Source organism: Stenotrophomonas sp. GD03930 (assembly GCF_029839665.1).
GTDB lineage: Bacteria > Pseudomonadota > Gammaproteobacteria > Xanthomonadales > Xanthomonadaceae > Stenotrophomonas > Stenotrophomonas forensis.
In genome coordinates, this window is the sequence record NZ_JAOCAV010000001.1 from 1 (window position 1) to 52,928 (window position 52,928).

Below are 52,928 nucleotides of genomic sequence, written 5' to 3' on the forward strand. Positions count from 1 at the left end.
CGGCTGGGCCGGTCTGGGGGTTTACGGCGTGTCCTGCCAGCCCACACCGCCCCGCCATCCCACGGAATGTCGCTGTCGCTGTTGCTGTTGCTGTTGCTGTTGCTGTTGCTGTTGCCGCTGAGGTTGCCGGCCAGCGGCCGGCACTACCACGGGTGCAGGGCGCAGCCCTGCCGATACCCCTCAACGGCGGCGGCGCTTGCGGTCCACGTACAGGGTCTTGGCGATGCTCAACACGATGCCGACCGCGATACCCACCACGCAGCCCAGCAGCAGGTTGTCGGCACCCAGGCCTACCCCTACGCCCACCACGGTGGCGATGACCATCTCAACGGTGTGGGAAATCGGTTCGGGCTTCGGGGGGGACATGCGGGCTCCAGCGTCAGTTCGGTGCTTCGGAAGGGGCCGACGGCCCGGAAACGACGAAGCCGGGTTGCCCCGGCCTCGTCTGGTGTCACGTGCAGCGGGCCGTCAGTGCGATTCGGCCGGGCCTGCGATCGGCGGCAGCGGACGGGCGTCGCCGCCCTTGTCGTTGCCACCATCCTTGTTCGACTTGTTCCAGCCGGCCGGCGGCGGCGGATCGCGGCCTTCCATGATGGCGTCGATCTGCGGCGCGTCGATGGTCTCGTACTGCAGCAGCAGCTGCGACATCGCGTGCAGCTTGTCGAGGTTGGCGGTCATCAGCTCGGTGGTGCGTGCGTAGGCCTCATCAAGGATGTTGCGCACTTCCTCGTCGATGCGGCGCGCGGTGTCGTTGGACACGCTCTTGTGCTGGGTGACCGAGCGGCCCAGGAACACCTCGTCGTCCTCTTCGCCATAGGCGATCGGACCGAGCTGGTCGGACAGGCCCCACTTGGTGACCATGTTGCGGGCCATCTTGGTGGCGCGCTCGATATCGTTGGAGGCGCCCGTGGTGACCTTGTCGGCACCGAAGATCAGTTCCTCGGCGACGCGGCCACCGTACAGCGAGCACAGCTGCGACTTGATCGCCACGCGGTTCATCGAGTACTTGTCGCCCTCCGGCAGGTACATGGTCACGCCCAGCGCACGACCGCGCGGAATGATGGTGACCTTGTAGACCGGGTCATGCTCGGGCACCAGGCGGCCGACGATGGCGTGACCGGCTTCGTGGTAGGCGGTGAGGGTCTTCTCCTCCTCGCTCATGGCCATCGAGCGGCGCTCGGCACCCATCAGGATCTTGTCGCGGGCACGGTCGAAGTGGTCCATGCGGACTTCCTTCTCGTTGCCACGTGCGGCGAACAGCGCCGCCTCGTTGCAGAGGTTGGCCAGATCGGCACCGGAGAAGCCCGGGGTACCGCGCGCGATCACCATCGGCTCGACGTCGTCGGCCAGCGGCAGCTTGCGCATGTGCACCTTCAGGATGTGCTCGCGGCCCTTCACGTCCGGCAGGCCCACCACGACCTGGCGGTCGAAACGGCCCGGACGCAGCAACGCCGGGTCCAGCACGTCCGGACGGTTGGTCGCGGCGATCACGATCACGCCCTCGCCACCCTCGAAGCCGTCCATTTCGACCAGCAGCTGGTTCAGGGTCTGCTCGCGCTCGTCATGACCGCCGCCCAGGCCGGCACCACGGTGGCGACCGACGGCGTCGATTTCGTCGATGAAGATGATGCACGGGGCGTGCTTCTTGGCCTGCTCGAACATGTCGCGCACGCGGCTGGCGCCGACGCCGACGAACATTTCCACAAAGTCCGAACCGGAGATCGAGAAGAACGGCACCTTGGCTTCGCCGGCGATGGCCTTGGCCAGCAGCGTCTTGCCGGTACCGGGCGGGCCCACCATCAGCACGCCGCGCGGAATCTTGCCGCCCAGCTTGGTGAACTTGGACGGGTCGCGCAGGAAGTCGACCAGCTCGCCCACTTCCTCCTTGGCCTCGTCGCAGCCGGCGACGTCGGCGAAGGTGACCTTGATCTGGTCTTCGCCCTGCAGCTTGGCGCGCGACTTGCCGAAGGACATCGCGCCCTTGGCACCGCCGCCACCGCCCTGCATCTGGCGCATGATGAACAACCAGAAGCCGATGATCAGGATGACCGGCAGGAAATTCATCAGGATCGCGCCCAGGGAGATGCCGCTGGACGGCTCTTCCTGCACGATCTCCACGTTCTTGGTGCGCAGCACGTTGATCAGGTCACGATCGAACGGCGCGGTGATGGTGGACGATTGCCCACCGCGGGTGGTGTAGGTCAGCTGGCTGGTGCCGCCGCGCATGTCGCCGCCGAAGGCGACCTTCTGCACGTTGCCGCTGTCCACCTGGTCCAGGAACTGCGAGTACGACGCACCCTGCGCCCCGGCCCCGGAGGTCTTGGGCGAGAAGCTCTGGAAGACCACCATCAGCACGACGGCGACGACCACCCATAGCAGGAGGTTCTTGGTCAAGTCGTTCATCCTCATTGGCTCCGGTGTTCCTCTTAGTGCTGGCGTTGCGTTGGGGTCGAACTTGCGTACGTTGCGAGCTTACTTCATGTGGGCGCGTTTTCCCTGACCCAAGGCATACACCTCGGGAGAGCGCTTGCGCGAGGCTTCCGGCTTGCGGATGGAGACCTTGTCGTACCTGCGGCGCATTTCGCGCACATAGTCGTCAAAGCCTTCGCCCTGGAACAGCTTGATCAGGAATGCCCCACCGGTCTTCAGGTGGTTGTCGGCAAAATCCAGGGCCAGCTCCGCCAGGTGCATCATCCGCGGCTGGTCGACCGCGCCCACACCACTCTTATTGGGGGCCATGTCCGACAGCACAAGGTCTACCGGCTGATCCCCGAGCATGGCTTCAAACTGAGATAGGACGGCTTCTTCCCTGAAGTCACCATGAAGGAACTCCACGCCAGCCAGCGGCGGCATGTCCAGGATGTCCAGCGCCAGCACGCGGCCGGTGTCGCCGATCTGTCTCCTGACCTGCTGAGACCAGCCTCCCGGGGCCGCTCCCAGGTCGACCACGACCATGTGCGGCTTCAGCAACCGGTCACGTTCGAGCAGTTCTTCGAGCTTGTAGGCAGCGCGCGAGCGCATGCCTTCGGCCTGCGCCTTCTTCACGAAGGGGTCGGAGAAGTGTTCCTTGAGCCAGCGCTGGCTGCTTTTGCTGCGGGTTGCCATTGAAAATAGGGGCTGATGGGGTGCTCATGATACCCTGATCGCCCCATTCAACCGTCTTTTCCTGCATGTCCATCGCCCTGACCGCCTCCCAGACCCGTTTCCTGCGCGGCCAAGCCCACGACCTGAAGGCCCTGCTGCAGACCGGCGGCAAGGGCGTGACCCCGGCCTTCATCGCTGAGCTGAACGAAGTGCTGGAGCGCCATGAGCTGGTCAAGGTGAAGGTCGCTGCCGAGGACCGCGACGCCCGTGACATGATGATCGGCGAGATCGTCGCAGCCACCGAAAGCGCGCTGGTGCAGCGCATCGGCCACGTTGCCGTGCTGTACCGCCCGAGCAGGGAACAGCGCCAGATCGTGCTGCCGCGCGGCTGATCGCCCACTGCCATGCAGCTGAACCACGAACCGCCTGATTACGCCTACAGCCTGCGCGCCGCCGACGGCCGCTCGGCGCGGGTCAACGACCAGGCGCTGGGCAGCAGCTTCTTCCTGACCCCGGACCAGCTGGTCGAGCACTGGCCGGTGAAGCAGGCCGCCGAGCTGCAGCTGGCCGACCTGGAGCCGATCCTGGCACTGAACCCGGCGCTGATCGTGCTTGGCACCGGCGACCGCCAGGTGTTCCCGCCGGCCGTGGTGATGGCCGCCTGCCTGTCGCGCGGCATCGGCCTGGAAGTGATGAACAATCCGGCCGCCGCACGCACCTTCAACATCCTGGCCGCCGAAGGCCGCAAGGTCGCCGCCGCCTTCATCCTGGAAGGCTGAGTTCGAGTCGCCGGGTGCGCCCCGGCGCTAGCTGCCCGAAGCTGTGCAGCGGAAGGCCGAGAACGCCTTGAGCCGGCCAATCAGGTTGCCACCCTGCCCCCAGCGGATATCCATGACCTTCCAGTCGCGGTCCTGCCGCTGCAGCAGGACCCGGTCGGTCCAGCGATAGTCGCCTACGGCCATGTCAACGCGGATCCAGGTGGCGTCACCGCTCGATGCGGGCATTCCTACGGATATCGTTTCCGGCCGATCCGGTGCCAGCAGATACGGGCTCTGGTCGAGCATGTGCGGCTTTTCGTCGCGCGCGGCCAGCGCGCTGCAGGCCCGCTCGTAAGCGCGCTGAGCATCAATCGCTGAACGCAGGGCATCGCCCAGCAGCGGCGGAATGGCCGTTTCGTTCGACTCCGGTGCCTGGATGGCGTCGTAGAGACGGGTAACCACGTCACGCGGATCGCTGGCGGCGGTCGCCAATGGCGCGACGATGAGCAGCACGAGAGCGGAAGCAAAGCGGAACATGGGGCACCGGGGCGAATGGGACCACTCAAGAATGCCGGGTATTCCATCCGTCGTGAAGGCGAGCCTGCAACACACAAGATCGCAAGTGACCGCATCTCTACGCTACCCGAGTCGAGCATGGCTCGACGCTACAGGTCAGGAAGGCCGGGCATTGCCCGGCGCTACCCGATCCAACGGCGATCAGCGCGCCGGCAGGTACTGCTGCGGGTCGACCGGCTTGCCGTTGTAGCGAATCTCGAAGTGGACCATGTCGCGGTTCGCGCCGGTGCGGCCCATCTCGGCGATCTGTTCACCCGCCTTCACGCTCTGGCCTTCATTCACCAGGCGCTTGCGGTTGTGGCCATAGGCCGACAGCCATTGGTCGCTGTGCTTGATGATGATCAGCTCGCCGTAGCCGACCAGGCCGGCGCCGGAATACACCACCACGCCATTGGCCGTGGCCTTCACCGGTTGGCCGCTGGTGCCGGCGATGTCGACGCCCTGCTTGGTCGCGTCGCCGGCCACGTAACGGCCAACGATCGCGCCATCGGCCGGCCAGCGCCAGGCGATGTTGCTCTTCACCGGACCCGCCGGTGCGGTGGTCGGCGCGGTGCTGCCGGCACTGCTGCCACCGGAACGCGGGGCGGTGACCACCGTGGTCGGCGCGCGGCCGCCACTGACACCAGCCGGATACAGCCGGATCACCTGGCCCGGATGGATCGTCGAGGGGTTGTCCAGGCTGTTCCAGGCGATCAGGTCGGCCGGAGTGATGTCGTGGATGCGGGCCAGCGCATAGATGGTGTCACCCTTTCGCACGACCACGGTCTGCCCCGGCTTGGGCACCGAGGTCTTTGGCGTGGTCACGCCCCCGCTGCTGCCGCCGCCACCGGGGCGGACCACAGTCGCGGTGCCACAGGCGGCCAGGGTGGAAACCAGCAACGCCAGCGCGCCTATGCGCACTCCCTTGCTCAGACGATCAGGACTCATGCGAACTTCGACCTCCATACAAGCCAAGCGATCAGCACCACCACCAACGCGGTGGCGATCCAGCCCAGCGGTTCAATCCAGCGGCGCAGCGCCGCTTCGGCACGCGCGCCACCGATCCGGATGACCGCGGCCAGCACGTACACGCGCTTGCCACGACCGATCAGCATGCTCAGCAGGTACTGCGGCATCGGTACGCCGACGATACCCGATGCCCACGTGAAGACCTTCATCGGGATCGGCATGAAGCCGCCCAGCACCAGGAAGGTGAACACCGCCCACGGCGATTCGGCCATCTTTGCCTGCACGGTGGTGATGCCCTGCTCGATCGCTGGCAGCATGCCCATCGCCTCGAACAGCGGCTTGATCGCCTCGAAGGCGAAATGGCCCAATGCATAGCCGATCAGTGCGCCGACCATCGAGCCGGCCAGGCTGAGGGTGGCAAACCACCAGCCGCGTTTGGGCTGGGCCACGCACATCGGCGCCAGCATCACCTCCGGCATCACCGGGAAGATGATCGCCTCGAAGAAACTCAACACCGTCAGGTAGGTCGGCGCGCGTTCGTGCGCCGCCCACTTCATCGCCCGCTCGTACAGCGGCCCGAAAATCTTCATGCAACCCTGCTCCGTGGATTAGTCGAGCATGCCAGACAGCAGCGGCACGAAGGTGACCGGCGCCAGCACGCGTTGTTCGATGCTGCCGTCAGCCTTGCGGTCCAGCTGTACCAGCGACTGCGCTCCGGGGCCGCCGACCGGTGCCACCAACCGGCCGCCCTCGGCCAGCTGTTCGACCAGTGCGTCAACCAGTGCCGGCGCCGCAGCAGTGACCACGATGGCATCGAACGGGCCGTGCTCGGCCCAGCCGACGCGGCCGTCGTCATGCTTGGTGCGGATGTTCATGCCCAGCGCCCGGAAGCGCTTGCGCGCCTGCCGCAGCAGGTCTCCGATGCGCTCCACGGTGTAGACCTCCAGGCCCAGCGCGCCGAGGATGGCCGCCTGGTAGCCGGAACCCGTACCGACCTCCAGCACCCGCTTCGGCGCACCCTGCAGCACCGCCTCGGTCATCCGCGCCACGACCCACGGCTGCGAAATGGTCTGCCCGTGGCCGATCGGCAGCGCGGTGTCTTCGTAGGCGCGCGAGGCCAGCGCCTCGTCGATGAACAGATGGCGCGGCACCACCCGGATCGCATTCAAGGTGGGCTCGTCGACGATGCCGGCCTCGCGCAGGCGATCGACCAGGCGATCACGCACGCGCTGCGAGGTCATGCCGATGCCGACAGCTTCCGGCTGCAATCGCAGGCGTGGACTCATGCCGGCCGGTCCAGCGCGGCACTGAGGCCGCCGACCCAGCTGGCCACCTTCTCCAGCGCCTGGTAGCGGGTCAGGTCGACCTGGATCGGGGTGATCGAGATATGCCCGGTGCGCACCGCATGGAAGTCGGTGCCAGGGCCGGAGTCCTGCTCGCGACCAGCCGGGCCGATCCAGTACACCTCGTTGCCGCGCGGGTCCTTCTGCGCGATGCAGCCTTCGGCGCGATGGCGGTTGCCGAGCCGGGTGACTTCAAAGCCCTTGACCTCGTTCCACGGCAGGTCAGGCACATTGACGTTGAGGATGGTGTCGGCCGGCAGCGGATCGGCCTTGAGCCGGGCGACGATTTCCACCGCGGCACGCGCGGCGGTCTCGAAGTGCTTCGGATCGTGGTTGCGGCTGACCAGCGAGACCGCCACTGCCGGCAGGCCGAGGAAGCGACCTTCCATTGCCGCCGAGACGGTGCCGGAATAGATCACGTCATCGCCCAGGTTGGCGGCGTTGTTGATGCCGGACACGACAATGTCGGGCTCGAACTCCAGCAGGCCGGTCAGCGCCAGGTGCACGCAGTCGGTCGGCGTACCGGCCACCGAAACGGTGTAATGGTCGATGCGCTTGAGGCGGATCGGCAGGTCCAGGGTGAGCGAGTTGCTGGCGCCGGAGCGATCGCGGTCGGGTGCGACCACCGTGACTTCGTGGCCTGCCTCGCGCAGCACCGAGGCCAGCATCCGGATGCCTGCGGCGTCGACGCCGTCGTCGTTACTGACCAGGATTCGCATCTTCGATTTAACCGCTTGATTTTCCAAGAATTCGATTCCGTCACCGTGCAGTGTGGGCGGGACCGCCGTACTCCCCTGCGGAAGCCGTCGACCCTGCAAGGGCATCGTCTATTGTGCCGCATGCGAGCCGCGGGTCCTACCCTGCCGGCAGTCAGGGCCGACATCGAACCGTCATAGGCAGACCTGCGCCGGCGGTTTACCCTGTGCGCATGTCGCACCCTGAAGACGAAGATCCGGCCGCCCTGTTCCGTGCGGCCATCGGCGAAGTGACGCCGCTGCGCAAGGATGCCGAACCGGCCCCGGCCGCGCCGCGGCCCAAGCCGCGCGCGCGCATGGCCGAACGTGACGAGGCCGAAGCGGCTGGCGAATTCGCCCGGCTGCTGCGCGACAGCTCGCCACTGGAAGCCGGCGATGTGGCCAGCTATCGGCGCGACAACCTGCCGCCGCGCCTGTTCCAGCGGCTGAAGCGTGGCCAGTATTCGGTGCAGGACGAACTGGACCTGCATGGCGCCACCGCCGCGCAGGCAGAGTCGCTGCTGCGCCAGTTCCTGCTGGAGGCGCATGCTCACGAATATGGTTGCGTACGCATCATCCACGGCAAGGGCCTGCAGTCCGATGGCGGCGCGCCGGTGCTGAAGAATCTGGTCGATCGCCATCTGCGCCTGCGCAACGATGTGCTGGCGTTCCATTCGGCACCGACCGGGCAAGGCGGTACCGGCGCGGTGCTGGTGCTGCTGGCGCGCAGATGAAAAATGGGACGGAGGGGATTAAGTCGTTTGAGGCACAAACGACTTAATTCCCTCCGTCCCCTTTTTTCGGTCAGGCCTGCGAGGCGTCTTCGACCGGGCCGAGTTCGTGCAGCACTGCGGTGGCGTAGCAGCCTGGCGGCAGTGCGAACGACAGTTCCAGCACGTCATCGGCCAGCCACACGTGCTGCAGCAACGCCGGACGCAGGCGCAGCGCGCGGCGCTCCTGTTTCAGGCGTGCGTCTTCCAGGCCGGCCCGCAGCGCTTTCGATTCCTCGTCGTCCAGCGCTGCCAATTCGAGCTCACGTGCAGCGTCGGTGCTGCGCAGCTCGCCCTCGCCCCACAGCGGTGCGCTGGGATGGATGTCGAAGCGCGCCAGGCGTTCGGCCAGTACATCGGTATAGGGCTCGGGGCCGAACACGCTGCGGCTGCCGTCCAGCATCCACACTTCGCCGTCCAGCGGCTGGTCCCAGCTGCCCTGCTCCACGCGCGCGGCCAGCACGCGGTTGAACAGTGCGGAACGGGCAGCCGACAGCAGCAGCGAACGCTGGTCCTTGCGCATGCGACGGCCACCGAACATCGCCAGGGCCGCAGGCACGTTGCCGCCGTCGCGGCCGAAGCGCTGCTCACCGAACCAGTTCGGCAGGCCGCGCTCGGCAATCTGCTGCAGGCGTTCGCTGATCGCTGCACGATCCCCCTTCACGTCGCGCAGCACCAGCTTGAAGCGGTTGCCGGCCAGTGCGCCGCGCTGCAGCTTGCGGTTGTGCCAGGTGGCGTCGAGCACTTCAATCTCATCACTGGCCAGCGCGGCGAGATCCGGCGCGATGCGTTTGGGCAGGTGCACGCTGAAGCGCTGGGTGGTGACGGCGTGGCGATCCTTCATGCCGGCATAGCTGACCGCCATTTCCGGCAGGCCAGCCCACGCCGCCAGCAGCTTGGCCACGTGCACGGTATTGGCACCGCGCTTGCGGATGTGCAGCAGCAGGTGCTCGCCTTCACCCGTGGCCTCGAAGGCCGGCAGTTCGTCGACCTGGAAATCGTCCGGCGTGGTGCGGATGCGTGCGGTGAGCAGCGGCGCACCGAACGCCAGCGGTACCGGAATCATGCCGCCACCAGCAGCACCACCGCCTGAGCAGCGATGCCCTCACCGCGGCCGGTGAAGCCGAGCTTTTCCGAGGTGGTGGCCTTGACGCTGACCGCGTCCAGCGGCAGCTGCAGCAGCCCGCCGATGCGCTCGCGCATCGCCAGCGCATGCGGTCCAACCTTGGGTCGCTCGCAGATCACGGTGATGTCGGTGTTGCCGACGCGCCAGCCGCGCTCGCGCAGCAGGCCGTCGCAGTGGCGCACGAACTCACTGCTGTCGGCGCCCTTCCAGCGATCATCACTCGGGGGGAAGTGCTGGCCGATGTCACCCAGCGCCAGCGCGCCGAGCATGGCATCGCACAGGGCATGCAGGATCACGTCGCCGTCGCTGTGCGCGAGCACGCCACAGCTGTGCGGTACGTTCACGCCGCCAAGCATGATGTGATCGCCTTCACCGAAGGCATGGACGTCGTAGCCCTGGCCGATGCGGACGGGCGGGAACGGTGCGGTGCTCATGGATACAACCCTTGCTGCAGGGCCGCGAGGGCAATCAGCCGGCGCGGCGGGAAAGTACGAATTCGAACCGGTCCAGATCGGCCGGGGTGGTGACCTTGAAGTTGTCCTCGCTGCCTTCCACCAGCAGCGGGCGCTGGCCCTGGCGCTCCATGGCCATGGCCTCGTCGGTGACCTCGACACCGGCGGCCGCAGCCTCGGACAGCGCACGGCTGAGCTGGTGGCGACGGAACAGCTGCGGGGTCAACGCACGCCACAGCCGTTCGCGCGGCTCGGTGCCATCGATGCCACCATCGTCGCCCGCACGCTTCAGCGTGTCGCGCACCGGCGCGGCCAGGATCGCGCCGACCGGATCGGCACGGCCCACCTCAAGCAGGCGACCGAGATCGGCCAGCGACAGGTTCGGCCGCGCGGCGTCGTGGACCAGCACGAACTCATCGGCGCGCACCGACTCCGGCAGCGCCTGCAACCCGGCCAGCACCGAAGCGGCGCGGGTCGCGCCACCGATGCAGGTCAGCACCGGCTTGCCCGCCCACTCGTTCCAGCCCGGCCAGTCGGCGTCGTCCTGCCCGACCACCACCATTGCCCCGGCCACGGCCGGATGCGCCAGCAGCGCGTCCAGGGTGTGGGCGAGCAGGATCTGCCCGCCCGCCTGCAGGTACTGCTTGGGTAGTGGCGCGCCAAAGCGGGTGCCTCGGCCGGCGGCCGGAACCACCACCCAGATCGCCGCGCTCACGGCACGTCCGCCGGATGTTCGGCGGCCTGGGCATTGGCACCTGCCGCAGACTGCGCCGGTGCAACCGGCGCATCTTCGACCACGCGGTAGAACTTCTCGCCGGGCTTGATCATGCCCAGTTCGCTACGCGCGCGTTCCTCGATGGCGGACTGGCCTTCCTTGAGGTCCTTCACTTCGGCAGCAAGCGCATCGTTGCGCTGCTGCAGGCCCTCATTGTCCCGCTCCTGGTTGGCGACCTGCGCTTCGAGCATCATCACTTCACCCGAATTGCCCGGACCGAACCAGAAGCGGTACTGCAGCCAGCCCAGCAGCAGGGCCAGCACCAGCAGCATCCAGCGCCAGTCGCGCATCGGCTCAGCGCTTCAGCGAAACGAACGCGTCACGACCGGCGTAACGCGCGCCGGCACCAAGGGCTTCCTCGATGCGCAGCAGCTGGTTGTACTTGGCCACGCGATCGCTGCGGCACAGCGAGCCGGTCTTGATCTGGGTGGCGGTGGTGGCCACCGAGATGTCGGCGATGGTGGTGTCTTCGGTTTCGCCCGAACGGTGCGAGACCACGGCGGCATAGCCGGCACGGTCGGCCATGGCGATCGCTTCCAGGGTTTCGCTGAGGGTGCCGATCTGGTTGACCTTGATCAGGATCGCGTTGGCGGTGCCTGAGTCGATGCCTTCCTGGAAAATCTTCGGGTTGGTCACGAACAGGTCGTCACCGACCAGCTGCACCTTCTTGCCGATGCGATCGGTCAGCAGCTTCCAGCCGGCCCAGTCGTTCTCGGCCAGGCCATCTTCGATGGTGATGATCGGGTACTGCGCGGCCCAGTCGGCGAGGAAGTCGACGAACTGCTCGGAGGTCAGTCGCTTGTTCTCGCCAACCAGGTTGTACTTGCCGTTCTCGAAGAATTCGCTGGAGGCCACGTCCAGGCCCAGCAGCACGTCTTCACCGGCGGTATAGCCGGCCTTGCCGATCGCTTCGAGGATGGTGTCGAGCGCTTCGACGTTGCTGCGGAAGTCCGGTGCGAAGCCGCCTTCATCGCCGACCGCCGTGCTCAGGCCGTGGCCCTTCAGCACCGACTTCAGCGAATGGAAGATCTCGGTGCCGGCACGCAGCGCTTCGGAGAACGAGGTGAAGCCCACCGGCAGCACCATGAATTCCTGGAAGTCGACGTTGTTGTCGGCATGCGCGCCGCCGTTGATGATGTTCATCATCGGCACCGGCAGCGACGGGGTCACGCCGGTCTTGGCGGCGAGGTACTGCCACAGCGCCTGCTTGTTCGAAGCGGCGGCAGCGTGCGCGGCAGCCATCGAAACACCCAGCAGCGCGTTCGCACCCAGGCGACCCTTGTTCTCGGTGCCGTCGAGGTCGATCAGGCGACGGTCGAGGCCGGCCTGGTCGGTGGCTTCAAAACCCTTCAGCGCGTTGGCAATGGCGCCGTTGACGTTGTCGACGGCCTTGCGCACGCCCTTGCCCAGGTAACGGGTCTTGTCGCCGTCACGCAGCTCGACCGCTTCCTTGGTGCCGGTCGAGGCGCCGGAGGGAACCGCGGCACGACCGAACGAACCGTCCTCCAGGATGACTTCGGCTTCCAGCGTGGGATTGCCACGGCTGTCGAGGATTTCACGGGCGTGGATGCTGCGGATCGTACTCATGGTCGGGCCGGTTACCTGTATGGAGAGGGGGCGACAAAACGAATGCCGCGTGATTATCCCCGGCTGCCCGCCACTTGCCAAATGGCCTGATCGGCATCAGCCCCAGCTGGACCCGATCACGATCAGGACCAGCGACAGCAGCATCACCAGCAGCGCACCGGCAATGGCTGCCCAGATGGGTCCACGCTGCCGTCGCCAGGCCAGCACCATCGCCACCAGACTGCCGACGAACGACAGGCCGAGCATGACCAGAGCGGCCAGAATCCAGTACTGCATGGCCCGCATGCCGTGGTTGCCGTCACCCGGCGAACCGAAGCTGGCCGCAAAGGCCAGCACGCCCAACAGGAGGGACGCCCACGCAAGCACCGACAGCCCCAGCGCGATCAGGCCCCAGGGCCAACCGCGCGCCGACGCACTCGTATTCATCAAAGAAGACCGTAGAACAGGGCGCCCAGCCACAGCGACAGCAGGATGACCGCCAGGCCCGCCGCTACCTTGCCGCGATTCAGCCGCCAGGCCAGTACGGCGGACACGGCGCCGCCCACGGCAGCCAGCAGCTCTGCCACCATCAATGCCATGAAATATGCGCGCAGATTGATGGCGCTGCCGCCATCACCGGGCGGTCGTACCGACGCGGCGCCGATCAGCACCAGGCCGAACATGCCCACCGTGAACAGCACCGCCAGGCCGAGTGCGATCAAGCCCCACGGCCATTGCTTCCAGTGCCGACGGTGACGCTGGGCCTCCAGCGCCACCCACGGGTCGCGACTCACGCGAAGCGCGAGAAGCCGTGCTTCTTGGTCACCGCATCGAGCTCCATCAGGGTCTCGAGCAGGGCTTCCATCTGATCCAGCGGCCACGCATTGGGGCCATCGGACAGAGCCTTGGACGGATCCGGATGGGTTTCGGCGAACAGGCCGGAGATACCCACCGCCACCGCCGCACGGGCCAGCACCGGCACGTGCTCGCGCTGGCCGCCCGAACTGGTGCCCTGGCCGCCTGGCAGCTGCACCGAATGGGTGGCATCGAACACCACCGGGCAACCGGTGTCGCGCATCACCGCCAGCGAACGCATGTCGCTGACCAGGTTGTTGTAGCCGAAGCTGGCGCCGCGCTCGCAGACCATGATCTGCTCGTTGCCGGTGGCTTTGGCCTTTTCCACGACCGGCTTCATGTCCCACGGCGCCAGGAACTGGCCCTTCTTGATGTTGACCGGCTTGCCGGCCGAGCACACCTTGCGGATGAAGTCGGTCTGGCGGACCAGGAACGCCGGGGTCTGCAGCACATCCACCACCGAGGCCACTTCGTCCATCGGGGTGTATTCGTGGACGTCGGTCAGCACCGGCACGCCGATCTGCTTCTTCACCTCGGCCAGCACCTTCAGGCCCTCTTCCATGCCCGGGCCGCGGAAGGCGGTGCCCGAAGTGCGGTTGGCCTTGTCGAAGCTGGACTTGAAGATGAAGTTGACGCCGAGACGGTCGGTGATCTCCTTCAGCTTGCCGGCGGTATCGAGCTGCAGCTGCATCGACTCGATCACGCAGGGGCCCGCGATCAGGAACAGGGGCTGGTCCAGCCCGACCTCGAATCCACACAGTTTCATGGCGTTTCCTTGTTGTCCGCAGCACCGGCCATGCCGGTGCGCTGGGGGTTGAAGCATGCAGGATGGGGGCCGAAGCCCCCATTCACAAGTCAGGCGCGCACTTCGGAAAGCAGCTTGCCGCCCGCCTTGCGTTCGCGCGCGGCACGGATGAAACCGATGAACAGCGGGTGGCCGTCACGCGGCGTGGACAGGAACTCCGGGTGCGCCTGGCACGCCAGGAACCACGGGTGCGCATCGCGCGCCAGCTCGACCACTTCCACCAGGGTGTCGTCCATCGACTTGCCGGCGATCACCAGGCCCGCGTCTTCCAGCTGGGTGCGGTACCGGTTGTTGAACTCGTAACGGTGGCGATGGCGCTCGGCGACCACATCCTTGCCGTACAGCTCACGGGCCAGCGTGCCCGGCTTCAGGCGCTGTTCCTGCAGGCCCAGGCGCATGGTGCCGCCCAGGTCGCTCTTGTCGTCACGCTTCTCGACATCGCCGGTAGCGGTGCGCCATTCGGTGATTTGGCCGATCACCGGGTTCGGCGACTGGCGATCGTTCTCGGTGCTGTTGGCGCCTTCCAGGCCGACCACGTTGCGGGCGTAATCAACAACCGCCGCCTGCATGCCATAGCAGATGCCGAAGTACGGTACCTGCTGCTCGCGGGCAAACTTCGAAGTCAGCACCTTGCCTTCGAAACCACGGTCGCCGAAGCCACCCGGCACCAGGATGCCGTCTACGTCTGCCAGCGCGGCCATGTCGGTGCCTTCCAGGTCCTGGGCTTCCAGCCACTTCAGGTTGACCTTGGTGCGCTGGCGCAGGCCACCGTGCTTGAGCGCCTCGCCCACCGACTTGTAGGCATCCTGGTGGTCGACGTACTTGCCGACCACGGCGATGGTCACTTCGTCCAGCGGGTGCAGGGTCGCGTCGACCGCGTCCTCCCACATCGACAGGTCGACCGGACCGGCCTTGTCGGCCAGCTTCAGCTGGTTGACGACGATCTCGTCCAGGCCCTGCGCGTGCAGGCCGGACGGAATGCGATACAGCACGTCCACGTCCGGCACGCTGATCACGGCGCGTTCGGAGACGTTGGTGAACTGCGCGATCTTGCGGCGCTCCGAATCCGGCACAGCCTGTTCGGAACGGCACAGCAGCACGTCCGGCTGGATGCCGATCGAGCGCAGTTCCTTCACCGAGTGCTGGGTCGGCTTGGTCTTCAGCTCGCCGGCGGCGCCGATGTACGGCACCAGGGTGAGGTGCATGAACAGCGCCTTCTCCGGGCCGCGCTCGGTGCGCACCTGGCGGATCGCCTCCAGGAACGGCAGCGATTCGATGTCGCCCACGGTGCCGCCGATCTCGACCAGCGCCACGTCATAGCCTTCGGTGGCTTCGTCGATGCAGCGGCGGATCTCGTCGGTGATGTGCGGAATGACCTGCACGGTGGCGCCCAGGTAGTCGCCGCGGCGCTCCTTGCGGATCACGTTCTCGTAGATGCGGCCGGTGGTGACCGAGTTCTTGCGGCTCAGGCGGGTGCGTACGAAGCGCTCGTAGTGGCCCAGGTCGAGGTCGGTCTCGGCGCCGTCATCGGTGACGTACACCTCACCGTGCTGGAACGGGCTCATGGTGCCCGGGTCGACGTTGATGTACGGGTCGAGCTTCATCATCGTGACCTTCAGGCCACGGGCTTCGAGAATGGCGGCCAGTGACGCCGCGGCAATGCCTTTGCCGAGCGAGGACACCACGCCGCCGGTTACGAAAATCAAGGGAGTCATGGCTGCAAGCATCCTGTCTGGAAATGGAAAACGGCAGCACCACGCGCGCCCGGAGGGCGGGCATGGAGCCTGAAGGGGGTTTTCCGGTTCGCTGGGGCAGCGAGGGAGGTGCGGAACCGTGCGGCGGCAGGCGCCGGACGGGGACCACCGTGCGAGGTCGGGGCGGCCGTGCCGGCCCTATCGACCGTCACCTGCGACCCGCATTGCTGGCGACCACGCATGGTCGCGCCAGCCCATTCGCAAAGGGTGGACACGCACTTACTCCCGGAAAGCCGTAGTTTACAGATTGATGGCCGCCAACCCAAGAGGCAGTTGCGGCCATCACCCAAAAGAAACGCCCCGCAGAGCGGGGCGTCGGGGGGCGAATCCCTTGCGGCAAGGGCTTCGGAGGGTGGAAGGATTACTTCTTCTTCCTCGCCTCTTCTTCCTCTTCCTTCTGCGGGGCCGGCTGGCCCTGCGCCTTCATTTCGGCAGTGGCCTGCGCGCGACGCTTGGCCTTGGCATCTGCCTCAGCCTGCGCCTTGTCGGGCTGGTCACCCTGCTGCGGCGCCGGCTGGCCGGCGTTCTGCGCCACCACCAGCGGCACTGCAACGGCGGCAGCGGCCAGGATCGCAATGGTCAGCAACTTCTTCATGAGGTCCTCCTCGCGGTATGGCTTGGACGTTTCGACCCAACCGGGGTCGCCGGCGTTCAGATTCCAGCGGCTGCCATTTTACCCCCTCCCCGGCGCCGAGGCTGAACCGCAGGCGTGCAAAATCGCCGTCCAGACCGCACACTTGCGCGTCGCTCCGCGCTTTGAAGATAGATGAACGCCCGCTATAACGCCGCCGATATTGAAGTCCTGTCCGGCCTTGACCCGGTCAAGCGCCGTCCCGGCATGTATACCGACACCGCGCGCCCGAACCACCTGGCGCAGGAAGTGATCGACAACTCGGTGGACGAGGCCCTGGCCGGCCACGCCCGCTCGATCGAGATCACCCTGTACAAGGACGGCAGCGTGGAGGTCAGCGATGACGGCCGCGGCATGCCGGTGGACATCCACCCGGAAGAGAAGATTCCGGGCGTCGAACTGATCCTTACCCGCCTGCATGCGGGCGGCAAGTTCAGCAACAACAACTACACCTTCTCCGGCGGCCTGCACGGCGTCGGCGTCAGCGTGGTCAACGCGCTGTCGACCCTGGTGGAAGTGCACATCAAGCGCGAAGGCGCCGAACACCGCATCACCTTCCGCAACGGCGACCGCGCCACCCCGCTGGAAGTGGTCGGCAGCGTCGGCAAGAAGAACACCGGTACCCGCGTGCGCTTCTGGCCGGACCCGAAGTACTTCGATACGCCCAAGTTCGCCGTGCGTGCACTGAAGCACCTGCTGCGCGCCAAGGCGGTGCTGTGCCCGGGCCTGACCGTCAAGCTGACCGACGAGGCCACCGGTGAAGTCGATACCTGGTACTACGAGGACGGCCTGCGCGATTACCTGAAGCTGGAACTGGGCGAGCGCGAATCACTGCCGGCCGACCTGTTCGTCGGCAACCTGAAGAAGGACACCGAGGTGGTGGACTGGGCCGTGGCCTGGCTGCCTGAAGGTGAACTGGTACAGGAAAGCTACGTCAACCTGATTCCCACCGCGCAGCACGGCACCCACGTCAACGGCCTGCGTACCGGCCTGACCGAGGCGCTGCGCGAGTTCTGCGACTTCCGCAACCTGCTGCCGCGCGGCGTCAAGCTGGCCCCGGAAGACGTGTGGGACCGCGTGTCGTTCGTGCTGTCGCTGAAGATGACCGACCCGCAGTTCAGCGGACAGACCAAGGAACGCCTGTCTTCGCGCCAGGCCGCCGGCTTCGTCGAGGGCGCGGCCCACGATGCCTTCAGCCTGCTGCTGAACCAGAACGTGGAGCTGGGCGAGAAGATCGCGCAGATCGCCATCGAACGCGCCAGCGCGCGCCTCAAGACCGAGAAGCTGGTCGTCCGCAAGAAGGTCACCCAGGGCCCGGCGCTGCCCGGCAAGCTGGCCGACTGCATCAGCCAGGACCTGTCGCGCACCGAGCTGTTCCTGGTGGAAGGTGACTCGGCAGGCGGTAGCGCGAAGCAGGCCCGCGACAAGGACTTCCAGGCGATCATGCCGTTGCGCGGCAAGATCCTGAATACCTGGGAAGTTTCCTCCAACAGCGTGCTGGCCTCGGAAGAAGTGCACAACCTGGCCATCGCCATCGGTTGCGACCCGGGCAAGGATGACATCAGCGGGCTGCGCTACGGCAAGGTCATCATCCTGGCCGACGCGGACTCCGACGGCCTGCATATCGCCACCCTGCTCACCGCGCTGTTCCTGAAGCACTTCCCGGCGCTGGTCGATGCCGGCCACGTGTTCGTGGCGATGCCGCCGCTGTTCCGCATCGACGTGGGCAAGCAGGTGTTCTACGCCCTGGACGAGGAAGAAAAGCGCTCGATGCTGGACAAGATCGAACGCGAGAAGATCAAGGGCGCCATCAACGTGACCCGCTTCAAGGGCCTGGGCGAGATGAACCCGCCGCAGCTGCGTGAATCCACCATCCACCCGGATACGCGCCGCCTGGTGCAGCTGACCGTGGACGATGGCGAGCAGACCCGCTCGTTGATGGACATGCTGCTGGCCAAGAAGCGCGCGTCTGACCGCAAGGGCTGGCTGGAGACCAAGGGCGACCTGGCTTCGCTGGAAGTCTGACGCCATCCTCTGGTAGTGCCGGCCGCTGGCCGGCAGTCGAGGTTGCCGGCCAGCGGCCGGCACTACCGGTCCCTCCGCTCCGGTGCCATCCGCCCCCATCGGCAAACCCGGCGGCGCCATAATGCGCGTCCATCCGCGTGGACCACCGTATTGGCCAGCCACTCGCAGCTGTTCCCCGGCCTGCCGCTGCACAGCGCGCGGCTGGTGCTGAGCCCGATCCGCCGCGACGACGCTGCCGCGTTGTTCGTACTGCAGTCGGACCCGGACGTGATGCGCTGGTGGAACCACCCGGCCTGGACACGACCGGCCGAGGCGCGCGAACAGATCGATGACGATCTTGCCGCCCATGCCATCGGCACCCAGCTGAAACTGGCCGTGCGCGAATCCATGGACGGCCCGCTGCTCGGCATCTGCGTGGTGTTCGCCGTGGACCGTGACGCCGCGCGCGCCGAGATCGGCTACCTGCTGGCGCCCGACCAGCAGGGCCAGGGCTACATGCACGAGGCGCTGCAGCAGGTGCTGGCCTATCTGTTCCGCACGCTGCGCCTGCATCGGGTCGAAGCCGAGATAGACCCGCGCAATGCGCCCTCGGCACACGTGCTGGAACGGCTGGGCTTCCACCGCGAGGGCGTGCTGCGGCAGCGCTGGCGCATCCAGGGCAAACTGGCCGACTCGGCCGTCTATGGCCTGCTGGCCGACGACGACGCGGCTGCCGCCCTGCCCGCTTGACCCAATCTGGCTGCTGGAGGCTGCAGCCTGCGGCCATGCCTTTGGACACATACGGCGCGGCCCTCCCGCGGCCTAGCATCGGAACCCCCTTCCGCTGCCGATACGGTGCCATGAAGTCCCTGCTGCACATCGCCGCGCTCTGCGTCGGCCTGCTCATTGCCCCTGCCAGCGCGCTGGCCGCGCCCGACGCCGAGGCCAAGCCCGATCCGAAAGACGACAAGACCGAAGCGCCCGCGCTGCCGGCCGATGCGTCGGCGCGCCAGAGCATGCGCCTGGCCGGCCGCACCCTGGACTACACCGCCACCGTCGGCACCCTGCCGGTGCGCGACGCCAAGGGCAAGGTGATCGCCGACGTGGTGTTCACCGCCTACACGATGCCGGGCAAGGACCGGCCGGTGACCTTCGCGCTCAATGGCGGGCCCGGCGCGTCGTCGGTCTACCTCAACATGGGCGCGATCGGACCCAAGGTGGTGACCTTCGGTTCGGAAGGCGACAGCGCCTCGGCGCCGGCCACCCTTCATGACAACCCGGGTACCTGGCTGGACTTCACCGACCTGGTGTTCATCGATCCGGTCGGCACCGGCTTCAGCCGCGCACGCATCGGCGATGACGAAGCCAAGAAAGCGCTGTACAACCCCAGCGCCGACATCGAGTACCTGTCGCGCTCGATCTACGACTGGCTGCTGCGCAACCAGCGCATGGCCTCACGCAAGTACCTGACCGGCGAGAGCTATGGCGGTTATCGCGGTCCGCGCATCACCCACTTCCTGCAGACCCGGCTGGGCGTGGCGATGAACGGCCTGGTGCTGGTCTCGCCCTATCTGAGCCCGACCCTGGAAGACAACGCCGATGTCTCGCCGATGGCCTGGATGCAGACGCTGCCGTCAATTGCCGCCGCGCACCTGGAGCGCCAGGGCAGGCTGACCGATGCAGCGATGCGCGAGGTGGTCGAATACACCCGCGGCGACTACGCGACGGCGCTGATGAAGGGCCGCAGCGATCCGCAGGCGACCGAAGCGATGCTGCGCCGGGTGACCGAGCTGACCGGGCTCGACCCACAGTTCGTGCGTCGCGCCGGCGGCCGCCTGGAGACCCAGGCCTACCTGCGCGAAGTGTTCCGCGACAAGGGCACGCTCGGCAGTCGCTACGATTCCAACGTGACCGCATTCGATCCGTTCCCGAACGATCCGGAGCAGCGCGCCAATGATCCGCTGCTGGACAGCATCATCGCGCCAACCACCACGGCGATGGTCGACTTCGTGACCCGCGTGGTCGGCTGGAAGGTGGATGCGCGCTACCAGGCACTGAACTACGACGTGAACCGGCTGTGGGACCGCAATGGCGAGCTGCGCCAGGGTGCGGTGACCCAGCTGCGGCAGGCGGTGGCGATCGATCCGCACCTGCAGGTGCTGATCGTGCATGGCTGGAACGACCTGTCGTGCCCGTTCATGGGATCGATCCTGACCGTGGACCAGATGCCGGCGATGGGCAGCAACCCGGATCGCGTGCAGGTGCGCAGCTATCCGGGCGGGCACATGTTCTACAGCCGGGTGGACAGCCAGGCGGCGTTCCGCAGGGATGTGCAGGCGCTGTTCCAGCGTAACTGAGGGAGTTCCCGGCCGGGCCTGCGGCCCGGCACCCGCTGACGGCAACGGCAACGTCAAAAGCCGGGTTCCAGTGGGTTGGCGGGATGGGTCCGGTTGCGGGGGACGCCGTGAACCCGTCCCTGGGGGCTTGGCCGCGGCATCCATGCCGCGGACACCCCGCAACCGGACCCACCCCGCCTTCGACAGTTTCCGGGCGCTGCTGGTGGGTGCCGACCGTTGGTCGGCACGGAATCTGACCCTGATTCTGCTCTGGTAGGTGTCGACCTTGGTCGACACGCTGGGTGCAGAAGAATTGCTTCTCCCATGAAAAAAGCCCGCCGGAATCCGGCGGGCTTTTTCGTTTATCGGGCCGCTGGCATCAGGTCCAGCCGAACAGCTCGAACAGCTTCAGGATGAGGTACGCACAGCCACCGGCTGCCGGGATGGTCAGGATCCAGGCCCAGACGATGCGCTCGATCACGCCGAACTTCAGCGAACGCGGGTTCTTGGCGAAGCCGACGCCCATGATCGCGGTGGAGATGCTGTGGGTGGTCGAGACCGGCATGCCGAAGTGGGCGGCCAGGGTCAGGATGGTGGCCGAGCTGGTTTCCGCGGCGAAGCCGTGGATCGGATGCAGCTTGACCATCTTGTGGCCCAGGGTCTTGATGATCTTCCAGCCGCCCGAAGCGGTACCGGCGGCCATCACCACGGCGCAGGTCAGCACGATCCACATCGCGATGCCGTCACCGGCATGGGCGTCCGGGTGCATGAAGGCCAGCCACGACGGCAGGTCGTTCAGTGCGCCGGTCGCTTCGGCACCGATCAGGGTCATCGCGATGATGCCCATGGTCTTCTGCGCGTCGTTGTGGCCGTGGGCAAAGCCCATGTAGGCCGCCGAGGCAATCTGTGCCTTGCCGAAGAACGCGTTGACGATGCGTGGACGGGCCAGGCGGCCGATGGCACCACCGATCTTGGCCAGGCCGGCGATCAGCCCCCACAGCAGCACCATCACCACGATGCCGAGCAGGAAGCCGGCAATCGGCGAGGTGATCATCGGCACGAACACCTTCCACAGCAGGCCCTTGTTCTGCGCCCAGCTGCCAAGGCGCTCGGACCAGATCAGTGCGTCCCAGTTGTTGTGCGCAGCGGCCAGGCCGGCGCCGCAGAGGCCGCCGATCAGCGCGTGCGAGGACGAGGACGGCAGCCCCTTCCACCAGGTGATCAGGTTCCAGATGATGCCGCCCAGCAGGGCGCACAGGATCACCTGCGGAGTGACGTCGACCACGTTGGTGTTGAGCAGGCCCGAGGCAATGGTCAGCGCCACCGCAGTACCGGTCAGTGCACCGATGAGGTTCATGAAGGCGGCCAGCATCACCGCCCAGCCGGGCGAGAGCACCTTGGTCGCCACCACGGTGGCAATGGAGTTGGCGGTGTCGTGGAAGCCGTTGATGAACTCGAAAACGAGCGCGGCCAGGATCACCACCAGGACAAGGGTCAACATGCGGCGGCGTCCGTCAGCTGTTCTTCAACACGATCTGGTATGCCACCACACCCGCCTCGCGGCAGCGGTCGATGGCCTTTTCCAGGATCTCGAAGAATTCCTTCAGCAGGAACATCTGCAGGTTGTCCAGGCGGCCGGAATAGATGTCGCGGTACAGCTCGAGCATCAGCCGGTCGGCCTCGTTCTCCAGCGAGCGCAGCTTCTCGTTGAGCGCGGTCATCCGGTCCAGGTTCATGTGGCGCAGGTCCGCCACCATCTCCACCACCACACTGGCAGCCTGCTCCAGCATCGCCGCGCGCGGCGCGAAGTCGATGTGCTCCAGGTGGGTCGTGGCCAGCGAATAGCGATCGGCGAACTTCTCGATCTGCTTGGGAATCTTGTACAGCGCCGAACCCAGCGCTTCGATGTCTTCGCGCTCGATCGGGGTCATGAAGCTGTCCACCAGCGCCTGGCTGATCTTGTCCGAGGCCGCGCGTTCGCGCAGGCGGGCCAGCTTGAAAGCGTCCAGCGCCGGCTGGCGGTCGGCCTCGCGCAGCATGGAATGCAGCGCCTTGGCGGCGTCGGAAGCCGCGACGGCAGCCTCATCGAGCAGGGTGTAGAACTGTTTGCCGGAACCGAAAATGGTCTGCAGAGAGAACATTGAGAAACCTGTCAGCCGTCGCGGGAAGGACGGCACCAGATGGAATTATGACGGCTAGATGACCATCTCGGGTATCCCTGCCCCCTTTCCGGGCCTTGGCCCGCCCAACCTGAACAGGCAGTTGCCACCCTGCCACGCCCCTTTGCTAAGATGCCAGCGCGCCTTCGGGCGCACCTTATGGACGACGACCCTTATCCCCCAGCGCCGCGCCGGACCCCGCTCCTGAGCGCCAGCCGCCATCGCAAGCACCCGCCCTCCCTGCCACCAACCGGGGACGACGCCCGTGTTTGAAATGATCCTGATTGTCTTCGCGCTTGTTCTGCTGAACGGCTTCTTCGCCATGTCCGAGATGTCGGTCATGACCTCGCGCAAGAGCCGCCTGAAGCAGATGGCCGCCACCTCCAAGCGGGCCGCCAAGGCACTGGAGCTGTCGGAAAAGCCGGAGAGCTTCCTGTCCACCGTGCAGATCGGCATCACCGTGATCGGCGTGCTGACCGGCTACCTCGGCGGTGAAGCGCTGGGCGAGGCCTTCGCCGGCTGGATCCAGGGCCTGATGCCGGGCTTTGCCTACGCTGGCAACGTCGGCACTGCGCTGGCGGTCAGCCTGATCACCTTCATCACCCTGATCTTCGGCGAACTGGTTCCCAAGCGCCTGGCGCTGACCCGTTCGGAGGCCATTGCCGGCCTGGTGGCGATGCCGATGAGCTGGCTGGCCAAACTGGCCCTTCCCTTCGTGTGGCTGCTGTCCAGGACCACCCAGCTGGTGCTGCGGCTGTTCGGCCTGGGCAAGGATGAAGTCGCCTCGGTGACCGAAGAAGAGATCCGCATGCTGGTGGCCGAAAGCCATGAGGCCGGCGTGATCGATGCCCACGAGCGCGACATGATGAACCGTGTCATGCGCCTGGGCGACCGCACCGCCGACAGCCTGATGACCCCGCGCAACCGCATTGCCTGGCTCGACACCCAGGCCGGGCTGGAGCGCAACCTGGAAATCATGGCCGAGCATGAGTTCTCGCGGTACCCGGTGTACCGCGACAACGACATGGACGTGGTCGGCGTGCTTGAGCTGAAGTCGCTGGCCACGCGCATGGCGCGCGGCGACACCGCGCTGTTCCAGACCCTGCGCGAGCCGCTGTACGTTTCCGAATCGACCCATGCGATGAAGCTGCTGGAGATCTTCCGCGAGGAACAGCAGTCGATGGCGCTGGTGGTGGACGAGTACGGCGAGATCCAGGGCCTGGTGACCATCAGCGACCTGATGGGGGCCGTGGTCGGCCGCCTGCAGGCGGTGGAGAACGCCGACGAGGATGCGCTGGTGGTGACCCGCGAGGATGGCTCGCTGCTGGTGGATGGCTCGCTGCCGATCGAGGACCTGCGCGAGCTGATCGGCAGCAACGACCTGCCCGATGCCGAGGACGGCGACTACTACACGCTGGCCGGCATGTGCATCCACTACTTCGGCCGCATCCCGCATGCCGGCGAATACTTCGACTGGGCCGGCTGGCGATTCGAAGTCGTCGACCTGGACGGTGCGCGGGTGGACAAGCTGCTGCTGCGCACGTTGTCCGACGAGCAGGCCGATGAGCTTACCGCCTGAGGCCGGCCAGGGTCCGGGCGCCGAGCGCCCGGCCTACCGCAACGAGGGCATCCGCACCCTGCTGGAAATGTTCGCCTCCGGCGACCCGGCCGAGCACATGCCGCTCGGCCAGATCCTGTGCAACCTGCAACAGAGCGCGTTCGGCGTATTCCTGTTCGTGGCGATCCTGCCGTCGTTCATCCCGATCCCGGGCATGGGCGGCGCGGTCAGCGGCCCGCTGGTGATCCTGATCGGCCTGCAGATGCTGTGCTGCCTGCGCCGCCCCTGGCTGCCCGGCTTCATCGCCCGCCGCGGGCCGAAGCGCGGCACCATGCACCGCTTCCTCGACCGCATCGACCGCCCGCTGCGGCGCCTGGACAAGATGCTGAAACCGCGCTTGCCGCAGCTGCTGACCCCGCTGCCGGCGCACGCGTTCACCGGCCTGCTGCTGGTGCTGCTGGGCGTTCTGCTTTCGCTGCCGATCCCGTTCACCAACTTCCTGTTCGGCTTCCAGCTGCTGCTGTTCGCGCTGGCATTGCTGGAACGCGATGGCGCGCTGATGCTGTTCAACTGGATTGCCGCGCTGGCGGCCATCGCGTTCTTTGGTTTCAGTTCCGGGCAACTGGTGGGCTACACGGTGGAGCTGTTCCAGCGCTGGTTCTGAACCGGAACCCGGTAGAGCCGGCCGCTGGCCGGCTGCCACGTTTGCTGGATTGCCGGCCAACGGCCGGCACTACCGGTACCGGGCATCGGTCATCAGCGCAGGTCGATGAATCCGTTGTCGGCCAACTGTCCCGGTTCGTCCTGCACCGCCGACAACACGAACGTCAGCGCCTTGCCCAGCAGCGTACCCGGGCCATCCCAGTACTCGGCCGAATCGGCCCGCACATGGATCAGGCGCAGGTTGGGATCCTCCTTGCCGCCAGGGAAGAACAGCTTCATTGCAGGCGACCACAGTTCCTCGATCTTCGCGCGATCATCCACCACGCGAGCGCGGCCGGACACCGACACATATGTGTTTTTGGAAGGCGAGGCATAGGCCACGTTCACCCGCGGATCGAGCGCGATCTCGGCCACCTTCGGGCTGTCGGCGGTGATGACGAACCACAGGGCACCCTCGAAGGCGACCTGCTGGGTGGCCAGCGGCCGGCTGTAGAGGCGGCCATCGACCCCGGTGGTGGTGAACATCGCCACCTCCACGTCCTTGATCAGTTCGGCCAGCTGGGCGATGTGTTCGGCGCGGGAATCGGCCATGGGGGAGCTCCATTGGGATGAGCCCCCATCAGACGCGGTGTGGCTGCAACAGCCCGTGACGCAAGTGTTCAGCCCGCGTGGCGGGCATGCCAGGCGTGCATCGCCAGTTCGAATGAACGCAGGCGTGCGCGGTGGTCATACAGGTTGGCGGTGAGCATCAGTTCGTCGGGCCTGTGGCGCTCGACAAACGCTGCGATGCCCTCGGCCACCTGCTGCGGATCACCCAGCACGGTGCAGGCCAGCGCGCGCTCAACGCCGAGCTTTTCGTGCGGCTCCCAGAAGGATTCGATGTCATCGATCGGTGCCGGGATCTTGCCGGGGCGACCACGCCGCAGGTTGACGAAACTCTGCTGCTGGCTGGTGAACAGGCGGCGCGACTCGGCTTCGCTGTCGCTGGCAACGACGTTCAGCGCCAGCATCGCGTGCGGCTGCTTCAGCGTGGCCGAGGGGCGGAACTCGCGGCGATAGACCGCCAGCGCTTCGTCCATCACGTCAGGGGCGAAATGCGAGGCGAACGCGTACGGCAGGCCCATCGAGGCGGCCATGCGCGCACCGAACAGGCTCGAACCCAGTATCCAGGTCGGTACGCGCAGGCCGCCGCCGGGAACCGCCTGCACGGCCTGGCCGGGTTGCACCGGCTCGAAGTAGTGCAGCAGCTCGCGCACGTCCTGCGGGAACTGGTCGGCACTGTCGAAGTAGCGGCGCAGGGCGCGTGCGGTGGGCTGGTCGGTGCCGGGCGCCCGACCCAGGCCGAGGTCGATGCGGTCGGGATACAGCGAGGCCAGCGTGCCGAACTGTTCGGCCACCTGCAGCGGCGCGTGATTGGGCAGCATGATGCCGCCGGCACCGACGCGGATGCGCTTGGTGCCACCGGCGACGTGGCCGATCAGCACGGCCGTGGCCGCGCTGGCGATGCCGGGCATGTTGTGGTGTTCGGCCAGCCAGTAGCGGCGGTAGCCCAGCGCATCGGCGTGCTGGGCCAGTTCCAGCATGTTGGCGAAGGCGGCGGTGGTGTCACTGCCCTCGCAGACCGGGGCCAGGTCGAGAATCGACAACGGGATCATCAGCGGTTTTCCGTCACAGGATTTCCCATGCATGGGGTCGGCCAGGCGCGGCGGCCAGTGACGGTGGCGGGATGCTGATTCCTGCGGAATGGGTTCAGAGCCCGCCGGACATGGCCCGGGGCGCCACGCGTGTCGGGTAGTGCCGGCCGCTGGCCGGCAGACAGACAGCCCTTGCAGCCGGCCAGCGGCCGGCTCTACCAATGTGTAGTCAGAACGCGCTGGGGCGCGGCTCGGGCAGTGGCTGGTCGACCATCGGCTTCAGCTCGGCATCCAGCGCCACGCGCTCGTCGAACACGAAACAGCGGCCTTCGTAGCCCTCGCCACCGACGTCCTCGAAATAGCCGAGGATGCCGCCGTCGAGCTGCAGCACGTTGTCCATGCCGTCGTTGACCATCCACAGTGCGGCCTTCTCGCAGCGGATACCGCCGGTGCAGAAGCTGACCACGGTGCTGCCCTTCAACGCCTCGCGGTGCGGCGCCAGCGCCTCGGGCAGGTCGGTGAACTTGTGGATGGGCAGCACCAGCGCATCCTTGAAGGTGCCGTACTCCACTTCCTGCAGGTTGCGGGTGTCGAGCATCACCACCGGCTTGCCGACGTCATCGTGGCCCTGCCGCAGCCAGCGCTGCACCGTGGCCGGATCGACCGCCGGAGCGCGCGGGTACTCCAGCGGCTGGCCGTCATCGCGGCGGAAGCTGATGATCTCGTCCTTCACCTTGGCCTTCAGCCGCGCAAATGGCTGGTGCTCGCTGAGGCTGGTCTTGACCCGCATATCGGCAAAACGCGCATCGGCGTGCAGCGCCGCATAGAAGCCCTCGACCGACTTCGGCGCACCGGCCAGGAACAGGTTCAGCCCCTCGCCCGCCACCAGGATCGTGCCCCGCAGCCCAGCCGCCTCGGCCCGCGCCAGCAGCTGGTCGCACAGGACCTGGGGAGCGTCGATGACGGCGAAATGGTAGGCGGCGGTATTGGCGATCATCCCGCCATTTTAGCGCCAGACCATCCCAGGAGCAGACTTGCCCGTTCATCCACGCACCGCGTGGATCTACAAAGCTCATGAACCTGTCAGGGGCGGGGCGGTGTGGGCAGGCGGGGGCGCAGAGCGCCATGGATGGCGCTCTACGAGGCACGCAGGAGCAGTTTTTGCCGTCCCCCGCCTGCCCACACCGCCGCACCATCCCACGGAATCCAGCTTTTGCTTTTGCTGTTGCCGGCCAGCGGCCGGCACTACCGGATACCGGGCACCGGGTGCCGGGTGCAACCCGGCCGGAAGCCCCCTTTACCCCCGCAACAGCATGAACGGCAGCAGCACCAGCGCCGCCGCGCCCGCCATCCCCAGCAGCACCAGCACCACGAACACCGGGCGCCGCCGCAACAGGCTGCCGAAGGTCTCCGCCGTGCCATCACGCAGCGCCTGCTCGCGTTCTGCACGCACGCGCTCGCCGCGCGCGGCCTGGTACTCGGCCATCAGCGCCTTCGCACGCGGATGATCGGCATCCTCGCGCAGCCACAGGCCGCCGTTGGAGATGCCCCAGGGGCTGGGTTCGGTGCGATACCACGCGATGCCATGCTGATCCAGCAGGGTGCAGACATCGGCATATTCGTCGTCGCCGACGTTGCGCAGATTGAGCAGGAATTTTGCCATGCCCCCATGATACCCGGCACCGATGCGCTACCCTTGCCGCCCTCGCCCTGCGCCCTTCCGGAGACGCCCGATGCGCCGCCTGCTGCTTCCCCTGCTGCTGTCCCTCGCCGCCGCTGGCTGCTCGACCGGGCCCTCCGGCCCGCCGCCGGGTGGCACCCTGACCACCTTCGAGCGCATCGACAGCGTGCCCGGCACCGGTGCCGAGGCTGTCGCCGGCAGCAAGGTCACCGTGCACTACACCGGCTGGATCTACGACAACCGCACCGAGACCAAGCACGGCAAGACTTTCGACAGCTCGGTCAGCCGTGGCGAACCGTTCACCTTCGCACTCGGCGCCGGCCAGGTCATCCGTGGCTGGGATGAAGGCGTGGCCGGCATGAAGGTCGGCGGCAAGCGCACGTTGATGATCCCGCCGGACTACGGCTATGGCGACCGCCGGGTCGGTCCGATTCCGGCCGGCTCGTCGCTGGTGTTCGACGTCGAGCTGCTCGATGTCAAACCGTAATGCCGCAGCGCAGTGTCGGGTCGCCGTGATCGGCGGTGGCCCGGCCGGCCTGTTCGCCGCCGAGCGCCTGCGTGCGGCCGGGCTGGACGTCGACCTGTACGAGGCCAAGGGTTCGCCCGGCCGCAAGTTCCTGATTGCCGGCAAGGGCGGGCTCAACCTCACCCATTCCGATCCGCGGCCGCTGTTCGACAGCCGTTACCGCGAGCAGGCGGCTGCCGTCGGCCAGTGGCTGGACGGCTTCGACGCGCAGGCGCTGCGTGACTGGGCCGCCAGTTTCGGTGTGGAGACCTACGTGGGCAGCTCCGGCCGCGTGTTCCCGGTCGACCGCAAGGCCGCGCCACTGCTGCGCGGCTGGGTGCGCCGGCTGAAGGAACAAGGCGTACGCCTGCATGCCAACCATCGCTGGATCGGCTGGAACGACGACGGCGCGCTGCGCTTCGCCACCGAAGCAGGCGAGATCGATGTCCACGCCGATGCCACCGTACTGGCGATGGGCGGCGGCAGCTGGCCGCAGCTGGGCAGCGATGGCGCCTGGGTCGCGCCTCTGCAGGCGCGTGGCGTAGACATTGCGCCTCTGCAGTCGGCCAATTGCGGTTTCGACGTGGACTGGACCCCGTTCTTCGCCCAGCGCAATGCCGGCGCACCGTTGAAGCCGGTGGTCGCGCACTGGATCGACCTGGCCGGACAGCCGCAGTCGCTGCAGGGCGAATGCGTGGCCAGCGAGTACGGTATCGAAGGCAGCCTGATCTACGCGCTGGCGGCTGACCTGCGCGAGACCATCAACCGCGATGGCCACGCCATGCTCTGGCTGGACCTTGCGCCGGGCCGCGACGAGGCACGGCTGCTGGCCGACCTGTCTCGCCCGCGCAAGGGCCGCAGCTTCGGCGAGCACCTGCGCCGGCAGGCCGGCCTGGATGCGGTGAAGGCGGCGCTGGTGTTCGAGATCCTCGGCAAGGAGGCCGGCAACGATCTGCCTGCCGTGGCCTCCACGCTCAAGCGCCTGCCGCTGCGCCTGCTGCGGCCACGACCGATGGCCGAAGTGATCAGCACGGCCGGCGGCGTACGCCTGGATGCACTGGATGATGGCCTGATGCTGCGGGCCTTGCCTGGCGCGTTCTGTGCCGGCGAGATGCTCGATTGGGAGGCCCCGACCGGCGGCTATCTTCTTACTGCCTGTTACGCCAGCGGCCTGCGTGCGGCGGAAGGTGTGATCGGATGGTTGGCCGGGCGGTGACGCCCGAACTGTAGAGCCGAGCCATGCTCGACTGCATTTGATTCAGGCGATAAAGCAGTCGAGCATGGCTCGACTCTGCAATTGCCGGGCGCTCACCATGGCCGGCGCATGCTCACCGAGGCCAGCGCCACGCCGCTGGGATGCGGGTAGGCTTCCTCGCGCACGGTAATGAAGCCCTGCCGTTGATAGAACGGCACGGCATTGAGCGAGGCCGACAGCACCACGTCACGCTCACGGTCGGCCATCGCCAGCAGGCGCTGCATCAGGGCCTGGCCGATTCCCTTGCCGCCCCGGTCCGGATCAACGAACAACGCATCGACTTCATTGGCATCGGTATCGAACACGCCGAAGCCGAGCAGCGCGCCCTGCGCATCTTCGGCCACCACGCAACCGCCCTGCCCCAGCAGCCGCGCGTACTGCGACGGCGGTGGCGAGGCCGACCAGGGCGCGATCACCTCCGGCGGGTAATGGCTGCTGCAGGTCTCGCGCACGCACCGCGTGCGCAGCGCCCACAGCGTGGCTACATCATCGGCCGTGCCTGTTCTGAACTGCATGACATCTCCTCGTAGAGTCGAGCTTGCTCGACTGCGGTTCCATCCGACATCGGGATCTCTCACCAAAGTGCAGTCGAGCACGGCTCGACTCTACAACGGCAGCTACCGCGACTTGCTGGCGCGCAGTGCCTGGATCTTCGGCGGCGGCTGGAACGAGTCGCTGCGCGCATCGGCCCAGAACGCATGGAACACCGCGTGGTCGGGCACCTTGTGCAGCAGCTCGCCCGGTTCCAGGTAGCGGTACAAGGAGGCCAGCGAACGGATCTCGACCGGCGAAACGCGACGCAGGATGTGCTCAGGCCCCAGTTCGGCCGGATCGTTCAGGCCGGCCGCGCACAGCAGTTCCTTCAAGGCATGCAGTGTGTGCTCATGGTAGCTGTGCACGCGCGTGGCCTTGTCTGGTGCGTCCAGATGCTTCCAGCGCGCCGGGTTCTGGGTGGCAATACCGGTGGGGCACTTGTCGGTGTGGCAGCTCAACGACTGGATGCAACCCAGCGCGAACATGAAGCCACGCCCGGCATTGCACCAGTCGGCGCCCAGTGCGATGGTGCGCGCGATGTCGAATGCACTGGTGATCTTGCCGGCCGCGCCGATGCGGATGCGCTCACGCAGATCCAGGCCAACCAGCGTGTTGTGCACCAGCAGCAGCGCTTCGTGCATCGGCACGCCGACGTGGTCGACGAACTCGGCCGGCGCCGCACCGGTGCCGCCCTCGGCACCGTCGACCACGATGAAGTCGGGAAGCAGACCGGTTTCCTGCATCGCCTTGGCGATACCGAACCATTCCCAGGGGTGGCCGATGGCCAGCTTGAAACCCACCGGTTTGCCACCGGACAACTCGCGCAGCCGCGCGACGAACTGCAGCAGCTCGACAGGCGTCGAGAACGCCGAGTGACGCGAAGGCGACACGCAGTCCACGCCCATCGGCACGCCACGGGTCACCGAGATCTCGGCGGTCACCTTCGGTGCCGGCAGCACGCCACCGTGGCCCGGCTTGGCACCCTGCGACAGCTTGATCTCGATCATCTTGACCTGATCGTGGGTGGCATTGGCGACGAAGCGCTCTTCGCTGAAGGCGCCCTTCTCATCACGGCAACCGAAATAGCCGGAGCCGATTTCCCAGACCAGATCGCCGCCCATCTCGCGGTGGTAGGGCGAGATCGAGCCTTCGCCGGTGTCGTGGTAGAAGCCACCGCGGCGCGCGCCTTCGTTCAACGCACGGATCGCATTGGCCGACAGCGAGCCGAAGCTCATCGCCGAAATGTTGAACACGCTGGCCGAATAGGGCTTGGCGCAGTTGGCGCCGATCAGCACGCGGAAATCATGCTTGGCAATGGACGTGGGCGCCAGCGAATGGTTGATCCACTCGTAGTCCACCGCATAGGTGCTGCGCAGGGTACCGAACGGCACCGTGTCCATCTCGTTCTTGGCGCGCTGGTAGATCAATGCACGCTGCTGCCGCGAGAACGGCACGTCTTCCAGGTCGCTCTGCACGAAGTACTGGCGGATCTCCGGGCCGATCGATTCCAGGCCGTAGCGGAAATGCGCCATCACCGGATAGTTGCGGCGCAGCGTGCTGCGCTTCTGCAGCAGATCCCAGGTCCCCAGCGCCACCATCGGGGCGGTCAGGCCGACGCCCCAGTACCAGGCCGGCCAGATCGTGGCCAGCCACAGGCATATCGGGAACATCAGGATGGCGAGCAGGTAGACAATATACCGGTGCATGGCTTTCCTCGGTTGCAACTGCCCCCGAGTCTACCGCGCCGCCCGTCTGCCGGGTTTACAGGCGATCATCAACCACGTTGCGCGGCCAGGCCGATTTCACGTCGTAGACAAGCCCCCCCGGTGCCAACAGGCCCCGGATCTGGTCTACGTCCATCGCCTTGAAACGGGCATGGGCCACCGCCAGCACCACCGCGTCATAGCTTCCCGCCAGCGGTTCGGCCAGCCAGTGCACACCCTCATCGGCCAGCACCGCTGGGCCGACCCACGGATCACTGACTTCAACCCTCGCACCGGCATCACGCAGGCGCTGCGCAAGCTCCAGCGCGCGGCTGTTGCGCAGGTCAGGGCAATCCTCCTTGAAGGTCACGCCCAGTACCAGGATCCGCGCCTGTGCAGGCGCACGACCACGCTCGGCCAGCATCGCCAGCACCCGCGCCGCCACGTGCTCGCCGACACGGTTGTTGACCTGCCGCGCGGTGTGGATCAGGTCCGGGTGGTAACCCACGCTCTCGGATTTGTGCAGCAGGTAATACGGGTCCACGCCGATGCAATGGCCACCCACCAGCCCCGGCCGGAACGGCAGGAAGTTCCACTTGCTGCCCGCCGCATCGAGCACGTCCTGGGTATCGATGCCGAGCCGATCAAAGATCAGCGCGAGTTCGTTGACCAGTGCGATGTTGACGTCGCGCTGGATGTTCTCGACCACCTTGGCCGCTTCGGCCACGCGCATCGACGGTGCCGGAAACGTACCGGCCGCGATGATGCGCCGGTACAGGCCATCGATCACCGCAGCGGCTTCTGGCGTTGAACCGGAGGTGATCTTGCGGATGTCGGGCAGGCGCCGCTGCCGATCGCCCGGGCTGACCCGTTCCGGGCTGTAGCCACAGTAGAAATCCTGGTTGAAGCGCAGGGCCGAGCCCTGCTCCAGCAGCGGCACGCAGACTTCCTCTGTGGTGCCCGGATACACCGTGGATTCGTAGATCACCAGATCGCCCTCGCGCAGATGACTGGCGATCAGGCGGGTGGCCGAACGCAGCGGCTCCAGATCAGGCTGCTCGTAGGCATCGATCGGGGTCGGCACCGTAACGATGTAGACATTGCAGGCATCAAGCAGGGCCGGATCGCTGCCAAACTGCAGCTGCTGTGCGCTGGCCAGTTCTTCAGCCTCCACTTCCAGCGTGTGGTCCTGGCCGCTGCGCAGCTCGGCCAGACGGCCGGCATCGATATCGAAACCGAGCGTCGGCCAATGCCTGCCGAAGGCCACCGCCAGCGGCAGGCCAACGTACCCAAGGCCGATCACCGCGAAACGTGGCGCCACGGCTGCTGCAACCGGCACACTCATCGGCGCACTCCCTGCAGGGGATGCAACCGCGCACGCGCTGCCATGGCTTCGGCCCACACACTCATTCGCTGTACCACTCCGGGAAACCCACACCAGAAAGGCTACAGCCTAAGGCCCCGGCGCGTCGCCGCCAAGGCGCGCTCAGGAACCCAGCGCGACCGCCGCCGGCTCGAGCTCGCCGTCTGCGCCGGTCCAGGCCTGCAGCAGGCGTTCGAAGCCGCCGCTGCCAAGCAGGAAGCCCGGCCATGCCGCCTCGACAATCTGTGTCAGCAGGTCCGCCTCGATCCTGCGGGTACCCATCGACCATCGCGGGAACGCCCGCTGCAGCACCGGCGCGCGGCACAACATCTTCACCTGTCCATGGCTGCGCGCATTGACGATGCGCTGGAACACCGAATCGATGCCATCTTCGGGCCCCTCCAGATACTGCAGGAAACGCATGCCATCGAACATCAGGACACCGGTGACACCTGCTACGCGATTGAATGCCGTGGCATCGGCCAACAGGCGATCAAGATCGGTTGTCTGCAGATCGGCACGGGCCTCACTGGCATAGGCAATCGCGTGTAGCGACATCAGGTGGCTCCCCCCCTGGGAACGATGGCCGGAACTATGACATGAATAGGAACGACAGTTAAGCACGCCGCCCCGCCTGCGCGATCGGGCCGCAGCCCTGCGGGTGGGCTACAATCGGCGCCGCGCTGCAGGCCCGGATGGCGAAACTGGTAGACGCATCGGACTTAAAATCCGCCGGGGGCAACCCCATGCCGGTTCGATTCCGGCTCCGGGCACCAACATCGCAGCGCAGGATGGCGTGCGCCCTTCGGGGCACTGCACAAGGAACCCGCACATGAAGCTGTCTACCCTGATGCTTGCCCTGCTCTGCACCGCCAGTCTTCCAGCGTTGGCTCAGTCGCACTCCGATACCCGTCGCAATCGCGATGGCAGCATGGACATCCGCCACAGCGATGGTTCGTCCACCCGCATCACACGTGATCTGTCCAAACGCGTGATCGCCGAGCACAGCAACGGCAGCCGCTCGGTCACCACGACCGATCTCAGCGGACGCAAGCGCACCACCTACAGCGACGGCAGCTACTCCGACACCACCACCGATCTGAGCGGCAGGATCATCACCCAGTACAGCAACGGTGCCCGCTCGACCAGCACACGCGACCTGAGCGGCAGGTGGCGCACCGAGTACAGCGATGGTTCGTACTCGACCAGCGTGCAGGACCTGAGCGGCAACTGGCGTACCACCGCCAGCGGCGGCATGGCGGCCAGGCATCCGGAGCGCGGCTTCGGCAAGAAGCGCTGAGCGTTCAGATCGCACGCGAGTAGCGCGGCTGCTCATGCGCCGCGCGCAGGTACGGATCGAAGCACATCGCCAGCAGCCGCAGCAGCGGCCGTCCCGGCTCGCTGGCACGCACCACGCCCTCGCGGTATTCCGCCAGGCCGTCCTCCTGCAGCCGCTGCACCGACCGCAGGTCTTCGGCGAAGTACCGCTCGAAATCCACGCCGTGGCGCTGGCCCAGCACAGCGCCATCCACCTGGCCCTGGCACATCAGCTGCTGGATCAGTTCCGCGCGCAGCTGGTCGTCGGCGCTCAATGCCACGCCGCGCCAGACCGGCAGCTGGCCCTGGTCCACGGCGTCCTCCCACGAGGGCAGGTCGCGCGGATTCTGGCTGTAGGTGGCACCAATGTGGCTGATCGCACTCACGCCCAGGCCGAGCAGATCGGTATCGGCGTGGGTGGTGTACCCCATGAAATTTCGATGCAGCTGGCCGGCGCGCTGCGCGCGTGACAGATCCTCTTCCGGCAACGCGAAGTGATCCATGCCGATGTACTGGTAGCCGGCGGCGGAGAGCTTCTCCACTGCAAGGCCCAGCAGCGCCAGCTTGTCCTCCGGCGACGGCAAGCGGCGTTCGTCGATCTGCTTCTGTGCGCGGAACAGGTGCGGCAGGTGTGCGTAGCCATACACCGCCAGGCGATCCGGGCGCAGCGCCAGCACCCGCTCAAGGGTACGGCCGAACCCCTCCAGGCTCTGCCCGGGAAGGCCATAGATCAGGTCGACGTTGACCGAGCGCATGCCACTGTCGCGGCAGGCCTGCAGGATATCCAGCGTCTGCTGCACGCCCTGTATGCGGTTGATCGACTCCTGTACGTGCGGATCAAAGTCCTGCACACCCAGGCTGGCGCGGTTGAAACCCAGCCGCGCCAGCATGGCGACGTCGTGGGAATCGATGAAGCGCGGGTCCAGTTCGATCGAGAAATCACGCTGTGGCGAATCGCTGAAATCGAAGCGGCGGCGCAGGCCTTCCACCAGGGTGGTCATCGCCTCGGCATCGAGGAAGTTCGGCGTGCCCCCGCCCAGGTGCAGCTGGATGACCTCGCGGCCATCCTCGAACTGCGGCGCCAGCAGGTCGGCCTCGGCCAGCACGCGCGAGACGTAGCTGTGGCCACGGCCGCGATCGCGGGTGATCACCCGGTTGCAGCCGCAGTAGAAGCACGGGCTGGAGCAGAACGGCACGTGCACATACAGCGACAGCGCGCGGGCCAGCTGGTTGCTGTCGGCGATCGCCTGACGCAGTGCCGGCGCGTCGAAGCCGTCGTGGAAATGCGGCGCGGTCGGGTACGAGGTGTAGCGCGGCCCGGGCCGATCGTGGCGGCGCAACAGGTCGGGGTCGAAGGTCCAGGCCAGGCCGCCGGCAGCGGGAGAGAACGTGTCCATGGCGCCAGCATCGCGCCGGGCGGCCGTGACCGCCTTGACCCAGATCAATCCTTGGCGGGGATGCCCAGCACCGGCAGGCCGACCTGCGGCCAACGCAGCATCTGGTAGCGCTTCCAGAAGGTGTCACCGATGCGTGCGGCCACGTCGTTGGCCAGCGCCTGCATCGGCGGGTTGTTGCATTCCGCGGTGGTGATGCGGAACAGCACCAGCCAGCGGTCGAACAGGTCCTTGTCCAGCTCGATGGCCATGTGCTTGGACATCGGCGAGCCCTTGAAGCGGCGGGTAGCGCGCAGCATCGCCGACCAGAAGTCGACCAGCTGCGCCAAGTGCTCCGGCCAGTCGTGGACATGCGCTTCGAACACCGGCCCCAACCGCTCTTCTTCGCGCACGCGCGCGTAGAAGTCGTGGACCAGGCGGGTCACGTCCTGCTCGGTACACAACTCGGGCGAGGCAACGGGGAGGACAGGCGGAGGCGTAGCGTTCATCGGGTACCCAAAGCGTGCCGGCAGTGTGCCGCAGCCGGCCGGCACCGCCGTTGATCCAGATCAATGTCGGCGCAGTTCGCTGCCCCTAGGCTGGCACGCTTGCAGGAAGCATGCCCTGCGGATGCTGCGCCGGACCAGGCGGAGTATACGCGCCGCCCACTTATCGATCCGGGACAGCATGAACAGACCCTCCCTCAGCCGCCGCCAGCAGCTGATCCAGCATTGGGGCGCCATCCTCTGGCCCAGCTTCATCGCCGCTGGCGTGGCCAGCATGGTGTTCTTCGCGTTCGTCGATCCGTTGCGCCTGCAGGCCATCAGCTTCCCGGGAACCACCATCAGCCGCGAGCTGGGCTATACCGCAGGCTTTTTCATGTTCTGGACGGTGACGGCGCTGTCCAGCGCGGTTACCTGGTACCTGCAACGGCCGATGCCGAGCGACGACGACGACGAGCTGCCACTGGGATGAGTACGCCCTGCTCCACGACGCCGCGCCCACGGCACTGGCGCGGCATCCTAAGCGCAGGCCTGCTTGCACTGTTCTATGCGCTGCCCTGGTTGCGCTGGGGCGGTCATCAGGCCGTGCTGCTGGACATCAGTGCCCGGCGCTTCGACCTGTTCGGCTGGACGCTGTGGCCGGGTGATGTGGGAGTGCTGATCGGCCTGTTGGCAGTGCTGGCGGTGAGCCTTGCACTGCTCACTCATCTGGCCGGACGCATCTGGTGCGGCCATGCCTGCCCCCAGACGCTGTGGAGAGGTGCCTTCGACTGGATCGGCCACACCGTGTCCCGGGCACTGCCGCCGGCACTGGCGCGGCCGGCCACGCAGCTTGCATGGGGCCTGCTGTCGCTGTGGACCGGAATCACCTTTGTCGGCCTGTTCAGCCCGATCGCCGGGCTGGTGGCTGCCGCGCCGCACGCCGCCTGGAGTGGCTGGGAAACGTTCTGGGTACTGTTCTACGCCGCTGCCACCTGGGGCAATGCCGGTTTCCTGCGCGAGCAGGTCTGCCGTTCGCTGTGCCCGTTCGCACGCCTGCAGCCACTGCTGACCGATCCGCATACACCGCGTGTCCTGTATGACGCGCGCCGCGGCGAGCCGCGCGGACCGCGCCCATCCGGCCTGGGCGGCGTGCTCGGTCGCGGCCGTGGCCTGCTCGACCCGACCACCGCGCAGGACTATGTGTTCCGCGCGGCGCATCCGCTGCTGGCAGGACCGATGCCAACCTTCAGCGCAGACCGCCTGGGGGACTGCACCGACTGCGCCGCGTGTGTCAGCGCCTGCCCGATGCAGCTGGACATCCGCCAGGGGCCGCAGGCCGATTGCCTGGCCTGCGGCGCCTGCCTGAAAGCCTGCGCACAGCACCAGCACCGGGCCGGTTTCGGCCGGGGGCTGCTGCGCTACTGCAGTCCGCAGGTCATGACCGGCCAGCCGCGGCGCTGGTGGCGACCGCGAACCCTGGCCCTGCTGTCTCTGCTGCTGGCGCTGCTTGCCTGCGGCGGCTGGCGCCTGCTCTGAATCAGCGCGGCCCGTCGGCGTGCGGCGGGACCAGCTGTGCACGGCGGACAATGCCCAGCTGCTCGATGATCAGCGCCATTTCGTTGGTGACTTCGGTGCGTTCGGTCCCCTGCGGGACCAGACGATCCAGCACCTGCTGGTAGGTATCCCAGAACGCCGGACCGCATCCGTGTTTGTGATAGCTGGCTTCCAGTTCGCGGCGTACCCGTTCAGCCAAGCCATGCATGCCGTATTCCATACGACCTCCGTTGGACTTGTTCTGCATTGTTGACGGTCTACCGACTCACTTGCGTGCTACTGAAAGACTCCCGGGCTTCACGTCCGGTTGATGCCAATTAGTCATAGATTTCACGACAGGTCAATTACATGCACCGACTTTCGTGATCGAAATTATTAATCGTTCACAAAACTACATACGCTGTCCCGGTGGCGCCGGATGGGTTGAACCCGACGTGCCCTCCGGCCGACAGACGCCGAACTTCTATTGATGACACTGATTGAGTTCTTTCGACCCATTGAATTTGCCCATTTTGCTAAGTCTACTTAGCAAATGGCGCTTAGCGTGCTAGATGCGACAAAAGACGGCGCAGATCAGATGGATTCGCTGCCTGGCGCGTCGGTTGCAGGGAACAGATGCGGGTAGCGCTGACGCAGGATGTACTGCCGCAGGGCAGGAATCGGAAGGTCCTTAGGCCATTGCGACACTGCGGATCGGCTTATGCCAAAGAAGCGGGCCAGTTCGGCATCGGTCCTCAGTCCCAGCCGGGTACGCACCTGCCGTTTGTTCCAGAATTCGGTCACGGTCGGTTCTTCTGTTAACCAGACTTATTCTTGCGGCAAGGATTCTTGGCATTCCACGCGTTAAGCTGGCTTGCATAGATGAATACTCTCGGCCAACGACTCGCCGCCGCCATGAAGAAAGCCGGGCACCCTCGCCCGGCCGATCTGGCCCGCGCCGCCAAATCCACAACGGCAACCATCAGCAACTGGCTCAATGACCATGTGAGCGCCTCCCATGTGAAGGCCGCACAGCTGTTCCGCATCGCCGATGCGGCCAAGCTGGACGCGCGCGAACTGCTGTACGGGGTGACCGGGCGCGGCGTAGGCGAACCCGGCAATGCCTACATCCCCAGCCAGGCCCATCTGGATGTCTGGCAGGACGCCTACGAGCTGGTCAGCCACCTGGTGGCCGAGAACGGGCTGGAGATCGACCACCGCCGCCATGCCGCGCTGGACCTGCTCGCGTTCGAGCTGCTGATGGATGGCTTCAGCCGCAGCAAGGTCGCCCGCGTACTGACGACCTCGATGACGTAAACGCACTGCCGCTGGTAGCATGGCCCGCGATGGGGATGGAGCTCCCCCGATAACCGCCTGCAAGGGCTGATGGCTCCTGCCAAGACGAACCCGGTGTTCGTCGACGGCAGGCCGTGCCTGCCCTCGGCGTTCGCCATCGGACCTGCGAACCCGTACTCGAGGCACACGATGCAAGCATTGAACAATTATTTCCTGGTCTTCATCGGAGGCGGCCTGGGTGCCTGCCTGCGCCACGCCTGCAACCTGATCGGCGCCCGCGTGGCCGTCGGCAGTCCCTGGCCCTGGTCGACCTTCCTGATCAACATCAGCGGCGCGCTGCTGATGGGCGTGGTGGTCGAGGCCTTCGCCCTGCGCAATGGCGCCTCGCCGCAGCTGCGGCTGCTGCTGGCCACCGGCATTCTCGGCGGCTACACCACGTTCTCGACCTATGCGCTGGAGATCGGCCTGCTGCTGCAGCGCGGCCAGCATGGGCTGGCAGCATTGTATGCCGGGGGTTCGGTGGCACTGGGCCTGGCCGGCCTGTTCGGCGGCATGAAGCTGGCCCGGCTGGTGCTGGGCTGACGATCAGGCCGCGCTGGCGCGCGCCTGCACACGCCATTCCCGTGGCGACTGCCCGGTGTGTGCCTTGAACGCGCGCGACAGGGCCGCCTCGCTGCCATAACCGACGTCATCGGCAATCCGCTTCAAGGGACGGCCCTGGCGCAGTGCCTGCTGGGCCAACCCCACCCGCCAGCCCTGCAGGTAGTGCCCCGGCGTAGTACCCATCGCCTCACGGAAACTGGCCGCGAATACGCTGCGCGACATGCCCGCCACATCGGCCAGGTCTTCCAGCGTCCACGCCTGTGCCGGCGCTGCGTGCATCGCCACCAGCGCCAACCGCAGACGTGGGTGGCCTAGCCCGGCGAACAGGCCACCGCGCATCTCGCCACCTTCCATCAGCTGGCGCAGTACCTGGATCATCACCACCTCGAACAGGCGGTTAACCATTGCCGCCCGCCCGCAGCGCTGCTCGAAGGCCTCTTCGAACAGCAGCTCCAGCGCGGCATGGCCGCCGTACAGGTCGGCCAGCGGCAGGCAGATGAAATCGGGCAGCGCAGCGCTGATTGGATTGAGCCGGCCGCCTTCGAAATGCAGGTTGGCGCAGGCCATGTCGGCGCCAAGCTGCGGGTCGGTAATGAACCGGTGGGGCATCGGCCGGGGGTACAGCAACAGGCTGGGAGCCTCGACCTGCACCGTCTGCTGGCCATGGCTGACCTGCAGCGGTCCCCGCCGCACCAGGTGCAGCTGGCCGGCCTCATCCTCGCCTTCCAGGGTATTGATGCCGCACAACGCGCCGGCATGGAACACCGAGGCGGTGACCGCGAAGCGTTCGAGCAGGATGGCGAGACGATCAACCATGACGGGACTCCAGATCAAGCGGCACTGCTTCAATACGACGGATCGTATCGGATTCACCACGTCATTGGGCGAACCGGCCGGCGGCCCTACCTGGAAGTGCCGCGAAGGCTGCATGGCCGTGACGACCGCGCGACCGACCGGCACTTCCCTGCGGCAATGCAGCGCGCGCAACACTCCCGGGGCATCTATGCTCGGCGCCATTCCCGGATGGAACGACCATGATGCGTTGCTTGCTTCGTTGCGCCATCGCTCTCGGCCTGCTGCTGCCGTCGACATCGTTGCTGGCCGCGCCAGCCACTGCACCACGCGCGCTCAGTGGCGAACTGCAGGGAGCGCCGTGGCGCCTGGACGTGCCGGCCAGCTGGAATGGCGACCTGGTGATGCTGGCGCATGGCTATGAGCCGGTGGGCGTGCCGCGCACCACACCGATGACCGCCAACGACAGCACCGCAACACTGCTGGCCGCCGGTTACGCCGTCGCGCAGAGCGCGTATTCCAGCCAAGGCTGGGCCGTGGCCGATGCGATCACCGACATGGAGCGCCTGCGCCAGCACGCGCTGGACGAACTCAAGCGCGTGCGCCACACCTGGCTGCTCGGGTTCTCGATGGGCGGCGCGGTGGCCATCGCCAGCCTCGAGCGATATCCGCAGCACTACGCCGGGGGCGCCTCGCTGTGCGGCGCCAACCTCAGTGGCGAGCAGATCGCCGCCGACCTGCTGACCACACTGGTCGCGTTCGATTACTTCTTCCCCGAAGCGGAAGGCCTGCCAGCTGCTGGGCTGGCCTCGGCGGAAGCGGCCGCGCTGCCACAGGCAGCCCTGTATCAAGGCATTGCCAGCGCGCTGCAGCGGGAACCGGAACATGCCGCCGTGCTGGCCAGGCAGTTGCAGGTCTCTACGGATGCGCTGGCCGGTACGATCAGCCTGCACGCACTGGTCCTGCACGAACTGGCCACGCGCAGTGGCGGCATGCCGGTGGGCAACACGGGGATGGTCTACCGTGGCTTCGGTGACGATACGGCGTTCAATGCCGGTGTGCAGCGTGTCGACGCCGTGCCTGCCGCGCAGGCCGATGTGCGCACGACGCTGGCACTGAGCGGCGCCTTGAAGCGCCCGCTGGTGATCCAGTTCAACCACAACGATCCCACCATCGTGCCGCGCATGCAGGCGGTGTATCCGCAGCTGGCCGAGCGCGCCGGCGCACGGCCCTTGCCGCAGGTGCTGCCTGCGGCGGGCGAAGGGCATTGCGGCTTCTCTGAAGCCGACGTGGTCGAAGCGTTGAAGGCTGCACAGCGGTGAAAACAACGCGTGTCGCGGAACGTCAAGACCGCGCTGGAAAGACTGCTCCTGCGGGAGCCGGCTCCGCCCGGTGCGGTGCCGAACGCTTACGATGCAGAGACCGGTGGAGTTCCTGCCGCCGCCCTTCCCTGCTGAAGCAACGCACCCGATGGCCTTCTTCAAACGACTGAGCGAAACCCGCTACCTGCCGACCGAACATACCGGCGGCGCCTGGAACATCCGCGAGCAGCACATCGCGCCGGCGATCGGCCTGCTCGCCCACCACCTGGAGCGTGATGCCGCGGCGCGGGGCCATGGCTTCCTGATCGCGCGCCTGTCCTACGACATCCTCGGCACCATTCCGATCGAAGCGATGGAGGCCGACGTACAGGTGCTGCGAAGCGGCCGCACCATCGAACTGGTCGAGGCCACGCTGCGGCATGACGATCGCCCGGCTCTGCGCGCGCGCGCCTGGTTGATGCGCCCGAATGACACCGAGGCCATCGCCGGCACGCCGATTCCAGGCATAACTCCACCGGAGTCGATGCCGGCATGGGACCCGGGCACGGTCTGGCCCGGTGGCTTCATCCAGAGCATCGAGATCCGTCGCCACGATCAGGGGCCCGGCCGCGCAACCTACTGGGCGCGCGCAACGCAGCCGCTGCTGGATAGCGAGACGGTCAGCCCATTGGCCCGCGCCGCGACGCTGTTCGACCTGTCCAACGGCATGGCGGTACGTGCCGATCCGAAGGAGGTGGCCTTCCCGAACCTGGATCTCACCGCTCACCTGTTCGGCGTGCCCGAAGGCGAGTGGCTGGGCTTCGACACGTCGGTGTCGTTCGGCCGCCAGGGCATCGGCCTGACCAGCACCGTGCTGCATGATGCACGCGGCCCGATCGGAACACTCGGCCAGGCGCTGACGGTGCGCCCGTAAATGCAATGGGCGGCGTCAGCCGCCCAGCGTACCCATGGTGAAGGTGTAACCCGAACTCATCAGGAACTCGCGCATGCGCATTTCCGCGCGGCGCGGCGAGGCCAGATTGGCCGGTGCGTACAGCGCGTAGACCACGCCCGCACCTTCGATGGCCTCGCGACGCACCCCGCAGTGCCGGGTCTCCGAAGCGATCACCCACCCATCCTTCAACCGGTCGGGCCCGATCGACTGGCCGTTCATCAGCCGGAACGTCAGCCAGCGTACTTCCGCAGCGGATTTGCTCATCGCCGGCATTCCGGCGGCGTATTGCGGTCCATCATGTCCTTGCTCGCCATTGCAGCTCCCTAAGACTTGGAACCTGACCATAGCGCCTCCCCATGTCGCGGTCGGATGAGACTGGCTGGTACAGCTCAGGTTGCCAGGCCGAACCGCTTCCACAGCGCCTCGCGCCCCGTCGGTGTCAGCCGAAGTTCGCGCCGACCTTCAACGCGCCGCAGCCAGTCATTCTTCACGAAGCTGTCCAGCATCGCCTCACCGACCAGCCCGGCCAGATGCGGGCGCCGCTCCGTGCAGTCCAGGCAGCCCCGGCAATAGCGTGCGGGCTTGCCGGTCGCGGGGCGCTGCAACACCTCGGCCAGCGGCTGGCCGAGTTGCGCCAGGAATACGGCGCCCTCTGCACTCACCCCCCAATGGTCCTCGAACGCAAGCAGGTGCCCGGCCTGCAGCAGGCATTCGGTAATGGCCACGGCATGTACACCGGCCAGGTGCCGGTAGCACGAGCGTGCCTTGCGCAACGCCGGCATGCTGCGCGACGCAGCAGCGGTGCAGGATGGCGTGCGGTCGGCAACCCGCAGGATACCTTCCAGCATGTCCGCGACCTCGGTGGACGCCAGCCGATGGTAGCGATGGCGGCCCTGCGGGATGGCGACCAGCAGATCGCCTTCGATCAGGCGACGCAGATGCGTGCTCGCCGTCTGCGGCGTCACCCCGGCCACACGTGCCAGTTCCATCGCGGTGTAGGCGCGGCCATCCATCAGCTGCAGCAGCATCGCGGCGCGTGCCTGGTCACCGACCAGGGCGCCGACACTGACAAGGGAACCGGGGGTGTGGACCATGCCGGCATTGTGGCATGCAAGGCCCGGCCGACAGTTCGATGCAGGCCGAAGCATCATCCGCCTTCCCCGGCGCACAGTGGCCGTCCCGTTTCACGCGAGAACTGCTGTGACCCGCCCTTCGATCCGACGCCGACGCATCACACCTTCGGTCCTGTACCCGGGAACGCCAGTCGTGTTGATGACCACGCTCAATCCCGATGGCAGCAGCAACATCAGCCCGCTCTCTTCGTTCTGGGCGCTGGGCAACCGGGTGGTGCTGGGCCTGGGAACGCAGGGCCAGGGCTATCGCAACCTTCAGCTGCGCAACGAGTGCGTGTTGAACTTCCCGTGCCACACCCAGGCTGCGCAGGTGGAAGCCATCGCACGCGCGACCGGGCGCGACCCGGTGCCCGATGCCAAGCAGGCGATGGGCTATGTGCATATCCGCGACAAATTCGCGCTGGGCGGATTCAGCGCCGTGCCGTCCGCTCAGGTGGCACCTGCGACCATTGCCGAATGCCCGCTGCAGGTGGAAGTCACGATGATGGCAATGCAGCCCCCAAGCGATGACGATGGGCAGGGCTTCGTGATTGCCGAGGGGCGGATCCGCTGCGTGCATGCCCATGAGGACATCACCCAGGCCGGCACGCAGCATATTGACGTGGCACGCTGGAAACCGCTGATCTATCTGTTCCGCCACTACCTGGGCGTCGGCGAACCCGTCGCGCGCAACTTCCGGGCGCAGACGCCGGAGCGGGCTCCGGCGTAGCGGGCGGATCAGCGCGTGGTCGCGGGCGTGTTGCTGAACGTGTCGCGCACCGAGCGCTCCCGTTCGCGGCGGGTCGCAGCGCACTGCTCGCGTGCGTTCGACATCTGGGTGTCCGCGGCAACCCGCTCCGCACTCATCGACTGCTGCAGGCTGGCGATCTGTGCACGAATGCCTGAATCCTGGGTGGCACCAGCGAGGTTGGTGCCGGCCGTAGCCAGTTGCCGGTTCAGTTCAGCGATCTGGCGGCCCACCTGTTGGCTGCGTGACTCCAACGGGCCGTAGATGCGGGAGCGCTCGCCCTGCACGCAGTTGCGCTCGGCGATACCGGCGTCCGCCAGCGCGGTGTTCTGGTACACGGCGGCGCGGTTCGACGCCTCCCCCGCAGATTCGGTCGAGGGACGGGTGGACCGCAGCTTCATCGGCTCAGCACCGGCCGCGCACGGATTCTGGCTGTACACCGTTTCCCCGGATGCGCCCTTGCATTTGTAGACCTGGGCCGACGCCAGCGGCGCGCTACCCGCCATCAGGGCTACCGCAAGCAGAATTCCCTTCATCCCTCACCTCTCCCTGGTTCGCAATGGATCACCAACGCACGATACGGCGGATCGGGGATGCCTGCACGTGCCGCCGGGCTGTCCTGGCATTTCGCAGGCCCCCTCGGCCGTCAGGCCAGTGCAATCCAGTACGACACCATGTCCACGTAGCGGCCATCGCGCTTCACCGCGCGCGGCTCGGTGCCGGATTCGATGAATCCCAGCGACGCGTACAGTCCGCGCGCGGCAGCGTTGTCTGCCAGCACCGTGAGGGTGAGCGACTCGATGTCCTCCGCGCGTGCGGCGGCAAATGCCCCAAGGAACAGCTGCCGGGCGATTCCGTGCCCACGATGCCCTGCGCTCACGTGGACGCTGTGAATTTCCGCCGTGTGCCGCCGTGACAAACGTACGGGCCGCACATAGCGCAGGAAGCCAACCAGCTGTGCCTGGTCAAAGGCGCCGAAGTAACGGGTATGGGCGTCATCGAGTTGAGTCCGCATCACCTGTGCGGTCTCACCGCTGGCCTCGGCCAGCGTGGAAAGGAACGCAGCGGGTGATTCACGCAGCACCTGCAGGCGGGCCGCCCACAGCGTGTCCGCGTCGTCGTGTTGCAGTGGCCGGATCAACATCCCAGGTTCCTGCAGGCGTTCATGCGCAGTGGTCAGCCTAGCAGTCCAGTCCCAGCGACGTACGTGAAGTTTGGCAGGGCCACGCCGCAGGTGCGCTACGCAGAAATAAAAAAGCCCTGACCGGAGTCAGGGCTTTTCAATTGGAGGCCTCAAGCGGAATCGAACCGCTGTAAACGGATTTGCAATCCGGTGCATAGCCACTCTGCCATGAGGCCAACGTACTGCGCGCCAGGAACGAAGCCCCTGACAAGACAAAACCCCAAGATGGGGCCTGTCGGAACATGGAGCGGGAAACGAGACTCGAACTCGCGACCTCAACCTTGGCAAGGTTGCGCTCTACCAACTGAGCTATTCCCGCGTAAGCCGACATGGTACCGGAAATCCGGGACACACACCAGCGATTTCACCTTTCTGACTGCGCGCAAAGCCTTGTGGCCCAACGTGCCCCGCCTTGCCGTGGCGGGAGAAAAACAAGGCCCCTACCGGGGCCCTGTAGAATCTGGAGCGGGAAACGAGACTCGAACTCGCGACCTCAACCTTGGCAAGGTTGCGCTCTACCAACTGAGCTATTCCCGCAGATTCTTCGACCTGCGTCGAAGGAGCGCTATTGTGTCCAAATTCCTTCACGTCGTCAACAGTCTTCACACGATGCGGTCACGGGCGTCCGCGCTGGGGTACGCTGCCCCGCCCAGTTGCTTTCGGCCATGTTCCTTCGCGGCAAGCCCCTGTTGATCGCCCTGCTGCTGCACCTGCTGGTGGCGCTGCTGTACTGGGTGCTGATTCCGCTGGGGATGAACACCTATCGCGACCATTTCGGATTCACCTCCCATCGCGACATCGGCCTGGGCATCGCCCAGTTCCACCTGTTCTGGATGTTCCTTGCCGCCCAGCCATTGATCGCAGCCCTGCGGCCACTGTTCGCGAAGCTGCTGGTACTGGCGATCCCGCTGGCGTTCGCGACCTGGACGCTGATGCACAACCACCCGCTGCGCCTGCTGTACTTCACCGTCGGCCCCGGCCTGCTGGCACTGGCCGCCATCGCGGTAAGCCTGCGCTGTTCGCCTGTCGGAACCTCACGCCCCATCACGGACATCGCCGATGCCTAGACGCTACGTCCGCCTGTTCTGGCTGCTGGTCTCGCTCACCTGGCTGGCGCTGATCGCCGCGCTGGTCAATGCCGGCTTCACCCCGGACTACTGGCTGCTGCATCACCTCGAAGGCATCGAGCCGCGCTACCCCACCAGCAGCGTCATCGTGTTCGCGCTGCTGGGAACGGTGGAGCTGGTGGTGACCGCACTCATCGTGCGGCCCTGGAAACTGAAGCGGCTGTGGCTGCGCCTGCTGATCGCCTTCGCCCTGCTGCTGGCGTGGTCGGTGCCGTGGATGTTGTCGGCGATGCACCAGCCGCCCGTGCACGGCATGCATCTGCTGTGGTTGCTGCTGCTGGACGTGGGGCTGCTGCTGGCACTGTGCGGGGTGTCGCTGGTCAGCGTCCTCGGACGCCTTTCCACCAGGAAGAAGGCCCGGATTGCGGTTCCGTAAGGCAATGGCTTCGAGTGCTTTGACGTTTCATCTTTCGGACCTTTTGCATGGATAGCGGCAGTCCAATCCAGGAAGGTTGAAGATCCTCCAGCAATGACCGCCTGAATCGTGCCCTTGCCCCTCGTATTCCGCGCCTTCCCAGCCTTCTGGATGTTCGCGTTCCTCATCTGGCTGCTGCTGGTTTCCGCACTCATCCATGCCGGCTTCCAGCCGGATCATTGGCAGCAGCCTGACACCGTGTACGGGGTGGTGCCGTATCCCACAGGATCCGTCATTTCCTTCGCATTGATCATCCTGGCTGAGATCGTTGCAATGGGCCTGATCGTGCAGCCATGGAGGTTCGGACGCCTGTGGCTGCGAATGCAGCTTGGCATCTTTCCATGGCTGGCCTGGACGGCCTACTGGGGCGCGATCTCCATGCATCAATCACCCGTACGCGGCGTACATCTGCTCTGGTTGATTGCCGCCAGCGCCATCCTACTGCTTGCGCTGTTCGTGATCGTGCCGGCCTCGCTGTGGCCGCGCCTACGCCGCTGGCTCGGGAGCTGAGGCCGACGCCTACTTCCGGAACTCCACCCGCACATGCTGGCCGAAGCGCGCCTTGGCCGCGCCGTCGAACTCCAACACGCACTCCACCACCTTGGCCACGCCGCGCCCGGCGTCTTCGGGAAGGCGCGCCTGCGCGAACACCGGGCTGATCCGCACCACGCGTGCGGACGGCAGCGTACTCGTGTTCTCGGCACCATCACTGTCCGGCACCACGGTGGCCTTCATGCCCACCTGCACGGCATCGGCATAGGCGGCGCTCAGCTCTGCACGCACCTGCAGCGGGCGCGCCGGCAGCAGCGAGATCGCTGGCTTGCCCGCCTGCACGAAGGCGCCGAGGCCCGGCACCTGGCCGACCACGGTGCCGGCTTCGGGCGCGCTCAACGACATCTGCTGCAGTTTCAGTCTGGCGTGTTCCAGCTTGTGCTGGGCCATGTCGACCTGCGCGCCGGCCACGTCGACGTCGGCACGCACGCCGGCCAGCTGCTGCCTGGCCGCGTCGGCCTGCTGATTGGACGACACGCCTTCGCTGGCGCCGGTAGACAGGCGGGCAGCATTGCGCTCCAGTTCGCGCAGCTGCGCCTGGCTGCCCTTCAGCCGGTCATTGGCCAGCGCGAGATCGGCGGTGGCCATCGCCACCTCCTGCTGCAGCAGCGCACCGTCCAGCGACAGCAGCAACTGCCCCTTCTTCACCGTGGCGCCCTCCTTCACCGGCGCGGCGGTGATCGATCCATCCACCGGCGGCGCCAATGCGATCAGCCCGCCCTCGACATCGATGATGCCGCGCGCCACCGCGACCTTGCCGGCGGTGGCAGTGCTTGCTTTACCTGCAGGTGCCTGGGCGGGCGCGTCTTTGGAACAGGCGCCAAGCAGCAATGCCGCGGACAGGGCCAGGCTGAGGGGGAGCAGGTGCGACGTCTTGGTCATGGGGCGGACTCTACAGTTTCGTTCTGGCGGCGGTCATCACGGACCATGCCGTCTTCCATGGCGATCACCCGATCGGCATGCCGGATCAGGCGCGGATCGTGGCTCACGCACAGCACGGTGGCGCCATGCGCACGTGCGTAGCGATGCAGAATGTCGATCACGCGCTGGCCGTTCTCGGCGTCCAGCGCGCTGGTGGGTTCATCGGCGAAGATCAGCGTCGGTGATTTGGCGAAGGCGCGGGCGACGGCCACGCGCTGCTTCTCGCCGCCGGACAACTGCGCCGGGCGCATATGGCTGCGATGGATCAAGCCGACTTCTTCCAGCGCCCTGCGCGCCAGCGGCTCGCTTTCGCGATTGCTCATGCCACGGTAGCCCAGCGGCAGCTGCACCTGCTCAAGCGCGGTCAGCGCCGGGAACAGGTTGAAGCCCTGGAACACAAAGCCGACATGGTGCAGGCGGAAACGCTCGACCTCGCTGCGGGTCATGTGACCCACATCCTGGCCCAGCGCATGCACGCGGCCACCATCGGGTGAAGACAGGCCGGACAGCAGCGACAACAGCGTGCTCTTGCCGCAGCCGGACGGGCCCGACACCAGGGTCAGCTCGCCGGGGTAGATGTCCAGCGACAGGCCGCGCAGCACCGGTACCTGCACATCGCCGGACATGAAGCCCTTTTCCAGTGCGTCGGCCTGCAGGGTCGGGGCGACGGCGGGTGTGGAAGTCATCGGCCGGTCCTCAACGCAGCAGCAACGATGGATCGGAGCGGACCACGCTGCGGACCGCCATGATGCTGGACAGCATGGCCATCACCGCAACCAGCGCCACGCAGCCGATGATGACCATCGGCGTCAGCTGCACCGGCACGCGCTGGGTCTGCGCGATCAACAGCACGACGGTGCTGAACGCCGCCGCCAGCAACATGCCGACCCCACCGATCAGCAGCGCCTGCTCGAACACGACCCGCGCCAGCGCGTAGCGGCCGGCTCCAAGCGCATTGAGCGTGGCGTATTCGCGCACCGAGCCGGCCACCACCGAAGCAAACGACTGGTTGGTGATCACCGCGCCGACGAAGCAGACGATGACCGCCATGAACAACACCGCGATGCCGGCGCCGGTATCGAACAGCCAGTACTGCTGCGAGCGGCTGGCAAACTCGGGCGCCGTCCAGAACTCGACCGGCGTGGCCTGGCCCATCGACGCGGCCAGACGATCGCGCACGCGGTCGGCCAGCTCCGGCGAACGCAGGCCCGCCACGAAATAGGTACTGCCTTCATGCGGGTCGGTACCGGCAATGGCACGCGCGGTATCCAGCGACGCCAGCACGTTGACGCCGCCAAGGCCGCGCAGCCCCGGCTGTGCGGCAACCACGCGCACCGCCTTGCCGTTGATCCAGGCACGGTTGTCCTGCAGGTCCACGCCCAGCGTATCCAGATCGGCACTGTCGACGATCACCGCGCCCGGCTCGCGCAGCTGCGCGCGCAGGTCGGCCGGCAGGATGCGCGCGAACATCATCGCGTCATCCTGGGTGGAGATACCGGACAGGTAGACCGACACGTTACCGGTACCCTGCGCGCTGGAGCGCCATTCGCCATCGACCCATTCGTAGGGTTCGACGCGGGTGACATCCGGGTCCATGCGCAGGTGGCTTTCCACGTCCGCGCTGATTGCATGGCCGTAGTTGACGCTCTGGGTGCCGGGGAAACCGGCCCAGATGTCGGCCGAGGATGCCTTCACATAGATCGCGGCGGTACCGAAGATGCCCAGCACCAGCGCCGCCTGCACGATCAGCAGCACGCCGGCGAAGCACATCGCCAGCACCACCGGCAGGAACCGGCGCCACTCATAGGCCAGGGTTTTCCGCGCCAGCGCGATCATTGCGGTTCGCCCTCGCCCTCGACGGGCAGCGGCGCGCCGCCAAGTGCGCGATACAGGGAGGCGAATGCCAGCACGCGCGCGCCCTGTGCACCGATCAGATCGGCCTGCGAAGACAACGCAGCGCGCTGGGTGTCGAGGCCATCGAATTCGCTGGACAGGCCCAACTGCACCTGCCGCGCCTGGCGCTTGACCTGCTGGCCGGCGGCATCATTGGCCGCACGCAGCGACTGGATGCTGCTGTCCTGGCGTGCCAGGCTGCCCAGTGCGCCCTCCACTTCGCTCACCCCTTCCAGCACCGCCTTGCGGTAGCCGAGCAGCGCGGCATCCAGCTGTTTCTCATCGGCATGGAACCGCGCGCGGCGCTGGCCCCAATCCCACAGCGGAATATCGATGTACGGGCCGATGGAGGGACTGGAATCGGAATTGGAGCGGGCGTTCTGGGTGAGGTTGTAGGCGTACAGGATCGAACCGCCGAGGCTGACCCGCGGATACATCGCGGCACGCGCGGAACCCTTGCTTGCCGCAGCCTGCATCACTTCCGATTCGGCCAGCAGGATCTGCGGACGGTGACGCAGCAGGTCGGCCGGCACCTGCTGCAGCGAGAATGCGCCCAGCTTCGGCGGCGTGCGATACGCACGCCAGGCCGGGTCCGGGCCATCGCGGCCCAGCAGCAGGGCCAATGCACGGGCGGCATTGTCCGCATTCTCGCTGGCCTGCGCCGTGGCCGCGCGGGTGGCTGCCTGGCGAGCCCGCAGCCGATCAAGTTCGCCTGGCTCATCCAGGCGCAGGCGCTGGCGAACCAGCGCCAACTGCTCGCCGCGATCATCCACCGCCTGCTGCCGGGCCAGCAGGTCCTGCTGGGCCTGCGCCACGGTCAGATCCAGGTAGCTGCGCACCACGTCGGCGATCACCGCAACCTGCGCAGCACTGCGCAGCGCCTCGGCATTGCCTGCCGAAGCCTGCGCGCTCAACTGCGCACTCTCGGCGGCACCGAACAGGCCCAGGTCCCAGATCGCTTCAATGCCCGCATGGAAGTAGGTATCGACGGCGGCGGCGTCCTGCACCTGCTTGGCGCTGGCCGAGATCTCCGGCAGGAAGCGCGAGTCCGACGTGCCGGCGACGATCCGCACCGCCTGCAGGCGCAGCGTGGCCTGCTGCAGGTCGAGGTTGCCGGCAATGGCCTGGTTCACCAGGCCATCCAGCGCCGGGTCGGCCAGCACCTTCCACCATTGCCTGGCGTCCACCGCCACGCCCTGCCCCTGTGGCAGCTGGGCCCAGGCGCTGGGCGTGCGGTCGGGCAGGTCCGGCACCGGCACCGACATGCAACCCGCCAGGGCCAGGCTGGCCAGCAGTGCGCCGGGGCGCAGCACCGCCTGCAGGGAAGATCCGCGCCCGGTCCTGGGCACTGCCACTGGAGTGATACGCCTGACCACCAGCCCGCCAACGTGTAGAAGGAGCATGAAGGCTACCGTGCGATTGTGGAGCGAACATGGAGAATTGGTCCGAAAAACGTCACAGCACGCGTGCGGTTCAGGCAACGCTGATGCTGGCCTTTCGCCAGCCTTTCAGCACGCGCGACGCGCAGAACGCTGGTGCAGATTCCAAGCCATTGAACCCTGCTGCCACCCACCCCCGAGCCTTGCACCCGCGATCGTCCCCACGACCGCATGCCCCGCCATTCCGATTGCGACACTGATGTCGGGATCATCCCGCAGGCGCACTGATACCACGCCCTCCATGAAGATGCCGTGGCGCGGCTGTGGCGACTGCAGCTGCCAGCATCGCGACAAACGAAAAAACGCCCCCT

The 52,928-nt window shown here is 66.7% G+C and carries 62 protein-coding genes, 4 tRNA genes and 1 riboswitch; of the genes, 22 read left to right on the top strand and 44 right to left on the bottom strand.

What is annotated here, in order from left to right:
- Window positions 1-180: 180 nt before the first annotated feature.
- The 3 genes from N5C18_RS00005 to rlmE form a co-directional block, all read right to left on the bottom strand.
- Window positions 181-366 carry a hypothetical protein gene (locus N5C18_RS00005; protein ID WP_279943514.1) on the bottom strand — a complete coding sequence of 62 codons (186 nt, stop codon included), beginning with the start codon at window positions 364-366 and terminating at the stop codon, window positions 181-183.
- A 102-nt stretch (window positions 367-468) separates the two neighbouring features.
- The gene (ftsH, locus tag N5C18_RS00010; protein WP_014036751.1) at window positions 469-2,403 is read right to left on the bottom strand and encodes an ATP-dependent zinc metalloprotease FtsH; all 1,935 of its coding nucleotides are present in this window, start codon (window positions 2,401-2,403) and stop codon (window positions 469-471) included.
- 69 nt (window positions 2,404-2,472) lie between these two features.
- A complete protein-coding gene (rlmE, locus tag N5C18_RS00015) occupies window positions 2,473-3,105 on the bottom strand; it encodes a 23S rRNA (uridine(2552)-2'-O)-methyltransferase RlmE (protein ID WP_006431652.1) in 633 nt (210 codons plus the stop codon).
- A gap of 65 nt (window positions 3,106-3,170) precedes the next feature.
- On the opposite strand from rlmE, the gene yhbY reads away from it, so the two are divergent.
- Window positions 3,171-3,476 carry a ribosome assembly RNA-binding protein YhbY gene (gene yhbY, locus N5C18_RS00020; RefSeq protein WP_279943515.1) on the top strand — a complete coding sequence of 102 codons (306 nt, stop codon included), beginning with the start codon at window positions 3,171-3,173 and terminating at the stop codon, window positions 3,474-3,476.
- A gap of 12 nt (window positions 3,477-3,488) precedes the next feature.
- Window positions 3,489-3,863, top strand: a complete 375-nt coding sequence (locus tag N5C18_RS00025; protein WP_053449348.1) for an Mth938-like domain-containing protein — start codon at window positions 3,489-3,491, stop codon at window positions 3,861-3,863.
- Between the two features lie 27 nt (window positions 3,864-3,890).
- Here the strand turns inward: N5C18_RS00025 and N5C18_RS00030 are convergent, their stop codons facing one another.
- From N5C18_RS00030 to surE, 5 genes are all read right to left on the bottom strand, one after another.
- Window positions 3,891-4,379: a hypothetical protein gene (locus N5C18_RS00030; protein ID WP_164085885.1), complete on the bottom strand. Its 489-nt coding sequence runs from the start codon at window positions 4,377-4,379 to the stop codon at window positions 3,891-3,893.
- A 180-nt stretch (window positions 4,380-4,559) separates the two neighbouring features.
- Entirely contained in the window at window positions 4,560-5,345 is a 786-nt protein-coding gene (locus tag N5C18_RS00035) for a peptidoglycan DD-metalloendopeptidase family protein (protein WP_164242675.1), read from the bottom strand.
- The gene (locus N5C18_RS00040; protein WP_008268526.1) at window positions 5,342-5,956 is read right to left on the bottom strand and encodes a YqaA family protein; all 615 of its coding nucleotides are present in this window, start codon (window positions 5,954-5,956) and stop codon (window positions 5,342-5,344) included. Before N5C18_RS00040 ends, N5C18_RS00035 begins: the two co-directional genes overlap by 4 nt.
- Window positions 5,957-5,974: 18 nt before the next feature.
- On the bottom strand, window positions 5,975-6,652 hold the full coding sequence (locus tag N5C18_RS00045) for a protein-L-isoaspartate(D-aspartate) O-methyltransferase (protein ID WP_006431541.1): 678 nt from the start codon (window positions 6,650-6,652) through the stop codon (window positions 5,975-5,977).
- Window positions 6,649-7,428, bottom strand: coding sequence for a 5'/3'-nucleotidase SurE (gene surE, locus N5C18_RS00050; RefSeq protein WP_008266466.1), 780 nt, complete (start codon window positions 7,426-7,428; stop codon window positions 6,649-6,651). The genes N5C18_RS00045 and surE overlap by 4 nt, the downstream gene beginning before the upstream one ends.
- A 209-nt stretch (window positions 7,429-7,637) precedes the next feature.
- On the opposite strand from surE, the gene N5C18_RS00055 reads away from it, so the two are divergent.
- Window positions 7,638-8,177, top strand: coding sequence for a Smr/MutS family protein (locus tag N5C18_RS00055; RefSeq protein ID WP_049458012.1), 540 nt, complete (start codon window positions 7,638-7,640; stop codon window positions 8,175-8,177).
- Between the two features lie 70 nt (window positions 8,178-8,247).
- On the opposite strand, the gene truD is transcribed toward N5C18_RS00055, so the two are convergent.
- From truD to N5C18_RS00105, 10 genes are all read right to left on the bottom strand, one after another.
- Window positions 8,248-9,279, bottom strand: a complete 1,032-nt coding sequence (truD, locus tag N5C18_RS00060) for a tRNA pseudouridine(13) synthase TruD (protein ID WP_053449345.1) — start codon at window positions 9,277-9,279, stop codon at window positions 8,248-8,250.
- Window positions 9,276-9,773, bottom strand: a complete 498-nt coding sequence (ispF, locus tag N5C18_RS00065; protein ID WP_008268444.1) for a 2-C-methyl-D-erythritol 2,4-cyclodiphosphate synthase — start codon at window positions 9,771-9,773, stop codon at window positions 9,276-9,278. Before ispF ends, truD begins: the two co-directional genes overlap by 4 nt.
- A gap of 34 nt (window positions 9,774-9,807) precedes the next feature.
- Window positions 9,808-10,506, bottom strand: a complete 699-nt coding sequence (gene ispD / locus N5C18_RS00070; RefSeq protein WP_197564657.1) for a 2-C-methyl-D-erythritol 4-phosphate cytidylyltransferase — start codon at window positions 10,504-10,506, stop codon at window positions 9,808-9,810.
- Window positions 10,503-10,856, bottom strand: coding sequence for a cell division protein FtsB (gene ftsB, locus N5C18_RS00075; RefSeq protein WP_006431483.1), 354 nt, complete (start codon window positions 10,854-10,856; stop codon window positions 10,503-10,505). The genes ispD and ftsB overlap by 4 nt, the downstream gene beginning before the upstream one ends.
- A 4-nt stretch (window positions 10,857-10,860) precedes the next feature.
- A complete protein-coding gene (eno, locus tag N5C18_RS00080; RefSeq protein ID WP_008266559.1) occupies window positions 10,861-12,153 on the bottom strand; it encodes a phosphopyruvate hydratase in 1,293 nt (430 codons plus the stop codon).
- A gap of 96 nt (window positions 12,154-12,249) precedes the next feature.
- A complete protein-coding gene (locus N5C18_RS00085) occupies window positions 12,250-12,579 on the bottom strand; it encodes a hypothetical protein (RefSeq protein ID WP_279943518.1) in 330 nt (109 codons plus the stop codon).
- Window positions 12,579-12,926 carry a hypothetical protein gene (locus N5C18_RS00090; RefSeq protein ID WP_279943519.1) on the bottom strand — a complete coding sequence of 116 codons (348 nt, stop codon included), beginning with the start codon at window positions 12,924-12,926 and terminating at the stop codon, window positions 12,579-12,581. The genes N5C18_RS00085 and N5C18_RS00090 overlap by 1 nt, the downstream gene beginning before the upstream one ends.
- On the bottom strand, window positions 12,923-13,753 hold the full coding sequence (gene kdsA, locus N5C18_RS00095; RefSeq protein WP_006431480.1) for a 3-deoxy-8-phosphooctulonate synthase: 831 nt from the start codon (window positions 13,751-13,753) through the stop codon (window positions 12,923-12,925). The genes N5C18_RS00090 and kdsA overlap by 4 nt, the downstream gene beginning before the upstream one ends.
- Before the next feature lie 89 nt (window positions 13,754-13,842).
- Window positions 13,843-15,507, bottom strand: a complete 1,665-nt coding sequence (locus N5C18_RS00100; protein WP_279943520.1) for a CTP synthase — start codon at window positions 15,505-15,507, stop codon at window positions 13,843-13,845.
- 400 nt (window positions 15,508-15,907) lie between these two features.
- Complete coding sequence (locus tag N5C18_RS00105; RefSeq protein ID WP_279943522.1) at window positions 15,908-16,141, bottom strand: hypothetical protein; 234 nt, start codon at window positions 16,139-16,141, stop codon at window positions 15,908-15,910.
- A 171-nt stretch (window positions 16,142-16,312) separates the two neighbouring features.
- Between N5C18_RS00105 and parE the strand changes: the two genes are divergently transcribed.
- The 3 genes from parE to N5C18_RS00120 all read left to right on the top strand — a co-directional run bounded on the left by parE (window position 16,313) and on the right by N5C18_RS00120 (window position 20,538).
- On the top strand, window positions 16,313-18,202 hold the full coding sequence (parE, locus tag N5C18_RS00110; RefSeq protein WP_006431439.1) for a DNA topoisomerase IV subunit B: 1,890 nt from the start codon (window positions 16,313-16,315) through the stop codon (window positions 18,200-18,202).
- A 150-nt stretch (window positions 18,203-18,352) separates the two neighbouring features.
- Window positions 18,353-18,931 carry a GNAT family N-acetyltransferase gene (locus N5C18_RS00115; RefSeq protein WP_279943523.1) on the top strand — a complete coding sequence of 193 codons (579 nt, stop codon included), beginning with the start codon at window positions 18,353-18,355 and terminating at the stop codon, window positions 18,929-18,931.
- A 110-nt stretch (window positions 18,932-19,041) separates the two neighbouring features.
- Window positions 19,042-20,538, top strand: a complete 1,497-nt coding sequence (locus tag N5C18_RS00120) for a S10 family peptidase (protein WP_279943524.1) — start codon at window positions 19,042-19,044, stop codon at window positions 20,536-20,538.
- 358 nt (window positions 20,539-20,896) lie between these two features.
- Here the strand turns inward: N5C18_RS00120 and N5C18_RS00125 are convergent, their stop codons facing one another.
- Together N5C18_RS00125 and N5C18_RS00130 are read right to left on the bottom strand one after the other, a co-directional pair.
- On the bottom strand, window positions 20,897-22,018 hold the full coding sequence (locus N5C18_RS00125) for an inorganic phosphate transporter (RefSeq protein ID WP_006431323.1): 1,122 nt from the start codon (window positions 22,016-22,018) through the stop codon (window positions 20,897-20,899).
- A 13-nt stretch (window positions 22,019-22,031) separates the two neighbouring features.
- The gene (locus N5C18_RS00130; RefSeq protein ID WP_006431321.1) at window positions 22,032-22,658 is read right to left on the bottom strand and encodes a DUF47 family protein; all 627 of its coding nucleotides are present in this window, start codon (window positions 22,656-22,658) and stop codon (window positions 22,032-22,034) included.
- A gap of 292 nt (window positions 22,659-22,950) precedes the next feature.
- Here N5C18_RS00130 and N5C18_RS00135 point away from each other — a divergent pair, with 292 nt between their 5' ends.
- Window positions 22,951-24,255, top strand: a complete 1,305-nt coding sequence (locus tag N5C18_RS00135) for a hemolysin family protein (RefSeq protein WP_053449337.1) — start codon at window positions 22,951-22,953, stop codon at window positions 24,253-24,255.
- A complete protein-coding gene (locus tag N5C18_RS00140) occupies window positions 24,239-24,898 on the top strand; it encodes an exopolysaccharide biosynthesis protein (protein ID WP_053511133.1) in 660 nt (219 codons plus the stop codon). The genes N5C18_RS00135 and N5C18_RS00140 overlap by 17 nt, the downstream gene beginning before the upstream one ends.
- A gap of 92 nt (window positions 24,899-24,990) precedes the next feature.
- Here N5C18_RS00140 and N5C18_RS00145 read toward each other — a convergent pair whose 3' ends face one another.
- The 4 genes from N5C18_RS00145 to N5C18_RS00160 form a co-directional block, all read right to left on the bottom strand.
- On the bottom strand, window positions 24,991-25,488 hold the full coding sequence (locus N5C18_RS00145; RefSeq protein ID WP_053511135.1) for a pyridoxamine 5'-phosphate oxidase family protein: 498 nt from the start codon (window positions 25,486-25,488) through the stop codon (window positions 24,991-24,993).
- A gap of 68 nt (window positions 25,489-25,556) precedes the next feature.
- The gene (locus N5C18_RS00150; RefSeq protein WP_164240768.1) at window positions 25,557-26,552 is read right to left on the bottom strand and encodes an LLM class flavin-dependent oxidoreductase; all 996 of its coding nucleotides are present in this window, start codon (window positions 26,550-26,552) and stop codon (window positions 25,557-25,559) included.
- A 208-nt stretch (window positions 26,553-26,760) separates the two neighbouring features.
- Window positions 26,761-27,528 (bottom strand): sulfurtransferase, encoded by a 768-nt coding sequence (locus N5C18_RS00155; protein WP_053449333.1) that lies wholly within the window; start codon window positions 27,526-27,528, stop codon window positions 26,761-26,763.
- A gap of 300 nt (window positions 27,529-27,828) precedes the next feature.
- Window positions 27,829-28,194 carry a DUF6164 family protein gene (locus N5C18_RS00160; RefSeq protein WP_164240767.1) on the bottom strand — a complete coding sequence of 122 codons (366 nt, stop codon included), beginning with the start codon at window positions 28,192-28,194 and terminating at the stop codon, window positions 27,829-27,831.
- Window positions 28,195-28,264: 70 nt separating this feature from the next.
- On the opposite strand from N5C18_RS00160, the gene N5C18_RS00165 reads away from it, so the two are divergent.
- A complete protein-coding gene (locus N5C18_RS00165) occupies window positions 28,265-28,699 on the top strand; it encodes an FKBP-type peptidyl-prolyl cis-trans isomerase (protein WP_053449332.1) in 435 nt (144 codons plus the stop codon).
- Complete coding sequence (locus tag N5C18_RS00170) at window positions 28,686-29,933, top strand: TIGR03862 family flavoprotein (RefSeq protein ID WP_279943525.1); 1,248 nt, start codon at window positions 28,686-28,688, stop codon at window positions 29,931-29,933. Before N5C18_RS00165 ends, N5C18_RS00170 begins: the two co-directional genes overlap by 14 nt.
- A gap of 92 nt (window positions 29,934-30,025) precedes the next feature.
- On the opposite strand, the gene N5C18_RS00175 is transcribed toward N5C18_RS00170, so the two are convergent.
- The 4 genes from N5C18_RS00175 to N5C18_RS00190 form a co-directional block, all read right to left on the bottom strand.
- Entirely contained in the window at window positions 30,026-30,487 is a 462-nt protein-coding gene (locus tag N5C18_RS00175) for a GNAT family N-acetyltransferase (protein ID WP_164240765.1), read from the bottom strand.
- A gap of 102 nt (window positions 30,488-30,589) precedes the next feature.
- A complete protein-coding gene (locus N5C18_RS00180; protein WP_279943526.1) occupies window positions 30,590-32,212 on the bottom strand; it encodes an FMN-binding glutamate synthase family protein in 1,623 nt (540 codons plus the stop codon).
- 55 nt (window positions 32,213-32,267) lie between these two features.
- Window positions 32,268-33,554 (bottom strand): nucleotide sugar dehydrogenase, encoded by a 1,287-nt coding sequence (locus N5C18_RS00185; RefSeq protein WP_279943527.1) that lies wholly within the window; start codon window positions 33,552-33,554, stop codon window positions 32,268-32,270.
- A gap of 141 nt (window positions 33,555-33,695) precedes the next feature.
- Window positions 33,696-34,130, bottom strand: a complete 435-nt coding sequence (locus tag N5C18_RS00190; RefSeq protein WP_279943529.1) for a BLUF domain-containing protein — start codon at window positions 34,128-34,130, stop codon at window positions 33,696-33,698.
- 131 nt (window positions 34,131-34,261) lie between these two features.
- On the opposite strand from N5C18_RS00190, the gene N5C18_RS00195 reads away from it, so the two are divergent.
- Together N5C18_RS00195 and N5C18_RS00200 are read left to right on the top strand one after the other, a co-directional pair.
- A tRNA-Leu gene (locus tag N5C18_RS00195) sits at window positions 34,262-34,348 on the top strand.
- Between the two features lie 56 nt (window positions 34,349-34,404).
- Window positions 34,405-34,872: a hypothetical protein gene (locus tag N5C18_RS00200; RefSeq protein WP_053511147.1), complete on the top strand. Its 468-nt coding sequence runs from the start codon at window positions 34,405-34,407 to the stop codon at window positions 34,870-34,872.
- Between the two features lie 4 nt (window positions 34,873-34,876).
- On the opposite strand, the gene hemN is transcribed toward N5C18_RS00200, so the two are convergent.
- Window positions 34,877-36,286, bottom strand: coding sequence for an oxygen-independent coproporphyrinogen III oxidase (gene hemN, locus N5C18_RS00205; protein ID WP_279943530.1), 1,410 nt, complete (start codon window positions 36,284-36,286; stop codon window positions 34,877-34,879).
- 44 nt (window positions 36,287-36,330) lie between these two features.
- Window positions 36,331-36,771, bottom strand: coding sequence for a group III truncated hemoglobin (locus tag N5C18_RS00210; protein ID WP_053451278.1), 441 nt, complete (start codon window positions 36,769-36,771; stop codon window positions 36,331-36,333).
- A 178-nt stretch (window positions 36,772-36,949) separates the two neighbouring features.
- Here N5C18_RS00210 and N5C18_RS00215 point away from each other — a divergent pair, with 178 nt between their 5' ends.
- On the top strand, window positions 36,950-37,237 hold the full coding sequence (locus N5C18_RS00215; RefSeq protein ID WP_053449326.1) for a hypothetical protein: 288 nt from the start codon (window positions 36,950-36,952) through the stop codon (window positions 37,235-37,237).
- Window positions 37,234-38,283: a 4Fe-4S dicluster domain-containing protein gene (locus N5C18_RS00220; RefSeq protein ID WP_279943532.1), complete on the top strand. Its 1,050-nt coding sequence runs from the start codon at window positions 37,234-37,236 to the stop codon at window positions 38,281-38,283. Before N5C18_RS00215 ends, N5C18_RS00220 begins: the two co-directional genes overlap by 4 nt.
- A gap of 1 nt (window position 38,284) precedes the next feature.
- On the opposite strand, the gene N5C18_RS00225 is transcribed toward N5C18_RS00220, so the two are convergent.
- Together N5C18_RS00225 and N5C18_RS00230 are read right to left on the bottom strand one after the other, a co-directional pair.
- Window positions 38,285-38,521 carry a hypothetical protein gene (locus tag N5C18_RS00225; protein ID WP_008267971.1) on the bottom strand — a complete coding sequence of 79 codons (237 nt, stop codon included), beginning with the start codon at window positions 38,519-38,521 and terminating at the stop codon, window positions 38,285-38,287.
- Window positions 38,522-38,874: 353 nt separating this feature from the next.
- The gene (locus N5C18_RS00230; protein ID WP_279943533.1) at window positions 38,875-39,084 is read right to left on the bottom strand and encodes a hypothetical protein; all 210 of its coding nucleotides are present in this window, start codon (window positions 39,082-39,084) and stop codon (window positions 38,875-38,877) included.
- A gap of 111 nt (window positions 39,085-39,195) precedes the next feature.
- Here N5C18_RS00230 and N5C18_RS00235 point away from each other — a divergent pair, with 111 nt between their 5' ends.
- Together N5C18_RS00235 and crcB are read left to right on the top strand one after the other, a co-directional pair.
- On the top strand, window positions 39,196-39,597 hold the full coding sequence (locus N5C18_RS00235) for an XRE family transcriptional regulator (protein ID WP_040008084.1): 402 nt from the start codon (window positions 39,196-39,198) through the stop codon (window positions 39,595-39,597).
- Window positions 39,598-39,619: 22 nt separating this feature from the next.
- Window positions 39,620-39,683: riboswitch (Fluoride riboswitch) on the top strand.
- An 82-nt stretch (window positions 39,684-39,765) separates the two neighbouring features.
- Entirely contained in the window at window positions 39,766-40,158 is a 393-nt protein-coding gene (crcB, locus tag N5C18_RS00240; RefSeq protein ID WP_006430497.1) for a fluoride efflux transporter CrcB, read from the top strand.
- Between the two features lie 3 nt (window positions 40,159-40,161).
- Here the strand turns inward: crcB and N5C18_RS00245 are convergent, their stop codons facing one another.
- Complete coding sequence (locus N5C18_RS00245) at window positions 40,162-40,995, bottom strand: AraC family transcriptional regulator (protein ID WP_053449324.1); 834 nt, start codon at window positions 40,993-40,995, stop codon at window positions 40,162-40,164.
- Between the two features lie 221 nt (window positions 40,996-41,216).
- Here N5C18_RS00245 and N5C18_RS00250 point away from each other — a divergent pair, with 221 nt between their 5' ends.
- Window positions 41,217-42,293 (top strand): hypothetical protein, encoded by a 1,077-nt coding sequence (locus N5C18_RS00250; RefSeq protein WP_053511166.1) that lies wholly within the window; start codon window positions 41,217-41,219, stop codon window positions 42,291-42,293.
- A gap of 148 nt (window positions 42,294-42,441) precedes the next feature.
- Window positions 42,442-43,206, top strand: a complete 765-nt coding sequence (locus N5C18_RS00255; RefSeq protein ID WP_164240761.1) for a thioesterase family protein — start codon at window positions 42,442-42,444, stop codon at window positions 43,204-43,206.
- A 15-nt stretch (window positions 43,207-43,221) separates the two neighbouring features.
- Here N5C18_RS00255 and N5C18_RS00260 read toward each other — a convergent pair whose 3' ends face one another.
- Together N5C18_RS00260 and N5C18_RS00265 are read right to left on the bottom strand one after the other, a co-directional pair.
- Window positions 43,222-43,491 carry a hypothetical protein gene (locus tag N5C18_RS00260; protein ID WP_008267735.1) on the bottom strand — a complete coding sequence of 90 codons (270 nt, stop codon included), beginning with the start codon at window positions 43,489-43,491 and terminating at the stop codon, window positions 43,222-43,224.
- Between the two features lie 125 nt (window positions 43,492-43,616).
- Window positions 43,617-44,321, bottom strand: coding sequence for a winged helix-turn-helix domain-containing protein (locus N5C18_RS00265; RefSeq protein WP_164240760.1), 705 nt, complete (start codon window positions 44,319-44,321; stop codon window positions 43,617-43,619).
- A gap of 178 nt (window positions 44,322-44,499) precedes the next feature.
- On the opposite strand from N5C18_RS00265, the gene N5C18_RS00270 reads away from it, so the two are divergent.
- Window positions 44,500-45,069 carry a flavin reductase gene (locus N5C18_RS00270; protein ID WP_230078961.1) on the top strand — a complete coding sequence of 190 codons (570 nt, stop codon included), beginning with the start codon at window positions 44,500-44,502 and terminating at the stop codon, window positions 45,067-45,069.
- An 8-nt stretch (window positions 45,070-45,077) separates the two neighbouring features.
- Here N5C18_RS00270 and N5C18_RS00275 read toward each other — a convergent pair whose 3' ends face one another.
- The 5 genes from N5C18_RS00275 to N5C18_RS00295 form a co-directional block, all read right to left on the bottom strand.
- Entirely contained in the window at window positions 45,078-45,623 is a 546-nt protein-coding gene (locus tag N5C18_RS00275) for a DUF4124 domain-containing protein (protein ID WP_053449320.1), read from the bottom strand.
- Between the two features lie 110 nt (window positions 45,624-45,733).
- A complete protein-coding gene (locus tag N5C18_RS00280) occupies window positions 45,734-46,231 on the bottom strand; it encodes a GNAT family N-acetyltransferase (protein ID WP_279943534.1) in 498 nt (165 codons plus the stop codon).
- Between the two features lie 141 nt (window positions 46,232-46,372).
- Window positions 46,373-46,446: transfer RNA gene (locus N5C18_RS00285), tRNA-Cys, on the bottom strand.
- Between the two features lie 67 nt (window positions 46,447-46,513).
- A tRNA-Gly gene (locus N5C18_RS00290) sits at window positions 46,514-46,589 on the bottom strand.
- 142 nt (window positions 46,590-46,731) lie between these two features.
- Window positions 46,732-46,807, bottom strand: a tRNA-Gly gene (locus N5C18_RS00295).
- 128 nt (window positions 46,808-46,935) lie between these two features.
- Here N5C18_RS00295 and N5C18_RS00300 point away from each other — a divergent pair.
- The 3 genes from N5C18_RS00300 (at window position 46,936) to N5C18_RS00310 (ending at window position 48,322) form a co-directional block, all read left to right on the top strand.
- Window positions 46,936-47,337: a hypothetical protein gene (locus N5C18_RS00300; protein ID WP_279943535.1), complete on the top strand. Its 402-nt coding sequence runs from the start codon at window positions 46,936-46,938 to the stop codon at window positions 47,335-47,337.
- Window positions 47,330-47,773: a hypothetical protein gene (locus N5C18_RS00305; protein WP_279943536.1), complete on the top strand. Its 444-nt coding sequence runs from the start codon at window positions 47,330-47,332 to the stop codon at window positions 47,771-47,773. Before N5C18_RS00300 ends, N5C18_RS00305 begins: the two co-directional genes overlap by 8 nt.
- Before the next feature lie 114 nt (window positions 47,774-47,887).
- Window positions 47,888-48,322 (top strand): hypothetical protein, encoded by a 435-nt coding sequence (locus N5C18_RS00310; RefSeq protein WP_230079008.1) that lies wholly within the window; start codon window positions 47,888-47,890, stop codon window positions 48,320-48,322.
- A gap of 9 nt (window positions 48,323-48,331) precedes the next feature.
- On the opposite strand, the gene N5C18_RS00315 is transcribed toward N5C18_RS00310, so the two are convergent.
- Genes N5C18_RS00315 through N5C18_RS00330 form a run of 4 tightly spaced genes read right to left on the bottom strand, consistent with a single transcriptional unit; the run spans window position 48,332 to window position 52,581 of the window.
- The gene (locus N5C18_RS00315; protein ID WP_279943537.1) at window positions 48,332-49,246 is read right to left on the bottom strand and encodes an HlyD family efflux transporter periplasmic adaptor subunit; all 915 of its coding nucleotides are present in this window, start codon (window positions 49,244-49,246) and stop codon (window positions 48,332-48,334) included.
- A complete protein-coding gene (locus N5C18_RS00320; protein ID WP_053512098.1) occupies window positions 49,243-49,971 on the bottom strand; it encodes an ABC transporter ATP-binding protein in 729 nt (242 codons plus the stop codon). Before N5C18_RS00320 ends, N5C18_RS00315 begins: the two co-directional genes overlap by 4 nt.
- A 10-nt stretch (window positions 49,972-49,981) precedes the next feature.
- Window positions 49,982-51,121: an ABC transporter permease gene (locus tag N5C18_RS00325; protein WP_053512099.1), complete on the bottom strand. Its 1,140-nt coding sequence runs from the start codon at window positions 51,119-51,121 to the stop codon at window positions 49,982-49,984.
- Window positions 51,118-52,581, bottom strand: coding sequence for a TolC family protein (locus N5C18_RS00330; protein WP_279943538.1), 1,464 nt, complete (start codon window positions 52,579-52,581; stop codon window positions 51,118-51,120). The genes N5C18_RS00325 and N5C18_RS00330 overlap by 4 nt, the downstream gene beginning before the upstream one ends.
- Between the last annotated feature and the right edge of the window lie 347 nt (window positions 52,582-52,928).

Bases quoted from the DNA above. Each gene is read 5' to 3' on its own strand.
- N5C18_RS00005 (WP_279943514.1), bottom strand. From the start codon at position 366: ATGTCCCCCCCGAAGCCCGAACCGATTTCCCACACCGTTGAGATGGTC.
- ftsH (WP_014036751.1), bottom strand. From the start codon at position 2,403: ATGAACGACTTGACCAAGAACCTCCTGCTATGGGTGGTCGTCGCCGTC.
- rlmE (WP_006431652.1), bottom strand. From the start codon at position 3,105: ATGGCAACCCGCAGCAAAAGCAGCCAGCGCTGGCTCAAGGAACACTTC.
- yhbY (WP_279943515.1), top strand. From the start codon at position 3,171: ATGTCCATCGCCCTGACCGCCTCCCAGACCCGTTTCCTGCGCGGCCAA.
- N5C18_RS00025 (WP_053449348.1), top strand. From the start codon at position 3,489: ATGCAGCTGAACCACGAACCGCCTGATTACGCCTACAGCCTGCGCGCC.
- N5C18_RS00030 (WP_164085885.1), bottom strand. From the start codon at position 4,379: ATGTTCCGCTTTGCTTCCGCTCTCGTGCTGCTCATCGTCGCGCCATTG.
- N5C18_RS00035 (WP_164242675.1), bottom strand. From the start codon at position 5,345: ATGAGTCCTGATCGTCTGAGCAAGGGAGTGCGCATAGGCGCGCTGGCG.
- N5C18_RS00040 (WP_008268526.1), bottom strand. From the start codon at position 5,956: ATGAAGATTTTCGGGCCGCTGTACGAGCGGGCGATGAAGTGGGCGGCG.
- N5C18_RS00045 (WP_006431541.1), bottom strand. From the start codon at position 6,652: ATGAGTCCACGCCTGCGATTGCAGCCGGAAGCTGTCGGCATCGGCATG.
- surE (WP_008266466.1), bottom strand. From the start codon at position 7,428: ATGCGAATCCTGGTCAGTAACGACGACGGCGTCGACGCCGCAGGCATC.
- N5C18_RS00055 (WP_049458012.1), top strand. From the start codon at position 7,638: ATGTCGCACCCTGAAGACGAAGATCCGGCCGCCCTGTTCCGTGCGGCC.
- truD (WP_053449345.1), bottom strand. From the start codon at position 9,279: ATGATTCCGGTACCGCTGGCGTTCGGTGCGCCGCTGCTCACCGCACGC.
- ispF (WP_008268444.1), bottom strand. From the start codon at position 9,773: ATGAGCACCGCACCGTTCCCGCCCGTCCGCATCGGCCAGGGCTACGAC.
- ftsB (WP_006431483.1), bottom strand. From the start codon at position 10,856: ATGCGCGACTGGCGCTGGATGCTGCTGGTGCTGGCCCTGCTGCTGGGC.
- eno (WP_008266559.1), bottom strand. From the start codon at position 12,153: ATGAGTACGATCCGCAGCATCCACGCCCGTGAAATCCTCGACAGCCGT.
- N5C18_RS00085 (WP_279943518.1), bottom strand. From the start codon at position 12,579: ATGAATACGAGTGCGTCGGCGCGCGGTTGGCCCTGGGGCCTGATCGCG.
- kdsA (WP_006431480.1), bottom strand. From the start codon at position 13,753: ATGAAACTGTGTGGATTCGAGGTCGGGCTGGACCAGCCCCTGTTCCTG.
- N5C18_RS00100 (WP_279943520.1), bottom strand. From the start codon at position 15,507: ATGACTCCCTTGATTTTCGTAACCGGCGGCGTGGTGTCCTCGCTCGGC.
- N5C18_RS00105 (WP_279943522.1), bottom strand. From the start codon at position 16,141: ATGAAGAAGTTGCTGACCATTGCGATCCTGGCCGCTGCCGCCGTTGCA.
- parE (WP_006431439.1), top strand. From the start codon at position 16,313: ATGAACGCCCGCTATAACGCCGCCGATATTGAAGTCCTGTCCGGCCTT.
- N5C18_RS00120 (WP_279943524.1), top strand. From the start codon at position 19,042: ATGAAGTCCCTGCTGCACATCGCCGCGCTCTGCGTCGGCCTGCTCATT.
- N5C18_RS00125 (WP_006431323.1), bottom strand. From the start codon at position 22,018: ATGTTGACCCTTGTCCTGGTGGTGATCCTGGCCGCGCTCGTTTTCGAG.
- N5C18_RS00130 (WP_006431321.1), bottom strand. From the start codon at position 22,658: ATGTTCTCTCTGCAGACCATTTTCGGTTCCGGCAAACAGTTCTACACC.
- N5C18_RS00135 (WP_053449337.1), top strand. From the start codon at position 22,951: ATGATCCTGATTGTCTTCGCGCTTGTTCTGCTGAACGGCTTCTTCGCC.
- N5C18_RS00140 (WP_053511133.1), top strand. From the start codon at position 24,239: ATGAGCTTACCGCCTGAGGCCGGCCAGGGTCCGGGCGCCGAGCGCCCG.
- N5C18_RS00145 (WP_053511135.1), bottom strand. From the start codon at position 25,488: ATGGCCGATTCCCGCGCCGAACACATCGCCCAGCTGGCCGAACTGATC.
- N5C18_RS00150 (WP_164240768.1), bottom strand. From the start codon at position 26,552: ATGATCCCGTTGTCGATTCTCGACCTGGCCCCGGTCTGCGAGGGCAGT.
- N5C18_RS00155 (WP_053449333.1), bottom strand. From the start codon at position 27,528: ATGATCGCCAATACCGCCGCCTACCATTTCGCCGTCATCGACGCTCCC.
- N5C18_RS00160 (WP_164240767.1), bottom strand. From the start codon at position 28,194: ATGGCAAAATTCCTGCTCAATCTGCGCAACGTCGGCGACGACGAATAT.
- N5C18_RS00165 (WP_053449332.1), top strand. From the start codon at position 28,265: ATGCGCCGCCTGCTGCTTCCCCTGCTGCTGTCCCTCGCCGCCGCTGGC.
- N5C18_RS00170 (WP_279943525.1), top strand. From the start codon at position 28,686: ATGTCAAACCGTAATGCCGCAGCGCAGTGTCGGGTCGCCGTGATCGGC.
- N5C18_RS00175 (WP_164240765.1), bottom strand. From the start codon at position 30,487: ATGCAGTTCAGAACAGGCACGGCCGATGATGTAGCCACGCTGTGGGCG.
- N5C18_RS00180 (WP_279943526.1), bottom strand. From the start codon at position 32,212: ATGCACCGGTATATTGTCTACCTGCTCGCCATCCTGATGTTCCCGATA.
- N5C18_RS00185 (WP_279943527.1), bottom strand. From the start codon at position 33,554: ATGAGTGTGCCGGTTGCAGCAGCCGTGGCGCCACGTTTCGCGGTGATC.
- N5C18_RS00190 (WP_279943529.1), bottom strand. From the start codon at position 34,130: ATGTCGCTACACGCGATTGCCTATGCCAGTGAGGCCCGTGCCGATCTG.
- N5C18_RS00200 (WP_053511147.1), top strand. From the start codon at position 34,405: ATGAAGCTGTCTACCCTGATGCTTGCCCTGCTCTGCACCGCCAGTCTT.
- hemN (WP_279943530.1), bottom strand. From the start codon at position 36,286: ATGGACACGTTCTCTCCCGCTGCCGGCGGCCTGGCCTGGACCTTCGAC.
- N5C18_RS00210 (WP_053451278.1), bottom strand. From the start codon at position 36,771: ATGAACGCTACGCCTCCGCCTGTCCTCCCCGTTGCCTCGCCCGAGTTG.
- N5C18_RS00215 (WP_053449326.1), top strand. From the start codon at position 36,950: ATGAACAGACCCTCCCTCAGCCGCCGCCAGCAGCTGATCCAGCATTGG.
- N5C18_RS00220 (WP_279943532.1), top strand. From the start codon at position 37,234: ATGAGTACGCCCTGCTCCACGACGCCGCGCCCACGGCACTGGCGCGGC.
- N5C18_RS00225 (WP_008267971.1), bottom strand. From the start codon at position 38,521: ATGGAATACGGCATGCATGGCTTGGCTGAACGGGTACGCCGCGAACTG.
- N5C18_RS00235 (WP_040008084.1), top strand. From the start codon at position 39,196: ATGAAGAAAGCCGGGCACCCTCGCCCGGCCGATCTGGCCCGCGCCGCC.
- crcB (WP_006430497.1), top strand. From the start codon at position 39,766: ATGCAAGCATTGAACAATTATTTCCTGGTCTTCATCGGAGGCGGCCTG.
- N5C18_RS00245 (WP_053449324.1), bottom strand. From the start codon at position 40,995: ATGGTTGATCGTCTCGCCATCCTGCTCGAACGCTTCGCGGTCACCGCC.
- N5C18_RS00250 (WP_053511166.1), top strand. From the start codon at position 41,217: ATGCGTTGCTTGCTTCGTTGCGCCATCGCTCTCGGCCTGCTGCTGCCG.
- N5C18_RS00255 (WP_164240761.1), top strand. From the start codon at position 42,442: ATGGCCTTCTTCAAACGACTGAGCGAAACCCGCTACCTGCCGACCGAA.
- N5C18_RS00260 (WP_008267735.1), bottom strand. From the start codon at position 43,491: ATGAGCAAATCCGCTGCGGAAGTACGCTGGCTGACGTTCCGGCTGATG.
- N5C18_RS00265 (WP_164240760.1), bottom strand. From the start codon at position 44,321: ATGGTCCACACCCCCGGTTCCCTTGTCAGTGTCGGCGCCCTGGTCGGT.
- N5C18_RS00270 (WP_230078961.1), top strand. From the start codon at position 44,500: ATGACCACGCTCAATCCCGATGGCAGCAGCAACATCAGCCCGCTCTCT.
- N5C18_RS00275 (WP_053449320.1), bottom strand. From the start codon at position 45,623: ATGAAGGGAATTCTGCTTGCGGTAGCCCTGATGGCGGGTAGCGCGCCG.
- N5C18_RS00280 (WP_279943534.1), bottom strand. From the start codon at position 46,231: ATGTTGATCCGGCCACTGCAACACGACGACGCGGACACGCTGTGGGCG.
- N5C18_RS00300 (WP_279943535.1), top strand. From the start codon at position 46,936: ATGTTCCTTCGCGGCAAGCCCCTGTTGATCGCCCTGCTGCTGCACCTG.
- N5C18_RS00305 (WP_279943536.1), top strand. From the start codon at position 47,330: ATGCCTAGACGCTACGTCCGCCTGTTCTGGCTGCTGGTCTCGCTCACC.
- N5C18_RS00315 (WP_279943537.1), bottom strand. From the start codon at position 49,246: ATGACCAAGACGTCGCACCTGCTCCCCCTCAGCCTGGCCCTGTCCGCG.
- N5C18_RS00320 (WP_053512098.1), bottom strand. From the start codon at position 49,971: ATGACTTCCACACCCGCCGTCGCCCCGACCCTGCAGGCCGACGCACTG.
- N5C18_RS00325 (WP_053512099.1), bottom strand. From the start codon at position 51,121: ATGATCGCGCTGGCGCGGAAAACCCTGGCCTATGAGTGGCGCCGGTTC.
- N5C18_RS00330 (WP_279943538.1), bottom strand. From the start codon at position 52,581: ATGCTCCTTCTACACGTTGGCGGGCTGGTGGTCAGGCGTATCACTCCA.